At 68.2% G+C, this 47,975-nt stretch carries 45 protein-coding genes; 27 read left to right on the top strand and 18 right to left on the bottom strand.

The features are described 5' to 3' along the window. Nucleotides 1-224: 224 nt before the first annotated feature. Nucleotides 225-1,373: a ribonuclease D gene (rnd, locus tag ABDZ95_RS10590; protein ID WP_343793482.1), complete on the bottom strand. Its 1,149-nt coding sequence runs from the start codon at nucleotides 1,371-1,373 to the stop codon at nucleotides 225-227. A gap of 80 nt (nucleotides 1,374-1,453) precedes the next feature. On the opposite strand from rnd, the gene purM reads away from it, so the two are divergent. From purM to ABDZ95_RS10575, 3 genes are all read left to right on the top strand, one after another. Further along, nucleotides 1,454-2,491 carry a phosphoribosylformylglycinamidine cyclo-ligase gene (gene purM, locus ABDZ95_RS10585; RefSeq protein WP_343793480.1) on the top strand — a complete coding sequence of 346 codons (1,038 nt, stop codon included), beginning with the start codon at nucleotides 1,454-1,456 and terminating at the stop codon, nucleotides 2,489-2,491. 5 nt (nucleotides 2,492-2,496) lie between these two features. Continuing rightward, complete coding sequence (gene purN / locus ABDZ95_RS10580; protein WP_343793478.1) at nucleotides 2,497-3,084, top strand: phosphoribosylglycinamide formyltransferase; 588 nt, start codon at nucleotides 2,497-2,499, stop codon at nucleotides 3,082-3,084. An 84-nt stretch (nucleotides 3,085-3,168) separates the two neighbouring features. Next, nucleotides 3,169-5,223 (top strand): M13 family metallopeptidase, encoded by a 2,055-nt coding sequence (locus tag ABDZ95_RS10575; protein WP_343793476.1) that lies wholly within the window; start codon nucleotides 3,169-3,171, stop codon nucleotides 5,221-5,223. Between the two features lie 74 nt (nucleotides 5,224-5,297). Here the strand turns inward: ABDZ95_RS10575 and ABDZ95_RS10570 are convergent, their stop codons facing one another. From ABDZ95_RS10570 to ABDZ95_RS10555, 4 genes are read right to left on the bottom strand one after another with little or no spacing between them, the layout of a single operon-like run. Continuing rightward, nucleotides 5,298-5,507, bottom strand: coding sequence for a hypothetical protein (locus ABDZ95_RS10570; protein ID WP_343793474.1), 210 nt, complete (start codon nucleotides 5,505-5,507; stop codon nucleotides 5,298-5,300). 44 nt (nucleotides 5,508-5,551) lie between these two features. Then, nucleotides 5,552-6,400 carry a 3-mercaptopyruvate sulfurtransferase gene (gene sseA / locus ABDZ95_RS10565; protein ID WP_343793472.1) on the bottom strand — a complete coding sequence of 283 codons (849 nt, stop codon included), beginning with the start codon at nucleotides 6,398-6,400 and terminating at the stop codon, nucleotides 5,552-5,554. 21 nt (nucleotides 6,401-6,421) lie between these two features. Next, nucleotides 6,422-7,642: a class I SAM-dependent methyltransferase gene (locus ABDZ95_RS10560; protein ID WP_343793470.1), complete on the bottom strand. Its 1,221-nt coding sequence runs from the start codon at nucleotides 7,640-7,642 to the stop codon at nucleotides 6,422-6,424. 33 nt (nucleotides 7,643-7,675) lie between these two features. Next, complete coding sequence (locus ABDZ95_RS10555; RefSeq protein ID WP_343793468.1) at nucleotides 7,676-9,145, bottom strand: cryptochrome/photolyase family protein; 1,470 nt, start codon at nucleotides 9,143-9,145, stop codon at nucleotides 7,676-7,678. Between the two features lie 108 nt (nucleotides 9,146-9,253). On the opposite strand from ABDZ95_RS10555, the gene kdsA reads away from it, so the two are divergent. The 4 genes from kdsA to ABDZ95_RS10535 all read left to right on the top strand — a co-directional run bounded on the left by kdsA (nucleotide 9,254) and on the right by ABDZ95_RS10535 (nucleotide 13,762). After that, nucleotides 9,254-10,117, top strand: a complete 864-nt coding sequence (gene kdsA / locus ABDZ95_RS10550; RefSeq protein WP_343793466.1) for a 3-deoxy-8-phosphooctulonate synthase — start codon at nucleotides 9,254-9,256, stop codon at nucleotides 10,115-10,117. 89 nt (nucleotides 10,118-10,206) lie between these two features. Next, nucleotides 10,207-11,658 carry a D-glycero-beta-D-manno-heptose 1-phosphate adenylyltransferase gene (gene rfaE2, locus ABDZ95_RS10545; RefSeq protein ID WP_343793464.1) on the top strand — a complete coding sequence of 484 codons (1,452 nt, stop codon included), beginning with the start codon at nucleotides 10,207-10,209 and terminating at the stop codon, nucleotides 11,656-11,658. After that, on the top strand, nucleotides 11,658-12,659 hold the full coding sequence (gene rfaD / locus ABDZ95_RS10540; protein WP_343793462.1) for an ADP-glyceromanno-heptose 6-epimerase: 1,002 nt from the start codon (nucleotides 11,658-11,660) through the stop codon (nucleotides 12,657-12,659). The genes rfaE2 and rfaD overlap by 1 nt, the downstream gene beginning before the upstream one ends. Further along, nucleotides 12,656-13,762 (top strand): DUF3089 domain-containing protein, encoded by a 1,107-nt coding sequence (locus ABDZ95_RS10535; RefSeq protein WP_343793460.1) that lies wholly within the window; start codon nucleotides 12,656-12,658, stop codon nucleotides 13,760-13,762. The genes rfaD and ABDZ95_RS10535 overlap by 4 nt, the downstream gene beginning before the upstream one ends. Here ABDZ95_RS10535 and recG read toward each other — a convergent pair. After that, nucleotides 13,759-15,846 (bottom strand): ATP-dependent DNA helicase RecG, encoded by a 2,088-nt coding sequence (recG, locus tag ABDZ95_RS10530; RefSeq protein WP_343793458.1) that lies wholly within the window; start codon nucleotides 15,844-15,846, stop codon nucleotides 13,759-13,761. The two genes, ABDZ95_RS10535 and recG, sit on opposite strands and share 4 nt — an antisense overlap. Nucleotides 15,847-15,978: 132 nt before the next feature. On the opposite strand from recG, the gene ABDZ95_RS10525 reads away from it, so the two are divergent. After that, the gene (locus tag ABDZ95_RS10525) at nucleotides 15,979-16,269 is read left to right on the top strand and encodes an FAD assembly factor SdhE (RefSeq protein WP_343793456.1); all 291 of its coding nucleotides are present in this window, start codon (nucleotides 15,979-15,981) and stop codon (nucleotides 16,267-16,269) included. Continuing rightward, nucleotides 16,269-19,724 carry a transcription-repair coupling factor gene (mfd, locus tag ABDZ95_RS10520; protein ID WP_343793454.1) on the top strand — a complete coding sequence of 1,152 codons (3,456 nt, stop codon included), beginning with the start codon at nucleotides 16,269-16,271 and terminating at the stop codon, nucleotides 19,722-19,724. Before ABDZ95_RS10525 ends, mfd begins: the two co-directional genes overlap by 1 nt. A gap of 5 nt (nucleotides 19,725-19,729) precedes the next feature. On the opposite strand, the gene ABDZ95_RS10515 is transcribed toward mfd, so the two are convergent. Then, nucleotides 19,730-21,040: a diguanylate cyclase domain-containing protein gene (locus ABDZ95_RS10515; RefSeq protein ID WP_343793452.1), complete on the bottom strand. Its 1,311-nt coding sequence runs from the start codon at nucleotides 21,038-21,040 to the stop codon at nucleotides 19,730-19,732. A gap of 176 nt (nucleotides 21,041-21,216) precedes the next feature. Between ABDZ95_RS10515 and ABDZ95_RS10510 the strand changes: the two genes are divergently transcribed. Then, entirely contained in the window at nucleotides 21,217-22,167 is a 951-nt protein-coding gene (locus ABDZ95_RS10510) for a YihY/virulence factor BrkB family protein (protein WP_343793450.1), read from the top strand. Here ABDZ95_RS10510 and ABDZ95_RS10505 read toward each other — a convergent pair. Then, nucleotides 22,130-22,360 (bottom strand): sulfurtransferase TusA family protein, encoded by a 231-nt coding sequence (locus ABDZ95_RS10505; protein ID WP_343793448.1) that lies wholly within the window; start codon nucleotides 22,358-22,360, stop codon nucleotides 22,130-22,132. The two genes, ABDZ95_RS10510 and ABDZ95_RS10505, sit on opposite strands and share 38 nt — an antisense overlap. After that, entirely contained in the window at nucleotides 22,357-22,848 is a 492-nt protein-coding gene (locus ABDZ95_RS10500; protein ID WP_343793446.1) for a CinA family protein, read from the bottom strand. Before ABDZ95_RS10500 ends, ABDZ95_RS10505 begins: the two co-directional genes overlap by 4 nt. 81 nt (nucleotides 22,849-22,929) lie before the next feature. Here ABDZ95_RS10500 and ABDZ95_RS10495 point away from each other — a divergent pair, with 81 nt between their 5' ends. Continuing rightward, on the top strand, nucleotides 22,930-25,227 hold the full coding sequence (locus ABDZ95_RS10495) for a fused MFS/spermidine synthase (RefSeq protein WP_343793444.1): 2,298 nt from the start codon (nucleotides 22,930-22,932) through the stop codon (nucleotides 25,225-25,227). On the opposite strand, the gene ABDZ95_RS10490 is transcribed toward ABDZ95_RS10495, so the two are convergent. Then, entirely contained in the window at nucleotides 25,224-26,375 is a 1,152-nt protein-coding gene (locus ABDZ95_RS10490; protein WP_343793442.1) for a bifunctional 2-C-methyl-D-erythritol 4-phosphate cytidylyltransferase/2-C-methyl-D-erythritol 2,4-cyclodiphosphate synthase, read from the bottom strand. The genes ABDZ95_RS10495 and ABDZ95_RS10490 overlap by 4 nt on opposite strands. Nucleotides 26,376-26,439: 64 nt before the next feature. Here ABDZ95_RS10490 and dusB point away from each other — a divergent pair, with 64 nt between their 5' ends. The 7 genes from dusB (at nucleotide 26,440) to ABDZ95_RS10455 (ending at nucleotide 35,559) form a co-directional block, all read left to right on the top strand. After that, the gene (gene dusB / locus ABDZ95_RS10485) at nucleotides 26,440-27,492 is read left to right on the top strand and encodes a tRNA dihydrouridine synthase DusB (protein ID WP_343794287.1); all 1,053 of its coding nucleotides are present in this window, start codon (nucleotides 26,440-26,442) and stop codon (nucleotides 27,490-27,492) included. Then, nucleotides 27,489-29,786: a sensor histidine kinase NtrY-like gene (locus ABDZ95_RS10480; RefSeq protein ID WP_343793440.1), complete on the top strand. Its 2,298-nt coding sequence runs from the start codon at nucleotides 27,489-27,491 to the stop codon at nucleotides 29,784-29,786. The genes dusB and ABDZ95_RS10480 overlap by 4 nt, the downstream gene beginning before the upstream one ends. Nucleotides 29,787-29,795: 9 nt before the next feature. Then, entirely contained in the window at nucleotides 29,796-31,211 is a 1,416-nt protein-coding gene (gene ntrX, locus ABDZ95_RS10475; protein ID WP_343793438.1) for a nitrogen assimilation response regulator NtrX, read from the top strand. Then, nucleotides 31,208-32,071 carry a D-amino-acid transaminase gene (locus ABDZ95_RS10470; protein WP_343793436.1) on the top strand — a complete coding sequence of 288 codons (864 nt, stop codon included), beginning with the start codon at nucleotides 31,208-31,210 and terminating at the stop codon, nucleotides 32,069-32,071. The genes ntrX and ABDZ95_RS10470 overlap by 4 nt, the downstream gene beginning before the upstream one ends. A gap of 105 nt (nucleotides 32,072-32,176) precedes the next feature. Continuing rightward, entirely contained in the window at nucleotides 32,177-32,422 is a 246-nt protein-coding gene (gene hfq, locus ABDZ95_RS10465; protein ID WP_131249128.1) for an RNA chaperone Hfq, read from the top strand. 192 nt (nucleotides 32,423-32,614) lie between these two features. Beyond that, nucleotides 32,615-33,922, top strand: a complete 1,308-nt coding sequence (gene hflX, locus ABDZ95_RS10460; protein WP_343794285.1) for a GTPase HflX — start codon at nucleotides 32,615-32,617, stop codon at nucleotides 33,920-33,922. Beyond that, nucleotides 33,922-35,559: a Na+/H+ antiporter gene (locus ABDZ95_RS10455; RefSeq protein WP_343793431.1), complete on the top strand. Its 1,638-nt coding sequence runs from the start codon at nucleotides 33,922-33,924 to the stop codon at nucleotides 35,557-35,559. Before hflX ends, ABDZ95_RS10455 begins: the two co-directional genes overlap by 1 nt. Here ABDZ95_RS10455 and ABDZ95_RS10450 read toward each other — a convergent pair. The 4 genes from ABDZ95_RS10450 to ABDZ95_RS10435 are packed head-to-tail and all read right to left on the bottom strand — an operon-like array spanning nucleotide 35,556 to nucleotide 38,927. Next, a complete protein-coding gene (locus ABDZ95_RS10450; protein WP_343793429.1) occupies nucleotides 35,556-36,104 on the bottom strand; it encodes a DUF1643 domain-containing protein in 549 nt (182 codons plus the stop codon). The two genes, ABDZ95_RS10455 and ABDZ95_RS10450, sit on opposite strands and share 4 nt — an antisense overlap. Then, the gene (locus ABDZ95_RS10445; RefSeq protein ID WP_343793427.1) at nucleotides 36,101-36,781 is read right to left on the bottom strand and encodes an HAD family hydrolase; all 681 of its coding nucleotides are present in this window, start codon (nucleotides 36,779-36,781) and stop codon (nucleotides 36,101-36,103) included. Before ABDZ95_RS10445 ends, ABDZ95_RS10450 begins: the two co-directional genes overlap by 4 nt. Continuing rightward, the gene (gene mazG / locus ABDZ95_RS10440) at nucleotides 36,778-37,566 is read right to left on the bottom strand and encodes a nucleoside triphosphate pyrophosphohydrolase (protein WP_425542985.1); all 789 of its coding nucleotides are present in this window, start codon (nucleotides 37,564-37,566) and stop codon (nucleotides 36,778-36,780) included. The genes ABDZ95_RS10445 and mazG overlap by 4 nt, the downstream gene beginning before the upstream one ends. After that, nucleotides 37,563-38,927 carry an MFS transporter gene (locus tag ABDZ95_RS10435; RefSeq protein ID WP_343793425.1) on the bottom strand — a complete coding sequence of 455 codons (1,365 nt, stop codon included), beginning with the start codon at nucleotides 38,925-38,927 and terminating at the stop codon, nucleotides 37,563-37,565. The genes mazG and ABDZ95_RS10435 overlap by 4 nt, the downstream gene beginning before the upstream one ends. 107 nt (nucleotides 38,928-39,034) lie before the next feature. On the opposite strand from ABDZ95_RS10435, the gene ABDZ95_RS10430 reads away from it, so the two are divergent. Together ABDZ95_RS10430 and ABDZ95_RS10425 are read left to right on the top strand one after the other, a co-directional pair. Then, on the top strand, nucleotides 39,035-39,907 hold the full coding sequence (locus tag ABDZ95_RS10430) for a D-alanyl-D-alanine carboxypeptidase family protein (protein ID WP_343793423.1): 873 nt from the start codon (nucleotides 39,035-39,037) through the stop codon (nucleotides 39,905-39,907). A gap of 29 nt (nucleotides 39,908-39,936) precedes the next feature. Beyond that, on the top strand, nucleotides 39,937-40,362 hold the full coding sequence (locus ABDZ95_RS10425; protein WP_343793421.1) for a hypothetical protein: 426 nt from the start codon (nucleotides 39,937-39,939) through the stop codon (nucleotides 40,360-40,362). On the opposite strand, the gene ABDZ95_RS10420 is transcribed toward ABDZ95_RS10425, so the two are convergent. Then, nucleotides 40,349-40,603 carry a hypothetical protein gene (locus ABDZ95_RS10420; RefSeq protein ID WP_343793419.1) on the bottom strand — a complete coding sequence of 85 codons (255 nt, stop codon included), beginning with the start codon at nucleotides 40,601-40,603 and terminating at the stop codon, nucleotides 40,349-40,351. The two genes, ABDZ95_RS10425 and ABDZ95_RS10420, sit on opposite strands and share 14 nt — an antisense overlap. Nucleotides 40,604-40,614: 11 nt before the next feature. On the opposite strand from ABDZ95_RS10420, the gene wrbA reads away from it, so the two are divergent. Together wrbA and ygiD are read left to right on the top strand one after the other, a co-directional pair. Beyond that, entirely contained in the window at nucleotides 40,615-41,217 is a 603-nt protein-coding gene (wrbA, locus tag ABDZ95_RS10415) for an NAD(P)H:quinone oxidoreductase (RefSeq protein ID WP_343793417.1), read from the top strand. A 2-nt stretch (nucleotides 41,218-41,219) separates the two neighbouring features. After that, complete coding sequence (gene ygiD, locus ABDZ95_RS10410; RefSeq protein WP_343793415.1) at nucleotides 41,220-41,975, top strand: 4,5-DOPA-extradiol-dioxygenase; 756 nt, start codon at nucleotides 41,220-41,222, stop codon at nucleotides 41,973-41,975. Here ygiD and ABDZ95_RS10405 read toward each other — a convergent pair whose 3' ends face one another. Beyond that, a complete protein-coding gene (locus tag ABDZ95_RS10405; RefSeq protein WP_343793413.1) occupies nucleotides 41,976-42,371 on the bottom strand; it encodes a DoxX family protein in 396 nt (131 codons plus the stop codon). A gap of 72 nt (nucleotides 42,372-42,443) precedes the next feature. Then, the gene (locus ABDZ95_RS10400; RefSeq protein WP_343793411.1) at nucleotides 42,444-44,003 is read right to left on the bottom strand and encodes an AMP-binding protein; all 1,560 of its coding nucleotides are present in this window, start codon (nucleotides 44,001-44,003) and stop codon (nucleotides 42,444-42,446) included. Between the two features lie 171 nt (nucleotides 44,004-44,174). On the opposite strand from ABDZ95_RS10400, the gene lipA reads away from it, so the two are divergent. Genes lipA through ABDZ95_RS10380 form a run of 4 tightly spaced genes read left to right on the top strand, consistent with a single transcriptional unit; the run spans nucleotide 44,175 to nucleotide 47,212 of the window. Then, on the top strand, nucleotides 44,175-45,137 hold the full coding sequence (gene lipA / locus ABDZ95_RS10395; protein WP_343793409.1) for a lipoyl synthase: 963 nt from the start codon (nucleotides 44,175-44,177) through the stop codon (nucleotides 45,135-45,137). A gap of 7 nt (nucleotides 45,138-45,144) precedes the next feature. After that, the gene (locus ABDZ95_RS10390; RefSeq protein ID WP_343793407.1) at nucleotides 45,145-45,600 is read left to right on the top strand and encodes a type II toxin-antitoxin system RatA family toxin; all 456 of its coding nucleotides are present in this window, start codon (nucleotides 45,145-45,147) and stop codon (nucleotides 45,598-45,600) included. Next, on the top strand, nucleotides 45,597-46,694 hold the full coding sequence (locus ABDZ95_RS10385) for an NAD(P)/FAD-dependent oxidoreductase (RefSeq protein ID WP_343793405.1): 1,098 nt from the start codon (nucleotides 45,597-45,599) through the stop codon (nucleotides 46,692-46,694). Before ABDZ95_RS10390 ends, ABDZ95_RS10385 begins: the two co-directional genes overlap by 4 nt. After that, nucleotides 46,691-47,212, top strand: coding sequence for a GNAT family N-acetyltransferase (locus ABDZ95_RS10380; protein ID WP_343793403.1), 522 nt, complete (start codon nucleotides 46,691-46,693; stop codon nucleotides 47,210-47,212). Before ABDZ95_RS10385 ends, ABDZ95_RS10380 begins: the two co-directional genes overlap by 4 nt. On the opposite strand, the gene ABDZ95_RS10375 is transcribed toward ABDZ95_RS10380, so the two are convergent. Next, entirely contained in the window at nucleotides 47,209-47,499 is a 291-nt protein-coding gene (locus ABDZ95_RS10375) for a hypothetical protein (protein ID WP_343793401.1), read from the bottom strand. The two genes, ABDZ95_RS10380 and ABDZ95_RS10375, sit on opposite strands and share 4 nt — an antisense overlap. Nucleotides 47,500-47,731: 232 nt before the next feature. Between ABDZ95_RS10375 and rpmF the strand changes: the two genes are divergently transcribed. Then, nucleotides 47,732-47,914 (top strand): 50S ribosomal protein L32, encoded by a 183-nt coding sequence (rpmF, locus tag ABDZ95_RS10370; RefSeq protein WP_343793399.1) that lies wholly within the window; start codon nucleotides 47,732-47,734, stop codon nucleotides 47,912-47,914. Nucleotides 47,915-47,975 lie beyond the last annotated feature (61 nt).

The raw sequence follows: 47,975 nt of genomic DNA, 5'->3' as shown, positions 1-47,975 counted from the left end.
TCCCCTTTTTCCTTGCGGGAGCGGCGGCTCAGCGCCTCCCCATTTGAAACCCGTCATCCTCGGGCTTGACCCGAGGATCGGACCATCCCCTCGCTCGGTGACAGCCGATGTTCCGCTGACCGGCGGGCCATCCTCAGAGGCACAGTCCCCCTCGACCTCCGATCCTCGGGTCAAGCCCGAGGATGACGGTTATAGGGGGAGAATGACGGCTGGAGCGTGGAGACCTATTCGATCTCCACCACCTCTACCCGCGGTCCGTTGAGGACCAAGGCGATTTCGCCGCGTTTCAGCTTCAGCGCGTCGTCGCCGAACAGCTGGCGCCGCCAGCCCTTCAGGGCCTCGACGTCGGCGTTGTCGTCCAGCGCGATCTTCTCGAGGTCGGCGACATTGGCGATCAGTTTGGTGGCCACGCCGGCGTTGTCGCTTTTGGCCTTCAGCAGGACCTTTAGCAGCTCGACCACGGACGGCGGAGCCGGCTGGTTGTGGGCGGGACGCTCCAGCTTGGGCGCATGGGCTTCCGGATCGGCCAGCACGCGCTTCAGCTCGGCGATCAGTTCCAGACCCAGACGCGAGGCGCCGAAGCCTTTGGGCACCGACCGCAGGCGATTGAAGGCGTCCGGATCGGTCGGGCCTTGGGCCGCGATCTCATCGATGGCCTCGTCCTTCAGGATGCGGCCGCGCGGCTGGTCACGTTCCTGCGCCGCGCGCTCGCGCCACACGGCGGTGGCGACGAAGGCGGACAGGTATTTCGCGGAGTATTTCTTCGGCTTCAGGCGCTTCCACGCCTTTTCCGGATCGGTGTCGTACAGCGCCGGATCGGTCAGGTCGTCCATCTCGGCCATGACCCAGTCCAGACGACCGTCGCGTTGCAGGCGATCCCGCAGCTTGGGGTACAGGGCCGCGAGGTGGGTAACGTCGCCCAGCGCGTAGACCAGCTGGGCGTCCGACAGCGGGCGGCGGGCCCAGTCGGTGAAGCGGCTGCCCTTGTCGACTTCCTGACGAAGCATCTGGCGGACCAGGGCCTCGTAGGAGACCTGATCGCCAAAACCGGCGGCCATGGCGGCGACCTGGGTGTCGAACATCGGCCTGGGCATGGCGCCCAGCTTCACGAAAATCTCCACGTCCTGACGGGCGGCGTGGAAGACCTTGAGAATCGATTCGTCCCGAAGAAGGTCGAGGAAGGGGGTCATATCCAGCCCATCGGCCAGCGGATCGATGATCGCGGCGTCGGTCGGCGAGGCCGCCTGAATCAGGCAGAGCTTCGGCCAGTACGTCGTTTCCCGCATGAACTCGGTGTCGACGGTGATGAAGGGCTGGTTGGCCAGACGCGCGCAGAACTCCTGCAGCGCCTCGGTGGTGGTGATCGGCGTCATTCGGATGCTATAGCCCCGCGCGCGCCCGTTGTGGCAAGTGCCGCGACACAATTCCGCCCTCTGATTCAGGCCCGTGACCGATGAGCGACACCTCCGACAAGCTTGGCAACGGCCTGACCTACGCCGACGCAGGGGTCGATATCGACGCCGGAGAGATGCTGGTCGATGCGATCAAGCCGTTGGCCAAATCCACGGCCCGCGCCGGTTCGGAGCCCTCGCTGGGCGGCTTCGGCGCCCTGTTCGACCTGAAGGCGGCCGGGTTCGAGGACCCGCTGATCGTCACCACGACCGACGGCGTGGGCACCAAGCTGAGAATCGCGATCGAGACCGGACGTCATGACGGCGTCGGCGTCGATCTGGTCGCCATGTGCGTGAACGACCTGCTGGCCCAGGGCGCCGAGCCCCTGCTGTTCCTCGACTACTACGCCACCGGCAAGCTGGACGTGGATGCGGCCAAGCGCGTCGTCGCCGGCATTGCCGAGGGCTGCCGTCAGGCCGGCTGCGCCCTTGTGGGCGGCGAGACGGCCGAGATGCCGGGTATGTATTCGGGCGGCGACTACGATCTGGCCGGCTTCTCGCTGGGCGCGGTCGAGCGCGGCCACGCCCTGCCGTATCTGGATCGCCAGCAGGCCGGCGACATCATCATCGGTCTGGCCTCATCGGGTCCGCACTCGAACGGCTATTCGCTGATCCGCAAGGTGGTCGAGAAGTCCGGCCTCGGCTGGGGCGACGATGCGCCCTTCACCAAGGACCGCTCGCTGGCCCAGGCCCTGATGGAGCCGACCCGGATTTATGTGAAGCCGGTGCTGCCTCTGATGAAGGGCGGACTGGTCAAGGGCGCGGCCCACATCACCGGCGGCGGCCTGATCGAGAATCCGCCGCGCTGCATCGCCGAGGGCCTGCAGGCGAAGTTCGACTGGGACGCCTGGCCGATGCCGGCCGTGTTCCAGTGGATGGGCGAGGTCGGCGGCATTTCGGATCACGAACTGCGCCGCACCTTCAACTGCGGCGTCGGTTTCATCCTGATCGTCGCGGCCGAGAACGCCGAGCCGGTGCTGGCCGCCCTGCTGAACGCCGGCGAGGTCGCCTTCGTTTGCGGTCAGCTGGAAGCCGCCTGACCGTCATGAGTGGTCCGCGCGTCCGTGTCGCCGTCCTGATCTCCGGGACCGGCTCGAACATGGCCGCCCTGATCGAGGCCGGTCGCGCGCCGGATGCGCCGTTCGAAGTCGTGCTGGTGCTGTCCAATAAAGATGAGGCGGGCGGACTGGCCATTGCCTCCGCCGCGGGCGTGGCCACTGTCGCCATCGATCATCGTCCCTTCGGCAAGGACCGCGAGGCCCATGAGCGCGCGGTGGACGAGGCGCTGCGGGCCAGCGGCGTCGAGGTCGTCGCCCTGGCTGGCTACATGCGCCTGCTGACGCCCTGGCTGGTCGGCCAATGGGCCGGGCGCATGCTGAACATCCACCCCAGCCTGCTGCCGAAATATCCGGGCCTTGACACCCACGCCCGCGCCATCGAAGCGCGCGACGCCGAGGCCGGCTGCACAGTCCATCTGGTCACCGAGGGTGTCGATGAGGGCCCTGCGCTGGCGCAGGCCGCCGTGCCGATCGTCGCCGGAGACACGCCGGAGAGCCTCGCCCAGCGCGTCCTGACCGCCGAGCACAACCTCTATCCGCAGGCGCTCGCCGACTTCTGCCGGAAGCTTCATTAGCTTTTTGTAATGCGCCGAATTCGGGCGCGACATCCTGTCACGGAGGGAGCAGGGTCCGCCCGTTTTCTCCAACGGGAGCAGTTCATGCTCAGACTTCGCTTCATGGCCTGCGCCGCCGGCGCCGCGCTGTTTCTCGCCGCCAATCTCGCCCACGCCCAGACCACGCCGCCCGCGCCCGCCGCTGGCGAGGCCGAGATCGGCGGCTTCGGCTTCGACATGTCGGGCATGGATACCTCGGTCCGCCCCGGCCATGACTTCAATCGCTTCGCCAGCGGCCACTATCTGACCAGCAACGCCATCCCGGCGGACAAAACCTCCTACGGCGTGTTCGACGCCCTGTACGACCGCTCGCAGGAGAACCTGCGCGCCCTGATCGACGAGAGCGCCGCCAATCCGACCGCCAGCGCCGACGCCGGCCGCATCGGTGCCTTCTACGGCAGCTTCATGGACGAGGCCGCGGTTGAGCGCCTCGGCGCGACGCCGCTCGCCGCCGATCTGGCCGCCGTCCGCGCCGCCGACACCCGCGAGAAGATGGCCACCCTGATGGGCCGCAGCCAGGGCGAGTTCGGCGCCTCGATCTTCGGCGTGCAGGTGTTCGAGGACCTTAAGGACCCGAACCGCAATGGAGCCTATGTGGTGCAGGGCGGGCTCGGCCTGCCGGACCGCGACTACTATCTGGAAGACAGCTTCGCCCCGCAGCGCGCCGCCTATCAGGCCTATGTCGCCCAGGTGCTGACGCTGGCCGGCTGGGCCAACGCCGAACAGGCCGCCGCCGACGTGCTGGCGTTCGAAACGGCTCTGGCCCGCCATCACTGGACCCAGGTCGAGAACCGCCAGATCGACAAGATGTACAATCCGGCCACCCTGGCCGAGCTGGCCGCCGCTGCGCCGGGCTTCGACTGGCAGGCGTGGGCGACGGGCGCGGGCGTGGCCTCGGTCCCGACCCTGATCGCCGCCAACAACACCGCCTTCCCGGGCATGGCGCAGGTCTATGGCGAGACGCCGGTCGCGACGTTGCAGTCGTGGCAGGCCTTCCACGTCATCGATCAGGCCGCGCCCTATCTGTCGTCGGCCTTCGTGACCGCCCACTTCGACTTCCACGGCAAGACCCTGAACGGCCAGCCGGAGAACCGGCCGCGCTGGAAGCGGGGCGTCCAACTGGTCGACAGTTCCCTCGGCGAGGTGCTGGGCCGCGAGTACGTCGCCCGCCACTTCCCGGCCGAGTCCAAGACCCAGATGGAGGCCTTGGTCGCCAACCTGCGTCGCGCCATGACGGCCCGCATCGAGCAACTGGACTGGATGGGACCGGAAACCCGCCGGCAGGCGCTCTACAAGATGAGCCGCTTCGGGGTGAAGATCGGCTATCCCGAGCAATGGCGCAGCTATGACGGCCTGCGTCTGGACGCCGGTGACCTGTACGGCAACGTCGAGCGCTCGGCCGCCTTCGAGTGGGCGTACAATCTCGAGAAGCTGTCCAGGCCGGTCGATCCGCTGGAGTGGGGTATGACCCCGCAGACGGTGAATGCCTACTACAACCCTCCGCGCAACGAGATCGTCTTCCCGGCGGCCATCCTGCAGGCGCCGTTCTTCGATCCGCACGCCGATCCGGCCGTGAACTACGGCGGCATCGGCGCGGTCATCGGCCACGAGATCACCCACGGCTTCGACGATCAGGGCCGCAAGGTCGATGGCGACGGCGTGCTGCGCGACTGGTGGACGGCTGAGGATGCCGCCCGCTTCGAGGAGCGGGCCCGCGTTCTGGGCGCGCAATACTCGGCGCTGAGCCCGTTCGAGGGCGTGAACGTCAACGGCGACCTGACGATGGGCGAGAACATCGCCGATCTGGGCGGTCTGCTGATGGCGCTGGACGCCTACCGCATGTCGCTCAATGGCCAGCCGGCCCCGGTGATCAACGGCCTGACCGGCGAGCAGCGCGTCTTCCTCGGCTGGGCCCAGGTCTGGCGGGAGAATATTCGCGACGAGGCCCTGCGCCAGCAGGTGACCGTCGATCCGCACGCCCCGGCCCAGTACCGCGCCGCCGTGCCGCCGCGGAACATCGACGCCTGGTACGCCGCCTTCGGCGTCCAGCCGGGCGACGAGCAGTATCTGGCTCCGGAAGCCCGCGCCCGGATCTGGTGATCCGGACGATGAACAAGAGAACGGCCCCGGCGATTGCTCGCCGGGGCCGCTTTCGTTTTTGGCTGTACCGTCGCTTAGCGCGGACGACGCGGCGTGGTGGCCGCACCTGCGGCAGCACCGATCGCAGCGCCGGCGACGGTCGCGCCGGTGTCGCCGCCGATAACCTGGCCGGCGACAGCGCCGCCGATGGCGCCGGTGGCGGCGCGTTGTTCCATCGTCGAGCCACAGGCGGCCAGCAGGCCGACAGCGGCGATCACGGGGGTCAGTTTCAACATCGTTTTCATCGTTATGCTCCTGGGGAGAAAGACAGGACCAGAACGAAGCGAGGCTATGTACGGTTCCCGACGGGACCGACCTCGACGGGGACATCGGGTCGCACGCCCCACTCCGCCCAGCTGCCGTCATACAGCGCCGAAGGGCGTCCGAGCTCGGACAGGCCCAGTGACAGAATGGCCGCCGTTACGCCCGATCCGCAGGTGGTGATCACCGGCTTTTCGATGTCCACGCCGGCGTTCGCGAAAGCCGCCTCCAGCGCTGCGCCCCGCTTCATCCGGCCGTCGGGGTTCAGCAGGGCGGCATAGGGCAGGTTGATCGCGCCGGGCATGTGACCCGGCCTGACACCCGGACGCGGTTCGGGCGCCTCGCCGCGGAAACGGGCGCCGCCACGGGCATCCACCACCTGTCCGCCGATATCCAGCGCGCCGTGCACATGGTCCAGACCGGCCACCGCCGATGGGGCGAAGCGCGGCTGGAACAGGGCGAAGCCGGAGGAGTGGGCGTGGCCCTCTTCGGTCGGTCGCCCCTCGGCGATCCAAGCCGGCAGGCCGCCGTCCAGCACCCGCACGTCGCCGCACCCCATGACCCTCAGCATCCACCAGAGCCTCGCCGCCGAGAACAGGCCTGCGGTATCGTAGACCACAACCGGACTTTCGTCGGACACGCCCAGCAAGCCCATCGAGGCCGAGAAGGACGCCGGGCTCGGCAGCATGTGCGGCAGGTCGCTGTCCTGATCCGAAATGGCGTCCAGATCGACGAAGACCGCGCCCGGGACGTGGGCCGCGAGGAAGTCCGCCCGCGCGTCGCGTCCGTCCAGATGCCAACTGGCGTCCAGTATCCGCAGCGCGGGATCGCCGATCCGCGCCGCCAGTTCCTCGGTGGAGATCAGGGGAGAGGTCATCGCCGACCTATGCCCCCGCGTTCAGGCCTTCGCCAGACCCAGCTGGATCACGTCGATGCGACGCGACCGGAAGCCGGCCTCGCAATAGGCCAGATAGAAGCGCCAGAGCCGACGGAACCGCTCGTCGAAGGTCGTGTTGGCCTCGATACGCGGCCATGCCGTCTGGAACCGCTCGTCCCACAGCTTCAGGGTCTCGGCATAATCGAGGCCGAAGCGCTCCACGCCGACCTTGCCCAGCCCAGCCGCCGCGACGACGGGCTCCAGCCTGGGCTCCGAAGGCAGCATCCCGCCCGGGAAGACGTACTTCTGGATGAAGTCCGTCCGGCGATTGTACTCCTCGAACAGGGCGTCCTCGATTGTGATGATCTGCAGCCCCGCGCGACCGTCGGGCTCCAGCACGTCGTGGATCTTGCCGAAGTAGGCAGGCCAGTATTCCTGTCCGACAGCCTCGAACATCTCGATCGACGCCACCCGGTCGAACCTGCCCTCGACGTCGCGATAGTCGACCAGTTCGATGCTTACCCGTTCCGTCAGGCCGGCATTGAATATCCGCTGGCGGGCGAAGTCGTACTGCTCCTGCGAGATGGTGATGCCGGTGACCCTGGCCCCGACTTCCTTCGCCGCGAACTCGGCGAACCCGCCCCAGCCGCAGCCGATCTCCAGCACGCTGTGATCCGGCTTCAGGTCCGTGATCCGCGCCAGCGAGGCGTATTTCTCGCGCTGGGCGGCCTCAAGCGACTGGCTGGCGGCGGTGAAGCGCGCCGACGAATAGGTCATCGAGGGGTCGAGCCAGGTCGCGTAGAAGGCGTTGCCCAGATCGTAGTGGGCGTGGATGTTCTTTCTTGAGCCCTTGCGGCTGTTGCGGTTCAGCCGGTGCGAGATCCAGTTGACCACGCCCATGACCGGATTGCCGTCGAACAGCCGGCGGATGTGATCGTAGTTCTGCGCCAGAACCTCCAGCAGGGTCGCCAGCTGCGGCGTCTCCCACTCGCCGGCCATATAGCCCTCGGCGAACCCGATATCGCCATTGGCCAGAACCCGGGCAGCGAAGCGGTAATCGCGGATGTCCAGAACCGCCGCCGGCCCGGTCTCCGCACCCTCCAGACAGTGCATCGCGCCGCCGGGCAGCAGCACGGTCAGCTTGCCGTAGGTCCAGTTCGAGCCCAGCAGGCGGAGCAGCAGCGCCGCCGCGCGCGGGGTGCGCGACCCGATGGAATGACGCTCTGCGGGAATGGAGGTCATGATCGCGAAATCTGGGTGGCGGAGCTGTAAGCGTCAATCCCGGTCGGAATCGTCGTCGGGCTGACGCGAGCGGGTGACCACCTTGAGCGCGTCCAGCGCCCGGTCGCGGGCCTCGCCGTGATCGACGATGGGCTTTGGATAGTCCCTGCCGAGACCGATACCGGCGTCGCGCAAGACTTCGGCCGGGGCTGTCCACGGCGCATGGATCCACTTGTCGGGCAGGGCGGCGATCTCCGGGACCCAGCGGCGGACGTATTGACCCTTTGCATCGAACTTCGCCCCTTGGGTGGTCGGATTGAACACCCTGAAGTACGGCGAAGCGTCGGCACTGGATCCCGCAATCCATTGCCAATTCTGCACATTGTTGCCGAGGTCGGCGTCCACGAGGGTGTCCCAGAACCACGCCTCGCCCTTGCGCCAGTCGATCAGCAGGTCCTTCACGAGGAATGAGGCGACGATCATCCGCACCCGATTGTGCATCCAGCCCGTGGTCCACAGCTGGCGCATGCCGGCGTCGACGATCGGATAGCCGGTCAGCCCCTTCTTCCAGGCGTTGAAGCCCTTGATGTCCGTCAGCCACGGCATCGCGTCATACTCGGGCCGGAAGGCCGTGTCGGTCATCCGCGGGAAGTGATGCAGTAGCTGGGTCGAGAAGTCGCGCCATCCCAGTTCGGCGACGAACTTGTCCGCTTCCGCGGCCGGCACGCGCCCATCGGAGGCCGCCTTGCGGACCTGCTCGACCACCCGCCAAGGATGCAATTCGCCCCAATGCAGGTGAGGGGACAGGCGGCTCGATCCCGGTTCGCCCGGCCGGTCCCGGCCGACGGAATAGGTCTTCAGCCCTTTCGACAGGAAGTCAGACAGCGCCTCGCTCGCCCCGGCCTCGCCCGGGGTCCAGTCGAAGCCGCCGGACCAGTCGGGTTTGTCCGGGTGCAGGCTCCAGTCGTCGACCGCCTCGCTCTTCACGCTCGTCGGCGTATCGATCTCGCGCGGCCCCAGCGTGTGCGGCGGCGCCTCGGCCTTGGCCAGCAGCGCCTTCATGAAGGGGGTGAACACCTTGTAGGGTCCGCCGGAGCCGGTCATCACCCCGCCCGGACGGCATAGCAGCGAGCCGTTCCAGCCCTTCACCTCGACCCCGTCCTCCTTGAGAGCATGGGCGATGTCGGCGTCGCGGGCGAAAGCGTCGGGGTCGAACAGCCGGTTCATGAAGACCGCGTCCGCGCCGGTCTCGTCGATCAGACGGCGCAGTTCGCCCTCCGAATCGCCCGAACGCAGGATCAGTCGCGATCCACGCGCCTTCAGGCTGTCGTCCAGCGCGCGCAGGGACTTGTCCAGCCACCACAGGGACGCCGCGCCGGGGCGGCGCACGCCCGGTCCCATGTCGTGGATATAGACCGGCAGGATCGGCCGTCCCGTCTCGGCGGCGTGGTTCAGGGCCGGATTGTCGGCCAGCCGCAGGTCGCGGCGGAACCACAGGATGACAGGCGCCGGTCTGGTGGTCATTCGGTCGGGCTCCGTGATAGCTTGCGAACCTCAACGTCCGACGCCACCTGATCGCCGCATAAGTGCGGTAATGGCCGCGCGTCGCCAAGCGCATTTCAGGATTTCGCCGTGTCTCAGCCGAACGCCATCATCGACATCAAGGACGGTCTGACCCGCCCCGTCAGCATCGGCGGCGGCCAGCGCATCGTCTTCATCGCCGGTCCGTGCCAGCTGGAAAGCCGTCAGCACGCCCTCGAGATGGCCAGTGCGCTGAAGGAGATCGGCGAGCGCCTGAACGTCGGCATCATCTACAAGACCAGCTTCGACAAGGCGAACCGCACCTCGGCCAACGCCGCCCGCGGCTTCGGCCTCGAAGGCTCGCTGCCCATCTTCGCCGAGATCCGCGAGACCCTCGGCCTGCCGGTCCTGACTGACGTCCACACCGAGGAGCACTGCCGGATCGCCGGCGAAGTCGTCGACGTGCTGCAGATCCCGGCCTTCCTCAGCCGCCAGACTGACCTGCTGCTGGCCGCCGCCGCCACGGGCAAGGCGATCAACATCAAGAAGGGCCAGTTCCTAGCGCCCTGGGACATGAAGAACGTCATCGCCAAGGTCACCGGCGCCGGAAACCCCAACGTCATGGCCTGCGAGCGTGGCGCCAGCTTCGGCTACAACACGCTGGTCAGTGACATGCGCGCCCTGCCGGTGCTCCGCGAGATCGGCTGCCCGGTCGTCTTCGATGCGACCCACAGCGTCCAGCAGCCGGGCGGGCAGGGGACCTCCTCGGGCGGCCAGCGCGAGTTCGTGCCGGTCCTGGCCCGCGCCGCCGTGGCCGTCGGCGTGGACGCCGTCTTCATGGAGACCCATCAGGACCCCGACAACGCTCCGTCGGACGGCCCGAACATGGTCCCGCTGAACCAGTTCGAGGATCTCGCCGCCGAACTGCTGGCCTACGACGACCTGTCCAAGTCCCGCATGGCGAAGGCCGCCTGATCTTGCCTCCGATGCATCGATTGCATCGATTGCATCAGTTGCATCACAGGGCGGTTGTGTGAAAGGCGGGCGCGCTTTAGCTCAGGCACATGGCTGATCGGACCCTCGACCTTGGCGGCTTGCAGGCCCTTCTGGAGCGCGTGCGCGGGCTGAGGGTGGCCTGCGTCGGCGACCTGATGCTGGACCGCTACGTCTACGGCGAGGTCAGCCGCATCTCGCCCGAGGCGCCCATCCCCGTCCTGAAGACCCGCCGCACCACGGCCATGCCCGGCGGCGTGGGCAATGTGGCGCGCAACATCGCGGCCCTGGGCGGCGTCGCCCGGCTGGGCGCTGTCGCTGGCGCCGACTCCGCCGGCGACGAGCTCTCGGTCCTTATCGCCGCCGAGGACAGTGTCGAGGACGCCGTCGAGCGCCGGCCCGGCGCCGCCACCATCGTCAAGACCCGCTTCGTCGCCGCCGGCCAGCAACTGCTCCGCCTCGACGAGGAAGACGCCCCGCTGCCGGCCACCGAAAGCGACGCGTTTACGGGCGCTTCCGTCTACTTGCTGTCGGACTACGCCAAGGGCGTGGTCAGCGACGCACTGATCGCCCAGGCGCTTGCCGCCGCCGCGCAGTCTGGCGCGCCCGTGATCGTCGACCCCAAGGGCCGCGACTTCGCCCGCTACGGGGCCGTCGATCTGATCAAACCCAACGCCAGCGAACTGGCCGGGGCCACCGGCCTGCCGGTCGACACCGACGGCGAGGTCGAGATCGCGCTGAAAGCCCTGCTGGACGCCACGACCGCGAAGGCCATCGTGGTCACCCGCGCCGGCAAGGGCATGAGTCTGATGCGCCGTGGCGGCGAGGCGAAGCATTTCCCCGGCCGCGCCCGCGAGGTCTTCGATGTCTCCGGCGCCGGAGACACCGGTCTGGCCGCGCTCGGCCTGGCCTTGGGCGCCGGCGCGTCGCTGGAGACCGCCGTCGAGTTCGCCATCCTCGCCTCGGGGGTCGTGGTCGGAAAGGCCGGCACCGCCGTGGTCTCGCCGGCCGAGCTGATCGACGCCGAGATGAGCCAGCACGCCTCGGGCGCCCATGCCAAGGTCATGCCGCTCGAAGAGCTGGCCCACGTCGTCGAGGGTTGGAAGCGTCAGGGCCTGAAGGTCGGCTTCACCAACGGCTGCTTCGACATCCTGCACCGCGGCCACGTCGCCTATCTGGCCCAGGCCCGCAGCTGGTGCGACCGGCTGGTGGTCGCTCTCAACACCGACGCCTCCGTCCGCCGCCTGAAAGGCGAGGGCCGGCCCATCAACGACCTGGACAGCCGCGCCGTCGTCATCGGCGGCCTACAGTCCGTCGACCGCGTCACCAGCTTCGATGACCCCACGCCCATCGCCCTGATCGAACGCCTGCGGCCCGACGTCCTGATCAAGGGCGCGGACTACACGCGGGAGGGCGTCGTCGGCGGCGATCTGGTCGAGAGCTGGGGCGGCGAGGTCAAACTGGCGACGTTCGAGGACGGCTTCTCCACCACCCGTACGATCTCGAAGATGAAGGACAGCTGATGGCCCGTCGGATGATCGTTGTGACCGGCGGCGCGGGCTTCATCGGCTCGAACATCGTCGCCCGACTCTGCGCCGGCGGGCGGCACGACGTCGTCGTCTGCGACCGCATGGAAGACGCCGCGCTCGGCAAGTGGAAGAACCTGGCCAAGCACCGCATCGCCGATTTCTGGCTGCCCGAGGAGCTGTTCGACAAGCTCGAGGACCACGCCGAAGCCATCGAGGCCGTCGTCCACATGGGCGCCATTTCCTCGACGACCGAGGCCGACGCGGACCTGATCATGCGCACCAACTTCAGCCTGTCGCGCGACCTGTGGGACTGGTGCGCCGTGCGCGACGCCCGACTGATCTACGCCTCTTCGGCCGCCACCTACGGTGATGGCGAGGGCGGCTTCGCAGATAACGACGATCTTGATTCCTTGTCGGCGCTTCGTCCTCTAAACGCCTACGGTTACTCGAAATATCTGTTCGACCAGTACGCAGTCCGTCAGGCTGAGGAGGGGCATCAGCCGTCCCAGTGGGCGGGCCTGAAATTCTTCAACGTCTATGGGCCGAACGAGTACCACAAGGGCGGCATGAAGTCGGTCGTGGCCCAGATCTGGCCCAAGGTTCAGGCCGGCGAACCCGTCACCCTGTTCCGTTCGCACAATCCGAACTATCCGGATGGCGGCCAGATGCGCGATTTCGTCTTCGTCGAAGACGTGGTCGACATCATCGAATGGCTGCTGGCGACGCCGGCGGTCTCGGGCGTGTTCAACGCCGGCTCGGGGCAGGCGCGGTCCTTCCTCGACCTGGCCAACGCCACCTTCGCCGCCGCCGGCAAGGCGCCCGCCATCGAGTACGTCGACACCCCGCTGTCGATCCGGGACAAGTATCAGTACTTCACCGAGGCCAGCATGGACCGCGTCCGCGCCGCCGGCTTCGAGGGCCAGTCCACGCCGCTGGAAGAGGGCGTCCGTCGCTACGTCCAGCAGTTCCTCAGCCAGTCGGATCAGTACCGGTGAAGCTGCGCCGGCTGACCTTCCGCCAGTGGGTCGGCTGGATCGGCCTGACCATGGTCGCCATCCTGACCATCGCCGTGGCCGTGTGGCGCGGTGACATCCTGCGCGCCGGCCTCGATCCCCAGGTGCCGTTCCAGACCTATAAGCCGCCCATCGCCCCCGACTACGGCGATCCGGCGGCGTGGGCCCTGCGGGATGCGCGGGCGCAGGGCGCGGGTGACGCCGCCGTCTTCTTTGTCCATTCCACGACCTACGAGGGCGGACGTCACTGGAACGGCCCCATCGGTGACCGGAAGTCTGACGACTGGTTGCGTCGCGTCGTCCTGCCCAACCATGCGGGACCCTTCGCCGCCGCCGGCCCCGTCAGCGCGCCACTGTATCGTCAGGCCAGCCTCTACACCCGCCTGACATTGCGCGAGGACGCCCGCGAGGCGCGCGCCTTTGCCTACCGCGACATTGTTTCCGCCTTCGACGCCTGGATCGCCCGCCATCCGACCGGCCCCATCGTACTTGCCGGGGTGGAGCAGGGCGGCGACCTGCTCGAGCGGCTGACGCGCGAGCGCGTCGCCCGCGATCCGGCGCTGCGCGATCGTCTGGTCGCCGTCTATCTGATGGACGTCATCGTCCCCGAGGGGCGTCTGGCGACCAACATCCCGGCCTGCTCGCGTCGAGACCAACTGGCCTGCGCCATCGTCTATTCGCCGGTCGGCGATCACAACGAGGGCGCGGCCAATCGACGTCTGCGCCGGGCGCTGAGCTGGGACGACCGGGGCCATCTCGTCGAGCTTCAGGGCCGTACGCCGATCTGTGTGAACCCGGTCAGCGGTTCGTCGGACGAGACGCCTGTCGCCGCCCGCGTCAGCCGTGGCGCGACCAACGCCACGGGCCTTGAATGGGGTGCTCGGCCTGCGCTGCGCACCCGCGAGATCGCCACCGAATGCCGGGAGGGCCTGCTGCGCCATACCGAGCCGGACCTCGAAGCCTATCGCGAGACCGGTAGCTGGGCGGACCGAAGAAAGTCACGTCCTTACAATCTATTCTACGGCGACCTTGAGGCGGACGTTCAGACGCGCGCGGCCGCCTGGCGCGCCGCGCACGCCGGCTAGTCCGCGCCGCCCCGGTCCGCCTTCCAGTCGAACAAGGCCTCCAGAACCCGGATCGCCTCGCCCCGCGGCGAGGTCAGGTCCGGGTCCCGTCCCAGCACCAGACGGGCATCGTCGGCCGCGGCCAGCAGCAGGCTCCGGTGCCGGATCGGGTCGGCGAACCGATAGGCCGGGAAGCCGCTCTGCTTCAGGCCTAAAGGATCGCCGCCGCCCCGCAGTCGGAAATCCTCTTCCGCGATCTCGAAACCATCCTCGGTTCGCCGCAGCGTCTCCAGCCTGAGCTTCGCCGTCTCACCCAGCCCGTCGTCCCCGCCGCCGTACAGCAGCAGACAGGTCGAGGCCTTGGCTCCGCGCCCGACCCGCCCCCTGAGCTGATGAAGCTGGGCCAGGCCGAACCGGTCGGCATGCTCGATTACCATGATCGAGGCGTTGGGCACATCCACCCCGACCTCGACCACGGTCGTGGCGACCAGCAGAGGCGTCCGGCCGTCGGCGAAGTCCGCCATCACCGCTTCCCGCTCCGCGCCCGGCATCTGGCCGTGCGCCAGCCCGACCTCGACCTGCAGGATGCGGCGCAGGTCCGCAGCCCGCGCCTCGGCCGCCGCCAGATCGCTGGCCTCGCTCTCGGCCACCAGCGGGCAGATCCAGTAGGCTTGGGCCCCGGTGTCCAGCGCTGCCTTCAGCCGCTTCGCCACCTCGCCGATCCGGGCCTGTGGCAGGACGGCCGTGGTCACCGGCGTCCGACCCGGCGGCTTCTCGGTCAGGCGCGACACGTCCAGCTCGCCGTACTGCGTCAGCTCCAGCGTACGCGGGATCGGCGTCGCCGACATGGTCAGCAGGTGCACGCCGCCCGTCCTCGGATCGCCCTTGGCCTGCAACCTCTGCCGTTCGTTGACCCCGAACCTGTGCTGCTCGTCGATGACGGCAAGCGCCAGTCGGTCGAAACGCACGGCGTCCTGGAACAGGGCATGGGTGCCGATCGCCACCTGGGCCTCGCCCGACGCCAGCGCCGCCAGCTTCGGCCGCCGCTCCGCCTGGGTGTCCCGGCCGGTCAGCAGGACCGCGGTCACGCCCGCGCCCTCCAGCATGGGCGCTAGCCGCTGATAGTGCTGGCGGGCCAGAATCTCGGTGGGCGCCATCAGGGCCGACTGGAAGCCCGAAGCCGCCGCATCGGCCAGCGCCAAGGCCGCCACCGCCGTCTTGCCCGAGCCGACGTCGCCCTGCAGCAGACGACCCATCTGCTCGCCCGACGCCAGATCGCGACGGATGTCCTCGACGGCCTGCGCCTGGGCTCCGGTCAGGGTGAAGGGCAGGGCAGCGAGCAGGCGCTCGGACGCCTCACCCGGCCGGATGACCGGCGCCGGCGTGATCTGACGCGCGCGCCGACGCCGGGCCAGCGCCAACTGGTGCGCGAACAGTTCGTCATAGGCCAGTCGCTGACGCGCTACGGCCTCCGGCGCGAGGTCCGGTTCGCCTTGAGGAGCGTGCAGACGCTCCAGCGCCGCATGCCACGCCGGGAACCGCTGCCGCTCCAGCCAGGCCGGGTCCTGCCACTCCGGCAGATCGACCGCATGCTCCATCGCGCCCTGGACGAATTTGCGGATCTGGCGCGAGGTCAGCCCCTGCGTCGCCGGATAGACCGGCTCGGTCATGGCGATGTCGTCGGCCTCGTCGGGCTTGAAGATATCCGGATGGACGATCTGGACCTCATTGTTGAACCGCTCGACCTTGCCCGAGACGATCCGCGTCTGGCCCTTGGGCAGCAGGCGCTCGATGTGCTGGGCCGAGCCGCCGAACCAGATCAGATGGACGAAGCCGGTCTCGTCGCTGGCCCGCACCTTGATCGGCGCGCCCGGCTTTCCGGGAACGAACAGCCGGTCGATCATCACCTCGAACAGGCCGACCGAACCCTCGGTCGCATTGGCGGCGGTCATCGGCCGACGGACCACGACACCGGACGGCGGCAGAAACAGCAGGTCGCGGACCAGCGGCCCCGCCACCTTCTGCACCAGAGGCAGCACCTTGGGCCCCACGCCCTTCAGGCTGGAGACCTCGGCGAACAGCGGAAAGAGAATCTGGGGCCGCATTGCGCGCAGCATAGCTGGCGAAGGCCGCTCTGGAACGCTATCTGCACCGTCACATTCAGAACTGCGGTGCAGTTCAACCAAACTCTTCAACGGGCAAGGATTCTTGTGACCGATACGAACGCGTGTCCTGACGTGAACAGAGAGGCCCGACTGGGCCGGATCGCCTTCCGCGCCTGGCGCCGGGGCTTCCGCGAGGCCGATCTGGTGCTGGGGCCGTTCTCCGAGCAGGTCGGACCGACGCTGGACGATGCCGAGCTGGACGTGTTCGAGGCCATGCTGATGGAGGACGACGACCACGCCCTCTACGCCTGGATCATCCAGACCGTCCCGACGCCCGAGCGCTACGACGGTTCGGTGATGACGAAGATCCGCGCCTTCATGGCCGAGCACGTATCCGCCGCCGTCGCCGAAGGAGCAGGTTGATGGATGCTGCTGCGCCCCGCCGCGGGGATCAGGAACTGGGCGGCGCGCCCGAGGGGCTGGACGCCCTTATGGTAGCCGAGCGGCTGAAGGCCGACGGCGGCGTCGGCGTCTTCGTCGCCCGAGACTATGCCCGCATGGGCGAGTTCGTTCAGGCCTTCCGTTTCTTCGCCGACGGCGTCGAGGTCATCGAATTTCCGGCGTGGGACTGTCTGCCCTACGACCGGCTGAGCCCGACTTCGGCCATCTCGGCGGAGCGGATGGCGGCCCTGACCCGTCTTGCCTGTCGCGACGCCTCGGACACGAAGCCGGTTCTGTTCGTCACGACCGTCGGCGCGGCCCTGCAACGCACCCCGCCACGCGAGGTGACCTGCGGCGCGGGGTTCGAGACCACGGTCGGCCTCGATCTCGATACGGTAGCGCTGGAGCGCTACTTCGCGGCCAACGGATACATGCGCGCTTCGACGGTGTCGGAGCGCGGCGAGTTCGCCGTGCGGGGCGGGGTGATCGATGTCTTCCCACCGGGCTTCGACGAGCCGGTGCGTCTGGACATGTTCGGCTCGGAGCTGGAATCGATCCGCACCTTCGACCCGGCGACCCAGCGCTCAACGGGCCAATTGCGCAGCATTTCGCTCGCCCCGGTATCCGAGGCCCTGCTGTCGCCCGAGGCCATCTCGCGCTTCCGCACCGGCTATCTGAACCTGTTCGGCGCGCCGGGCGACGACCCGCTCTATGCGACAGTCAGCGAGGGCGCGCGGCGTCAGGGCATGGAGCACTGGCTGCCGCTGTTCTACGAGCGGCTGGAGACCCTGTTCGATTACCTGCCGGACAAGGCGCGCCTGTTCCTCGACAACCAGGTCGAGGCCGCCCGCGCCGAGCGCTGGAACCTGACCTCGGACGCGTACGAGGCCCGGCGCGATGCCTCGCAGGGCAAAGGCGGGGCGGCCAATCGCGCCCTGCCGCCATCGCGGCTCTATCTGACCGAGGCGGACTGGCACACGGCGCTCGCCGGGCGCTGGGTGCGTCGCCTGACGCCGTTCCAGACCTCCGGCGAGGACGCCGGCGGCCGTCTGGGCAAGTCGTTCTCGGCCGAACGGTCGCAGGACAGCGTCAACCTGTTCGAGGCCGTGGCGCGCCACGCCGAGGCGCTGAAAGCCAAGGGCCGGCGCGTGCTGTTCGCCTCCTGGAGCGAGGGTTCGTCCGACCGTCTGGCGTCCATGCTGTCCGACCACGGGCTGGAGCATGTCATCGCGGTGCGGAACTGGGCCGATGTCCAGGCGGCGCCGGCCGGCGTCTATCTGCGCGGCGTCCTGCCGGTCGAGCATGGCTTCGAGACCGATACGCTGGCGGTCATCTCCGAGACGGACATCCTCGGCGACCGTCTGGCCCGGCCGCGCAAGAAGCGCCGGGCTTCCAACTTCCTCGCCGAGGCCTCAGCCCTTACGGCCGGCGATCTGGTCGTCCACCTCGATCACGGCATCGGCCGCTACGACGGCCTTAAGACGCTTGAGATCCAGGACGCGCCGCACGACTGTCTGGAGCTGATGTACGCCGGGGAGAGCAAGCTCTACCTGCCGGTCGAGAACATCGACCTGCTGACGCGCTATGGCTCGGACTCCGACGGCGCCCAGCTGGACCGTCTCGGCGGCGCGGGCTGGCAGGCGCGCAAGGCCAAGGCCAAACAGCGTCTGCGCGATATGGCCGAGGGCTTGATCGCCCTTGCCGCCAAGCGCGCGCTGCGCACCTCGGACGCCATCACCCCGCCACAAGGCCTGTTCGACGAGTTCTGCGCCCGCTTCCCTTATGAGGAGACGGACGACCAACTGAACGCCATCGGCGACGTGCTGGAGGATCTGGGCAAGGGCACGCCGATGGACCGTCTGGTCTGCGGCGACGTCGGCTTCGGCAAGACCGAGGTCGCCCTGCGCGCCGCTTTCGTTGTCGCCATGAGCGGTCAGCAGGTGGCCGTCGTCTGCCCGACGACCCTTCTGGCGCGCCAGCATTTCAAGACCTTCTCCGAACGCTTCGCCGGCTGGCCGGTGAAGGTGCGCCACCTGTCGCGGATGGTCACGGCCAAGGATGCGGCCGAGACGCGGGCAGGGCTCAAGGATGGCTCGTTCGAGATCGTCGTCGGCACCCATGCGGTGCTGAGCGAGCAGGTCGGGTTCAAGGACCTGGGCCTGGTGATCGTCGACGAGGAGCAGCATTTCGGGGTCAAGCACAAGGAGAAGCTCAAGTCGCTTCGCGCCGACGTGCACCTGCTGACCCTGACCGCCACCCCGATCCCACGGACGCTGCAGATGGCGCTGTCGGGCATCCGCGAGATGTCGATCATCGCCACCCCGCCGGTCGATCGTCTGGCCGTCCGGACCTACGTCGCGCCTTGGGATCCGGTCATGATCCGCGAGGCATTGCTGCGCGAGAAGTATCGTGGCGGTCAGGCCTATTACGTCGTGCCGCGCCTGAACGACCTGCCGGACATCGAGAAATTTCTTCGCGAGCAGGTGCCGGAGATCAAGTTCGTGGTCGGCCACGGCCAGATGTCGCCGACCCAGCTCGAAGACGTGATGAGCGCCTTCTACGACGGCAGCTACGACCTGTTGCTGTCGACGACGATTGTTGAGTCCGGACTTGACGTTCCGACGGCCAACACATTGATCGTGCACAGGTCCGAGATGTTCGGCTTGGCCCAGCTGCACCAGATCCGGGGCCGCATCGGCCGGGCCAAGGCGCGGGCCTTCGCCTATCTGACCACGGACGCCCACAAGCCGCTGTCCCTGTCGTCCGAGCGCCGGCTGCAGGTGCTGCAGTCGCTGGACAACCTCGGCGCCGGCTTCCAGTTGGCCAGTCACGACCTCGACCAGCGCGGCGGCGGCAACCTGCTGGGCGACGAGCAGTCGGGTCACATCCGCGAGGTCGGCGTCGAGCTTTATCAGCAGATGCTGGAGGACGCCGTCGCCGAACTGCGCCAGTCGGGCGAGGGCGCCGGCGTGGTCGACCGTGGCTGGTCTCCGGCCATCAACGTCGGCGCAGCCGTATTGATTCCAGAGGATTACGTCCCAGACCTCAACGTCCGTCTAAGCCTGTACCGCCGCCTGTCCGACGCAGACGGCACGGAGCAGCGCGAAGCCTTGGCGGCCGAACTGATCGACCGGTTCGGCCCTCTGCCGGACGAGGCGAAGCAGCTTCTGCGCATCGTGGGGATCAAGGCCAACTGCAAGACGGCGCACATCGAACGCATCGACGTCGGGCCCAAGGGCGCGGTGCTGACCCTGCGCAACAATACCTTCCCGAACCCGATGGGGCTGGTCGGCCTGATCCAGAAGAACCACGCCTTCTGGAAGATCCGGCCGGATCAGAAGATCGTCGTGAAGGGCGACTGGGATACGCCGGAGGACCGCCTGAAGGTCGCCGAGCGCATCACAGCCGATCTGGCGCGGGTGGCCGGGGCAAACTGAGGGCGTCAGCCGCCGCGAATGTCGGCCGACGCCCGCTCCAGCACCACGGCGGGCGATTCGCCGGGCATGACCTCGGCGACGCCCACCTCGAACTCGACCACGAAGGGCGTCTTGTCCGGGCCGGCGTCGAAGGCGGTGCAGCCGATCACGGCGGCGATCCGGTCGGCGGCGATGCGGGCTTCCGGGCCACGCGTGGAGGGCAGGGCGAGGGCGAAGACGTCCGGGGCCAGCCGCGCGGCCGTGTCCTCGGTGCGGATCAGGCGCGAAACCATGGCCCCGATCTGGGGCAGGGCGCGATCCAGCCAGCCGCCGGCGCGCGCCTCGCGGATGGCGTCGTTCTCGGACACCTTCAGCACAGCCACCGACAGCGGACGACGACGCAGCCGCGCGCCCTCGGCGATCCGGGCCAGATGGCTGGCGAACAGCTCGGGCGTGAACAGGCCGGTGGCGGGATCGGTCAGGCCCGAACCCCGCACGCTTTCCAGCGCCTTGCGGATCACCAGATGCCGCCGGTGCGCTTTGGCCAGGGCCACGATCCGGATCGCAGTCTCTTCTTCCGGCGTATCGGCTGCGGCCACATCGGCGAAGCCGCGGTTGTACAGTTCGGCCAGATTGATCTCGCCGGAGCCGCGCAGATAGAGGACAACGGGGATGTGATACAGGCGGGTGTTCCGCTTCATGCCCGAGGCGATCGACAGGGCCGGGGCATGATCCTCGGCGCCCCACAGCACCGCGGCGTCGAACGGCCGCTCATGCAGATAGTCGAACGCCGTATAGGGGGTCGGCGCAGCCACGACCTCGCAACCGCGCTCGGTCAGGGCGTTGGACAGGGCGATGAAATGCCGGTCCGGCTTGCCGGCGGCCAGCACCCGCAGCGGCGTCTCGTCCGGCTCTCCGGGCGTCAGAGGCTCTCCGCGGGCGGCGAAGGTCGCCTCGCGCAGGCTGACTTCTTCCTCGGCGATGGCCGAACGGACCAATCCTTCCAGACGCAGAGCGGCCTGAGCGGCGTGCGGCGGCGCGGACATGGCGATGTCGGCTAGCCCGTCCTCCCAGCCGGTCGCGGCCTCGCCGATGGCCAGCACGGGCAGACGGCGCGGCGACACGGTCTGGCGCATGGCGCGCACGCCCTCAGCGGCGTCCGGCAGACTGGCGTCCAGCACGATCGCTTCCAGCGGCCAGTCGATCAGGACCTGCACGGCTCCCGCCAGCGAGCGGGCGGTGACGGTGCGCCAGCCCAAGGCGTCCAGCCCCTGACACAGCGGGCCGATCAGGCCGTCATCGGGCGCGACGACCAGAATTCGCGGATCGGAATGCAAGGACTACGTCTCCAGTCCGCCCCAACCCCCAGGGCAGTCCATCGGGCGCGGACAATAGCGATGCAGATACCACTGAGGCAACGGCATCCGCCGGGATTTCCCCTGCGTTACCAAGGACGGTTTCTCCTGTCCCAATTTGGGGTATGGGTGGCGGTTCGGGATTTCGGGGCTCGGGCTTGAACGACACCAACACCATGGCTGCGGCGACGCGGTGGGCGACCCCGCTGGCGTGGGGCAAGCTGGCGGCGAGGGCCTTCGCGCGCAGCTGGGGCCGTGACGTCATGCTCTACACGGGCGGCGTCTCCTTCTTCGCCCTGTTGGCGGTCTTTCCGGCCATCGCCATCCTGATCGGCTTCTACAAGGCGGTCCTCTCCATCGGCCAGGTCAGCGAGCAGGCGGCGGCCCTCGCCGACGTCATGCCCCATGCCGCGCGCGCCATCTTCCTTCAGGAGATCACCCGCTTGGCCAACGCCTCGGCCCGCACCGTGTCGGCCCAGAGCTTCTTCGCCCTCGTCATCGGCGGCTACGCCGCGCACCGCGGCTTCAAGGCCCTGCTGGCCGGCCTCAACCTGATCCACGACGAGAAGGAGCCGCACGGCTTCTTCAAATTCAATCTGCTGGCCTTCTTCGTCGCCGTGGCGGCCTTCCTGCTGTTCACGGTCGTCTCAGGCGCCGTGGTCACCTCGCGCCTGCTGGAGCACACCGGCCCGGGCGCCGCGCCTGCAGCCAGCGGCATTCAGCTGGACGGCCTGTGGCCCGCGCTGGGCCTCGCGATCGGCCTGACAATGCTCTACCGCTACGCCATGTCCCACAGGACGCCGGTCGCCTGGGTTCCGGCGATCGCGGGCGGAGTGGTGGCTACCGTGATGTCGACCATCTCTTCGTGGCTGTGCGCCATCTATGTCGAGCAGATCGCCCCGCTGGGCGCGACCTACGGCTCGGTCGGCTCGATCGTGGTGCTGCTGATCTGGCTGTCGTGGAACGTCAACGCCATCTTCTACGGCGGCGCCTTCACGACCGAGATGGAGATCGCGGCGAAGGGGCAGACCCCGACCGGTCCGCAGTCGGTCGAGGAAGATGAGACCGTGGTCAGCCTGTCGGAGCGCCGGGCGTCTCGACCTCGATAGTCAGGACGCCGTCGGCCTCCTCAACGCCGATCACCTTGCCGCCCAGATCCGCCATCAGGAACGGCACATCGATCCGGGCCATGGGGTCGGTCGCCAGCAGGGTGATCCGGGTACCCGGCACGGAGCCGTGAACCGCCTTCTGCAGTTTCAGGCTGGGCGTCGGGCAGCGATGGCCGCGGGCGTCGACGATCATGCCTCGATCCAGTCCAGCAGCAGGCGCAGCGCCGTCCGGACGCTTTCCAGCCGCACCTCGCTGCGACCGATGTCGCCGAAGCGTTTCTCGACATGGATCAGGCCGGACGGCCCGCATGCGGCGAAGTGAACCAGACCCACCGGCTTCTGGTCCGATCCGCCGCCCGGACCGGCAATGCCGGTGACGGCGACCGAGATGGTGGCGTCGGAGTTCGCGACCGCGCCCTCGGCCATGGCTCGCGCCACCGGCTCGGAAACCGCGCCGTTCGTCTCGATCATAGCCGCCGGAACGCCCAGCATGCCGGCCTTCGCCGCATTGCTGTAGGTGACGAAGCCGCGCTCGACGACGGCCGAAGATCCGGCGACGTCCGTCAGCGCCCCGGCGACCAGTCCGCCGGTGCAGCTCTCGGCGGTCGAGACCATCAACCCGCGCGCAGACGCCTGGGCGACCACCTGCCGGGCGAGGTCCTGAATATCGTCGGGGAACATGCGGTCAGGGCTTTCCGAAGGGGAGGCGAGTCGGGCTAGGGTGCCGTCCGCGCCGTTTGGGCGCCAGCATACGGGGCGGGCATGAGCGACACCACCTTGGACACCGCGCCCGGCCTTCCGGCCGACCGGCTGACACCGGCGCTGTTCGCCCTGGCGATCTTCACCTCCGCCTCGCTTGTGTTCGTGGTCCAGCCGATGGTGACCAAGCTGGTCCTGCCGATGCTGGGTGGTTCGCCCTCGGTCTGGAACACCTCGATGGTCTTCTTCCAGACAGCCCTGCTGGTCGGCTACGGCTATGCCCACGCCCTTCAGCGGATCGGTTCAATCAAGCTGCAGGTCGGCATCCATCTTGGCCTGCTGCTGCTGGCGGGCCTGTTCCTGCCGCTGCATATCAATGAATGGCTGGGCGACCCGAACCCGTCGGCGCCCATCGGCTGGCTGCTGGCGACCCTTGCCCTGTCCGTCGGTGCGCCCTTCGCCGTCTTGTCGGCCACCGCGCCCCTGCTTCAGGCCTGGTACGCCCGCGTCCGGGCCGGCTATCCGGACGGCAAGAACCCCTACGTTCTCTACGCCGCCTCGAACCTCGGCAGCTTCCTGGCCCTGCTGTCCTATCCGATCATCATCGAGCCGCTGACCACCCTGTCGGGCCAGCGCTTCGGCTGGACCGGCGGCTACGTCGCCTTCATGCTGATGGTGGTCCTGCTGGCCTTCGTGGTCTGGCGACGCCGCCTCGACACCACGTCCGAGCCCGCGCCTCTGGCGAAGTCGGCGCCGATGTCCTGGATGGACAGGGGCATACTGATCCTGCTCGCCGCCGCGCCGTCCAGCCTGATGATGGGCGTGACCACTCACCTGTCGACCGATGTGGCTTCTGCCCCGTTCCTGTGGGTCATCCCGTTGGCGCTGTATCTGCTGACGTTCGTGATCGCCTTCCAGGACAAGCCCTGGATCCCGCTGCCGATCACCCTGGTGATCCAGGCCGCGGTCGGGGCGGTGTGCGTGCTGATCGTCGCCTTCCGCTCGGCCAACTGGGGCATGGCGTTCGGCGTTCACCTGACCGCCTTCTTCTTCACGACCCTGATGTGCCACCAGTTGCTGGCGGCGCGTCGTCCGGCGCCGGACCGTCTGACCGAGTTCTATCTGCTGATGTCCCTCGGCGGCGTGGTCGGCGGCGCCTTCACCGCCCTGATCGCCCCGACCGTGTTCAACATGGTCTGGGAGTATCCGCTGGTGCTGGTGCTGGTCGGGCTGGCGCGACCGTGGGGCAAGGGACCGATCGGGCGGTCGGAGATCATCGCCCTGTCGGTCGCCGCTGTCGTGGCCCTGTCGCCGGTCGTGCTCTCGACCTGGCTGAACGGCAATGATGGGGCACGGGGCGCCTTCTATCAGATGTTCCCCGGCGGGATCGGGCAGGTGGCGATGCTGATGCTGGTGCCGGCCGCCATCGCCGCCTTCCTCGTCAGGGACCGCGCGCTGGTCTTTACCGCAATCCTGCTGATGATCGCGACGTCCTCTCAGTGGATCGCACGCGGCTATGACTGGAGCTATTCCGAGCGCAGCTTCTTCGGGGTGATGCGCGTCGCCAACGTGCCGGATCCGCAGATGGGCGGCGATGTGCATGTGATGATGCACGGCACGACCCTGCACGGCGCCCAGGCCCGCAACGAGCTGAACGAGTGCGCGCCGACCCTCTACTACAACACCGCCACGCCGATCGGTCAGTCGGCCCTGATGGTGCAAGCGCGCGGTCCGGCGCGGATCGGCGTCGTGGGGCAGGGCTCGGGCGCCATGGCGGCGTACAAGCGCGCCGAGGACCGGATGACCTTCTTCGAGATCGATCCGATGGTGGATCGACTGGCCCGAGCTCCGCAGTGGTTCAGCTACATCTCCAACTGCGCCGAGGGTCCGATCGACACGGTGCTGGGCGATGCTCGCCTGACGCTGGAGAAACAGCCGGCCGGAACCTACGACCTACTGATCATCGACGCCTTCTCGTCGGACGCCGTACCGACCCACCTGCTGACGCGCGAGGCAATCGCCGGCTATCTGCATCTTTTGAAACCGCACGGCGTGGTGCTGCTGCACCTGTCGAACCGCAACCTCGACATCACCCTGCCGGCCATCGCCGCCGCCCAGTCGCTGGGCAAGGCGCACATGCACCAGCTCTATATCGAAAAGACCGGAGCGCCTGAAATGGCGGAGGCGTCGACCGAGGCGATCATCATCTCTCCGACGCCGGAGGGTCTGGCGGACTTCGGGGCGGACAGCCGCTGGAAGACGCCGATGGATACCAGCGTCCGGCCCTGGAGCGACGATTACGTCAACCTGTTCGGCGCCCTGTGGCGCAGCCAGTTCCCGCCGCCCGAGCGGCCGTACTAGGCCGGCAGTTCGACCGTCGCCACCGCTTGGGCCGCGAGGCCTTCGCCACGGCCGGTGAAGCCAAGGCCCTCGCTGGTCGTGGCCTTCACGCTAACCGCGTCCAGCGGCAGGTCGAGGATCTCGGCCAGTCGTTTGCGCATGGCCTGACGGTGCGGCTTCACCTTGGGTTGCTCGCAGATCAGGGTCACGTCGACGTTCGACAGCCGCCCGCCGCGTGCCTTCACCAACCCGACGGCGTGCTTCAGAAACACGTCTGAGCGCGCGCCTTTCCATTGCGGATCGGTCGGCGGGAAGTGGTCGCCGATATCGCCCTCTGCAATGGCCCCCAGGATGGCGTCGGTCAGGGCGTGCAGGCCGGCGTCGGCATCCGAGTGCCCGATCAGGGTCTGGTCGTGCGGAATCTCCAGTCCGCACAGCCAGACGGATTCGCCCGGCCCCCAACGGTGGACGTCATACCCCTGACCGATGCGGATGGTGCGGGGCACAAGCGCTTCGGCCATGGCGAAATCCTCGGGATAGGTGAGCTTCATCAATCGGGCGTCGCCTTCGACGATTCGCACGCGGCCGCCGGCACGCTCGACCACGGTCGCTTCATCGGTCGCGACTTCGCCGGCTGGCCAGATGGCGTATGCGTCAGCGAGGGTCTTCAGGCGGAAGGCTTGCGGGGTCTGCGCGCGCCACAGCGCCTCGCGCTCGACCGATCTGGCGACAAGGCCGTCCAACGCGCGGCGAAGGCTGTCCGCCACCGGAAGGGCGGGCAGGGCGCCGTCGGCCTCGTCGAGCGCCCGGATGCAGCGGTCGATCACGGCGGCGGACAGGAACGGGCGGGCGGCGTCATGCACCAGTACGGGCCGCTCTCCGGATCCACCCAGCGCGTCCAGTCCGGCCTTCACAGATTCAGCCCGAGTCGCGCCGCCACAGACGGTGCGCCAGCCTGACAGTCCGGTCAGGGCCTCGGTGGCTTCAGATTCCGAACCGGCCGGAATGACCACCACGACATCTTCCGCGCCGCGCTTCAACAGTGCCTCGACCGACCAGCGGATCACGGGCTTGCCGCCCAGCGCGCGCCATTGCTTGGCGCCGCCCGAGCGTGATCCGGAGCCGGCGGCCACGACGATGGCGGCGAAGGCGGGGAGAGGCGAGGTCATGTCCGGCCTTCTAATCGCCGCCGTCATGCTTGACGAGAGCGGTTCGAACGGCGGTAAGGGGCGGATGAGCGCAGGCCTTCAGATTGGCGATGTTTGGGTGCCCGGACGGGTGCTGACCGCCCCCATGACCGGGATCACGGATCTGCCGTTCCGCCTGCTCGCCTCCCGGCTGGGCGCGGCCTATGTCGCCACCGAGATGGTCGCCGCCGCCGAACTGGCCCGCGCCCGCCCGGATGTCGTGCGTCGCGCGGCGGTCGGGGACGGGCTTCCGCTGACCGTGATCCAGCTGGTCGGCCGGGATCCCGAAGCGATGGCCGAAGGCGCGCGCATGGCCGAGAAGGCCGGGGCCGACATCGTGGATCTCAACTTCGGCTGTCCCGCCAAGGAAGTCACCGGCGCCGCCTGCGGCTCCGCCCTGATGCGTACGCCGGACCTCGCCTGCCGCCTGATCGAGGCTGCGGTCAACGCCACCAGCCGTCCGGTGACCGTCAAGATGCGCCTCGGCTGGGACGACACCAGCCGCAATGCCCCCTTGATCGCCCGCCGCGCCGAGGAGATCGGCGTGAAGGCCGTCACCGTCCACGGCCGTACCCGCCAGCAGTTCTACACGGGCAAGGCCGACTGGCTGGCTGTCCGCGACGTGAAGGCCGCTGTCTCTATCCCGGTCGTGGTCAATGGCGACATCCTGACCGCTGACGACGCCCGGAACGCTCTGGACCAGTCAGGCGCGGACGCCCTGATGCTGGGGCGCGGCATCTACGGCCGCCCGTGGCTTGCCGCGCACCTCGAGCGCGCGCTGGCCGACGGCACGGTCCTGCAGGAGCCTGGGCGCGAGGAGCGGCTGGCGATCGTCATTGAACATCTGCAGGCATCCATCGCCTTCTACGGCCTGCCGCTAGGTCTCAAGATGTTCAGAAAGCATCTGGGCTGGTACGTCGAACAGGCGCCTTGGCCCGCGGATGCGCAGGACCGCCGCGCCGCCAAGAGCCGCCTCTGTCGGCTGGACGATCCCGGCGACGTTGAACGCGAGCTCGCCGCCCTGTGGCGAAATGTGACGCTTTCTGGCAACTCCGCTGTTGATATCGCGCCACAGTTCGCGGAAGCTGGCGGGGCATGACGGACACACCGGCCGCCGCTGACCCTGACGCCCCGACCGCCTCGCGCGGGCCGGCGCGCTGGTTGGCCGGCTGGTCAGAGGAGCGCCGCCGCAACGCCTTCATCCTCGCTTTCGCCCTGGCGCTGATGGTGACGACGGCCTGCATCTGGCTGGTCGCCGTGGCGCCGGACGTCGGTGGAGAGGGGCGTAGAGCCTCGATCAGCCACATGGTGCTGGCCTTGCTGATCGCGAACTTCGTCCTGATTGGCGTCTTGGCCATGATCGTCGGCCGTCGCGCCCTGACCCTGTTCCAGCGACGACGCGGCGACGCCGGCGCCCGGCTGCACCTGCGTTTCGTGATCCTGTTCTCGTCGGTGGCGCTCGTCCCTGCGGTTCTGATCGCCCTGGTCTTCGGCGTTCTGGTGAACCGGGGCATGGACCAGTGGTTCAGCGAGAACGTCTCCTCCGCGGTTCAGAACGGCGCGAGCATCGGAGAGGCCTATCTCGAGGACGTCTCGAAGGAGATGGACGGCGACCTGACCGTCATCGCCGAACAGCTGGTCGGCGCGCAGCCCCTGTTCAATCACCGGATCCAGTTCTCGGACGCCCTGATCCAGCTGGCGGAGTTGTTCGGCTACCCCGCCATCTACATTCTGGACGGCGACGGCGCGGTGCTGGCCAGTGGCGAGGGGCCCAATGCGCCGCCCTATGTCGCGCCGCCGCAGGACATTCTTGAAGCCGCCAGCGAAGGCGGAGAACCGCCCCAGCAGGTGACCGAAAGCCCGGATGCGGTGCGGTCTCTCATGGTCTTGCCGGCCTATGGCGACGCCTACCTCTACCTGGTCCGCCCGCTCCAGCCCGGCCTGATCGCCCAGATGCGCAACGGCGAGGAGTCCATCGTTGCCTATCGGGAGGCCGAGGAGAGCCGCGCCCGTATCCAGGCCGTCTTCGCCCTCAGCTACATCGAGACCGCTCTACTGGTTCTGGTAGGCGCGGTCTGGCTGGGCATGTCGGCGGCCAATGCGATCTCCGCACCCATCGGCCGGCTGGTCGAGGCCGCCGACCGCATTTCCGGTGGGGACCTGACTGCCCGGGTGGACGACGCTGACGGCCCCGGCGAGATACGCACCCTATCCGCCGCCTTCAACCGCATGACCGGCGATCTGGAAACGCAGCAGGCCGCCCTGCGCGCCGCCAACGAGGAAGCCACCGGCCGCAGTCGCTTCATCGAGACCGTGTTGTCCGGTGTCTCCGCCGGCGTGATCGGCGTCGACCGTCAGCGCCGGGTCTCGGCCATCAACGACAGCGCCGCCGAACTGCTGGCCATCACCGACCCCGAGATCATCGGCAAGGCCTTGGGCGAGGTCTCGCCGGAACTCAGCGAGCTCGCCGGTCGGGCCGAAGCCCATATCGAGGAAGAGATCGACGTCAGCCGCGAGGGTGAGACCCGTCGTCTGCGCGTCCGCATCGAGGGCGGCGTCGGCGGCGAGATGGTCCTGACCTTCGATGACATCACCCGTCTGGTCACGGCCCAGCGCAACGCGGCCTGGCGCGACGTCGCCCGGCGCATCGCCCACGAGATCAAGAACCCGCTGACGCCGATCCAGCTGTCCGCCGAGCGACTGCGCCGTCGCTACCGCGCCCAGGTCGGCGAGGACGTCGAGGTGTTTGACCGCTGCACCGAGACCATCATCCGCCAGGTCGGCGACATCGGCCGCATGGTCGACGAGTTCTCGTCCTTCGCCCGTATGCCGGCCCCGCGCTTCACCTCGGAGAACCCGGCCGAACTGCTGCGTGAGGCGGTGTTCGCCCAGCGGGTCGCCGCGCCGGAGATCGGCGTCGAATTGATCGAGCCCCTGCCGCGCGTGACCCTGCACGCCGACCGGCCGATGATCGGGCAGGCGCTGACCAACATCCTGAAGAATGCGGGGGAGGCCGTCGCCGCCCGTCGCGAGAGCGACCCCCGTCCGGACGACGGCAAGCGCCCCGGCATCCGGGCGAAGCTGTTGGTCGAGGACGGCGTGGCGACCTTCGTCGTCGAGGACGACGGAATGGGCCTGCCCGCGAAGGACCGCGACCGCCTGACCGAACCCTATGTGACCACGCGCGAGAAGGGGACGGGCCTCGGCCTGGCCATCGTCAAGCGCATCTGTGAAGAACACGGCGGCGAGCTTAAGCTGGCCGACGCCGAGGACCTGACGGGCGCTCGCGTCTGTCTGCTACTGCCCCTGAAATCCTCAACGCAACCGACCGGCACGGCCGGGGAGAAGGGCGCGAAAGCATCCCGAGCCTCGACCCTCCCGGCGGCGGAATAGAGAGTCATCATGCGATCCACCGGAGCCGACATTCTGGTCGTCGACGACGAGGCCGACATCCGCGAACTGGTCTCGGGCCTGCTCGAGGACGAGGGGCACGCCGTCCGCGTGGCCTCCAACTCGGACGAGGCCATGGCTGCGATCCGGGCGCGCCGGCCGTCGCTGGCCCTGCTCGACATCTGGATGCAGGGCGGCGGTCTCGACGGACTGGAGCTGCTGGACCTGATCAAGGAGCTGGATCCGGACCTGCCGGTCGTCATGATCTCCGGCCACGGCAATATCGAGACGGCCGTCAGCGCGCTTCAACGCGGCGCCTATGACTTCATCGAGAAGCCGTTCAAGTCGGATCGTCTCGTGGTCGTGGTCCAGCGCGCACTCGAGGCCTCCCAGCTTCGCCGCGAGAACCGTCGTCTCCGCGCCCAGGTCGCCGTTCCGACCGGCCTGATCGGCAAGTCGGCCGCGGCCCAGACCCTGCGCAGCACCATCGCCAAGGTCGCCCCGGCCAACAGCCGCGTCCTGATCTCGGGTCCGCCCGGCTCGGGCAAGGAACTGGTCGCCCGTCAGATCCACGAAGCCAGCGCCCGCGCCCGTGGCGAGTTCGTCGCCATCGCCGCCGCCGGCATGACGCCTGAACGCCTCGATACCGAGCTGTTCGGCGAAGAAGGCGCCGACGGCCGCCCGCGCAAGATTGGCGTGTTCGAGCGCGCCCACGGCGGCACCCTCTATCTCGACGACGTCGGCGACATGCCGCGTGAGAGCCAGAGCCGCATCCTGCGGGTGCTGGTCGAACAGCGCTTCCGCCGCGTCGGTGGCGAGCAAGACGTGCAGGTGGACGTCCGCGTGGTCACCTCGACCTCCCGCGACCTCAAGCAGGAAATCACCGAGGGCCGCTTCCGCGAGGACCTGTTCCACCGCCTGAACGTGGTGCCCATCCGCGTGCCGGCTCTGTCCGAGCGCCGCGAGGATATCCAGGAGCTGGTCGACTACTTCATCGAGAGCCTCGCCACCTCGCAGGGCTTGCCGCGCCGCCGTCTGGGCGACGACGCCATCGCCGTGCTTCAGGTACACCCGTGGCCCGGCAACGTCCGCCAGCTGCGCAACAATGTCGAACGTCTGCTGATCCTGGCGACCGGCGACGTGAACGAGCCGATCGGCGCCGACGCCCTGCCGCAGGAGGCGACCAACGCCAACTCGACCGGCGCCCTGGGCGCGGAACGCATCATCGCCCTGCCGCTGCGCGAGGCCCGCGAGGTGTTCGAGCGCGAATATCTGGCCGCCCAGATCATGCGCTTCGGCGGAAACATCTCGCGCACCGCCGCCTTCATCGGCATGGAACGCTCAGCGCTGCACCGCAAGCTGAAGTCGCTGGGCGTTTCGCCGGCCCGGGGTGGCGATGAGGAAGAAGAAGGACCGACCGAGGAATGAGCCGCGTCGCCTACGTCAACGGCCAGTACGTCCCGCATGGCCACGCCACCGTCCATATCGAGGATCGGGGCTATCAGTTCGCTGACGGCGTCTATGAGGTCTGGTCGGTGTTCGACGGCGGAATGGCGGACTTCGACGGTCATATGACCCGCCTGCATCGCAGCCTGACCGAGCTCCGCATCGATATCCCGATGTCGCGCGAGGCCCTGACCCAGGTGCTGAAGGAAACGATCCGCCGCAACCGCGTGAAGAACGGCATCGTTTATCTGCAGGTCACGCGCGGCACAGCTCGACGGGACCACCCGTTCCCGCCGCCGGGCACGCCGCCCAGCGTCGTGGTCACCTCGCGCTCGATCAGCCCGCTGAAGACCGACGCCATCGCCGAAAAGGGCGTGGCCGTCGTCACGACGCCGGACATCCGCTGGGGGCGCTGCGACATCAAGACGGTCGGCCTGCTGCCCAACATCCTCGCCAAGCAGATCGCCAAGGACCGCGGCGCCTACGAGGCCTGGATGGTCGACGACATGGGGCTGGTGACCGAGGGCTCCTCGACCAACGCCTGGATCATTGACGAGCACGGCAAGCTGCGCACCCGCGACACCCAAGCCAACATCCTGAAGGGCTGCACCCGCACGACCCTGCTCGATATCCTCAAGGAAGAGGGCATCGAGCTGGAGGAACGCGCCTTCACGGTCGAGGAGGCCAAGCGCGCGAAGGAGGCCTTCTTCACCGCCGCCGGCGCCTTCGTGATGCCGGCCGTCTCCATAGACGGAGTGAAGATCGGTAACGGCAAACCGGGTCCGGTCGCGACCCGTCTGCGCGAACTCTACATCGAGCGCGGCCACCGCGACGCCATCTAGGCGTTGCGGCGCAGCGCTGCGGCCCGCTAAGGTGCCGGGCCGGCGTCGACCGGCCCCGCGCCGCTCCTCCGGCCGGAGAACAACAAAGAACGGGAACTACCCGCCATGTCGCAAGACAAACGCCAGAACCTTCAGGACACCTTCCTCAACTCGGTTCGCAAGACCAAGACGCCTCTGACCATCTTCCTGGTCAACGGCGTCAAGCTGCAGGGCATTGTCACCTGGTTCGACAACTTCTGTGTGCTGCTGCGTCGCGACGGCCAGTCGCAGCTCGTGTACAAGCACGCCATCTCGACCATCATGCCTTCGGCGCCGGTCCAGCTCTATGAGCCGGACGCCGACGAGGACTGATCACGTCCCGCCGTTGCGGCGGCTGATGAGTGAAAAGTGCTGGTGAGCGAGATGTGAGCCAGATGCGGCGCTGGCGTTCGCTCACTATATGGATTGTGCCGGTGACGCGGACGGCGTGCTGTTGCGCTCGCGCACGCGTGCGCTCACCCCTCGCTCACCAGCCCTCCTCACCATCTGATCCGAGACCTGATCCTGACCACCAAACTGATCGACCATTCCGTCCCGCTGATCCGGGCGGTCGTCATTCACCCCGACGGGCGCAGCGACAGCCCGCGGCTCGCCGAAGAGCGCCTGCAGGAAGCCGTCGGTCTGGCCGCCGCGCTGGACCTCGACGTGCGGGGCGAGGAAATCGTGCGCGTCCGCAAGACCACGCCCGCCACCCTGTTCGGATCGGGTAAGGTCGATGAACTGGCGGCGCTGATCCGCGCGGCCGAGGCCGAGGCGGCCGTCATCGACACCGACCTGACCCCGGTCCAGCAGCGCAACCTGGAGAAGGCCTGGGAGTGCAAGGTCATCGACCGCACCGGCTTGATCCTCGAGATCTTCGGCCGCCGGGCGCGGACGAAGGAGGGCCGGCTGCAGGTCGAACTGGCCCGGCTGGACTACGAACGTTCGCGCCTCGTCCGCACCTGGACCCACCTTGAGCGCCAGCGCGGCGGCACTGGCTCGACCGGTGGACCCGGCGAAACCCAGATCGAGCTGGACCGGCGTCTGATCGCCGACCGGATCGTGCGCCTGAAGGCCGAGCTGGAAGAGGTGCGTCGCACGCGCGGCCTGCACCGCAAGGCCCGCCAGAAGGTCCCGTTCCCGACGGTGGCGCTCGTCGGCTACACCAACGCCGGCAAGTCAACGTTGTTCAACCGGCTGACCGGCTCCGAGGTCTTCGCCAAAGATCTGCTGTTCGCCACCCTCGACACAACCCAGCGCACCATCCGTCTACCGCAGGGCCGCCCTGCCATCGTCGCCGACACCGTGGGCTTCATCTCGGACCTGCCACACGAACTGGTCGAGAGTTTCCGGGCGACGCTGGAGGAGGTGGGTGAAGCCGACCTGATCCTGCACGTCCGCGACATCGCCAGCCCCGACAGCGACGCCCAGGCCAAGGACGTCGAGGCGGTGCTGAAACAGATCCCGACCGTCGAGGGCAAGACCCGCCGGGTGCTGGAGGTCTGGAACAAGATCGACCTTCTCGACGAGGACGCGCGCGAGACCGTGCTCGGCCACGCCGAGCGCCTGCGGACGCAGGGCGAGGCCGTCGCCGTCTCGGCCTGGACCGGGGAGGGGATCGAGCCCCTGCGCGAGACCATCGCCGGCCTGATCGACGACGATCCCGAGTCCGAGGTCACGCTGGAGCCGCATCAGGGCGAGGCGCTCGCCTGGCTCTACGCCAACGGTCGGGTGACCGGGCGCGAAACCGACGCCGAGGGCCGGACCCACGTCACGGTCCGCCTGCATCCCGCTGCTCTGGGCCGGTTCGAGCGGCAGTACGGCGAGGGCTGATGCACCTGATCGAGACCACCCTGCTGCTATTGCTGGCCGTGGTGGTCTCGGGTCCGCTGGCCCGCGTCACCCGCATCGCCCTGCCGCTCGTGCAGATCGCGCTGGGCGCGGGGATCGTGCTGGTGACGGGCAGCGCGGTCGAGCTTGAGCCCGACATCTTCTTCCTGCTGTTCCTGCCGCCGCTGCTGTTCCTCGACGGCTGGCGCATCCCCAAGGAAGACCTGTTCCGCGACAAGGCGGTGATCCTTGAACTGGCGCTGGGGCTGGTGATCTTCACCGTCATCGGCCTCGGCTTCCTGCTCTGGTGGATGATACCCGAGATGCCGCTGGCGGTGGCCTTCGCCCTGGCCGCCATCCTGTCGCCGACGGATCCGATCGCGGTGCAGGCCATCGCCGCCCGCGCGCCGATCCCCAAGCGGCTCATGCACATTCTCGAGGGCGAGTCGCTGCTGAACGACGCGACCGGCCTGACCTGCATGCGGCTGGCCATCGCCGCGGCCAGCACAGGGGCCTTCGTGCTGACGCAGGCCGTGACCTCCTTCGCCTGGCTGGCCATCGTCGGGGTGGCGTCCGGCGTGCTGGTGACCTGGTGCGTCAACAAGGCCAAGGCCTGGGTCAGCCGCCGCTGGGGCGAGGACGTCGGCGCGCAGATCCTGATCAGCCTGCTGACCCCGTTCGCCGCTTATCTTGCCGCCGAAGAGCTGCATGCCTCCGGCATCCTCGCCGCCGTCGCCGCGGGCATCACCATGAGCTTCACCGAGCGCGACGGGGCCAAGGGGCAGGCGCTCGCCATGACCCGCGTCCGCCGCGCCGGCGTCTGGGATACAGTTCAGTTCGCCGCCAACGGTCTGATCTTCGTCATCCTCGGCGAACAGATGCCCTCCATCATGTCCCGCGCGGCCGAGGTCGTGGCGGACACCAGTCGCCCCGAGGTGTGGTGGCTGGCGGTCTACGTCTTCGCCATCGTCGGCGCGCTGGCGGTGCTCCGCTTCGTCTGGGTGTGGACCTCCCTGCGCCTGACCCTGTTCCGCAAGCGGCAGAAGGGGCCGCCGCCTAAGGTGGGCCTGCGCCTGACGGCCGTCATGTCGCTGGCGGGCGTGCGCGGCGCGATCACCCTGGCCGGTATCCTGACCGTGCCCTTCACCCTGGCCGACGGCACGCCGATGCCGGCGCGGACCATGGCCATCTTCCTCGCAGCCTCGGTCATCATCGTCTCGCTGGTGCTGGCGACCGTCGCTTTACCGAGGCTACTCAAGGGGATTGAGTTGCCTCCTGAGCCAACTCATGAGCGGGAGGAGGATCAGGGCCGCATCGCCGCCGCCTCCGCCGCCCTGCGTGCCATCGAGGACGCCTCCCACGCCATGGCCGAGGGCAAGCCCAACCCGGACCTCTACAACGACGTCGCCAGCCGCATCATGGTCCTCTACCGCGAGCGCATCGAGAGCCGCACCCATACGGACGAGGACGACGTCGACGCCGCCCGCCTCAGCGACGCCGTCGAACGCCATCTCCGCCTCGCCGGCCTCGCCGCCGAGCGCGAGGAGCTCCGCCGCCTTGCCCGCTCCCGCATCCTCGACGAGGAAACCGCCCGCAAGCTCCTCCGCGAGATCGACCTGCAGGAGTTGCGGTACAGCTAGGCTTCGTACGGCCTCAGCGGCGTGTCGGCCCGCAAGTACAGCGGATGCTTCGGACTGCCGTCGCCATTGGTCCCGAGGCACCACAGCGCCACGCCATCCTCCCGCAGCGCCTCGATCAGAGCCTTGCCCGCTGGTTGCAGCGCCTTGTTCAGCTTGCCGTGGCACAGCACGACCAGATCGGCTCCGGCCGCGGCCTTGCGGATGGTCGGCAGGTTGTCGGGCGACGACACCACCACGCCGGGCGCCAGCAGCATCTTCGGGTCCGTCGCACGGTAGTCACCGACGTTGGCCTTGACCATGGCGTCGAACCCCTCGCGCTGGGCGAAGGTCCACTCGCGGGCGCAGGTCGGATCGTTGACACTGGCGTCGGCGGTCGACGGGTTCATGCCGATGAACAGGATGTAGCGATCCGGGAAGACCGGCCCAAGCCAGCGCCGCATCAGCTGCCGGTGCCGGCCGTCCGCGCTGAAGGTCGCGTCGCCATTGACGCCGGGCATCAGCGCCAGCCGCACCTTGCCGCCGGGATCGTGCTGGTCGGCGCTCATCGTCTCTCGCCCGGGTTGGTCGTCAGGAAGGCGGTGATGGCCGCGTAGTCGGGCAGCACGTGATGGGCGCCCGCGGCCGTCAGTTGCTCGGCATGGCCATCCCGAACATGGCCGCCGGCCAGCAGGCCGATCACCGTCATGCCTGCCGCTGCGCCGGCCCGGACACCGGTCGTGGTGTCCTCGATCACGAGGGCCCGCGCAGGCTCCACGCCCATGGCGTCGGCTGCATGGAGGAACAGGTCCGGGTGGGGCTTGCCGCGGGTGACATGGACCGCGGCGCTGAAGATCGGTCCATCGAAGGTCTCGGCGACGCCGAAGCGGTCGAGACCCATCTCGATCCATGCGACGGGGCTGGATGAGGCTATGCAGCGGCGTTCGGTGCGGCTGGCCAGGAAGTCGAGGAAGCCCGGAACCGGTGCCAGGTCTGTCGCCGCTCGCTCATGGCAGCGTCGGCTCCAGTCGCTGTGGACATGCACCGGAATGCGGCCGCCGAGCCGGCCCTCGATCAGCGGCACGCAGTCCAGCCAGCGGCGACCCAGATAGGCGGCGATCGACTCGTCCGGGGTAGTGGGCAGGCCTGCTTCGGTGAGGACCTCCGCGAGGACCCGGTTGTTGAGGAGTTCGCTGTCGGCGACCACGCCGTCGTAGTCGAAGATGATCAGGTCGTAGCCGTTCAACCGGCGCGCTCCGCGACCTTGGCGGCGTCCCACAGGCCGTCCATCTCGGCGAGGTCGGACTGCTCAGGCGTGCGGCCGGCCTTGGCCAACTCGGCCTCGATAAACCCGAAGCGGCGGACGAATTTGGCGTTGGCGCCGCGCAGGGCGTCCTCGGGCTCGACGCCCAGCTTGCGGGCCAGGTTGGCCATGACGAACAGCAGGTCGCCCAGTTCCTCCCGGGCCTTGTCGAGGTCGCCGGCGACGATCTCGGCCTTCAGCTCCCCGACCTCCTCGTCCAGCTTGTCGAGGACCTCGGCGGTCGAGGGCCAGTCGAAGCCGACGCGGGCGGCGCGCTTGGTCAGCTTGGCCGCGCGGGCGAGGGCGGGCAGGCCGACGGGCACGTCGTCCAGTACGCCATGCTGGGCCTTCGCCTTGCGCTCGGCGGCCTTGATGTCCTCCCAGCGGGCTTTCTGGGCGACCCCATCAGCCTTTGCGGCTTCCTCGCCGAAGACGTGGGGGTGCCGGCGCTCCAGCTTGTCGGCGATGGCGTTGGCCACGTCGTCGAAGACGAACAGGCCCTGTTCCTCGGCCATGCGGGCGTGGAAGACGACCTGGAACAGCAGATCGCCCAGCTCGGACTTCAGGTCATCCATGTCGCCGCGCTCGATAGCGTCGGCGACCTCATAGGCCTCCTCGAGGGTGTAGGGCGCGATGGTCTCGAAGGTCTGCTCGACGTCCCAAGGGCAGCCGCCGACGGGCGCGCGGAGGCGGGCCATGATGCCGTTGAGGCGGTCGATGGGACTCACGCAGCCTCTCCGTCGCGGGCGGCCAGTTGGGCCCGGATGTCGGCGTGCTTCTCGGGCGTCAGCGGATAGATGCGCAGGACCAGGGCCGAGACCAGCAGGAGGGCGATCGGAGCGGCGATGAACAGCCACTGCAGGCCGAGGATCACGCCCGGATCGTTGACCGCGCCTGGCTTTGCGTCGAAGCCGATCCACTCCAGCACCGCGAAGGCCCCGACCGAGACCGCGTAGCCCAGCTTGGACGTGGCGTTGAGGATCGAGAACAGGAGGCCTGTGCGGTCGGCGCCGACGTCGAGGCGGATGGCGTCCGAGGCATCGGCCATCATGGCGCGGAGCAGCAGGTCCGCCGCGCCGAAGGCCAGACCCGTAGCGAAGATGGCCCCGATGGCGGCCGGGAAGTTACCGGCCGGGACCAGCAGGGTCGCTCCGGCGAAGCTGGCGGCGAAGTAGAGGCTGCCGATGGCCAGCGCCTTGTGCTTGCCAATCCGGGTGGCCAGCCAGGCCCAGACCGGGGCGCCGACCAGACCGGCGACGAAGTAGACCAGAAGCAGGATCGAGCTCTGTTCCCGCTCGAAGCCCCGGGCCTGTTCGAAGAAGTAGAAGAACAGGACCCCGATCAGGCCACGGGCAGCGCCGAGCAGCAGGTCCGAGAGCAGGAGGCGGCGCAGGACCGGCTTGGCGATCAGGGCGAGGGTCGCGCCCAACCCGCCGTGGGGCGGCGGGGTCACGTTGCGGGGTTCGGGCGTGAACAGGAAGGTGACCAAAAGGGCGACGGGAAGCAGGATCACGATGAAACCGCCCTGCATCCGGACGGCATCGACATAGCTATGACCCATCGCCTGGGCGCCGACCGGGATCAGGAGCACAGCCAGCACGCCGATGATATTGGCGACCTGCCAGAAGCCGTAGATACGGGAGCGCTGGTCATAGTCGGGCGATAGCACCGCCGCCCAGCTCATCTGGCTGAGAAGGCTGATCGAGTAGCCGAGGTACATGACCACCAGCCAGACCGCGAGGTGGGTTGCGCCGGAGCCCTGGGCCACGAAGAAGAGCATGGCGACCGAGAGCATCAGGATCGGGGCGCCGATCGCCATCCAGACCCGGTAGCGGCCCCACTTCGTCGAGGTCCGGTCGATGACCATGCCCAGCACCGGATCCACCACGATGTCCGCCAGCCGGACGATCAGGAAGATCAGGCTGACCGCCGCCAAGGGCACGCCGACGTGGCTGGCGTAGAACTCGGGCAGGGTGACGTAGACCGGCAGGCCAAGGGCCGCATAGGGCAGGCAACTGGCGGCGAAGGCGGCCAGAACCCGGTTGGAGCGGCGGGCGGATGCGGGCGCCGGGGCGGGTGCAGCGGTCATGGGGCGATCCGGAGGCGCGGTCTGAGTCGGCCGCAGGTCCAACATGCCGCCTTTGCCGACGCGGCGCGAGGGTTGCGGCGAGGGGCGAGGCAGGGTCATCTGGGGGCATGATCCGTCGCCTTCTGTCCTGCCTCGCCGCCGGGGCCCTGCTGATGTCCGCCGGCGCCGCCGTGGCGCAGGAGCGGTGCGACGCCGATCCCGTCGAATGGGGCGGGCCGGCGCTGGCCAACGGCATCTCGGTCTATGCGATGGAGTGGTCTCCGTTCGGCTCGTCCGAGTGGGGCTGGGAGACCTATCTGCCGCTGATCCAGAAGGAACTGGGCACCGACTGCGCGCCCGGATCGCCGCGGTTCGCGAGGGCGTTGGCGGAATTCCAGTACGGCAAGGGATTGCCAGCTACCGGCTGGTTCGACGCGGCGACCTTCCAGGTGTTCCGGGGCGTCTGGCAAGAGCGCCGGCCCTTTATCATGAGCCGGGTCCGGCAGGAGCCGTGCCCCGATCCTCCGCCGCTGTACCAGCTGGGTTACCTCGTCGAGAGCGAGGAGCATGCGGACCGGCTGACGCGTCTGCTGCGCCGGGACGTGCTGGATGCCTATCGCGAGCTGGTCGCCGCGGCCCGCGCTGAGGTGCCCGAGATCGCGGCGAACCCGGAACTGCTGCAGATCTTTTCCGGCTTCCGCGATCCGGAGGCCGACGCCGCGCGGTGCGCCCAATCTGGCAACTGCGACGGTCTGCGCCGGGCGACCTGTTCGGCCCATCGCACGGGCACGGCGGTTGACCTGTACGTCGGGCACATTGTCGGGCTGGGGGTCGACAACACCTCGCCCGCCAGCCGCCAGCACATGAGCAAGACGGCGACCTACCGCTGGCTGGTCAAGAACGCCGGGCGGTTCGGGTTCACGCCCTATGCGTTCGAGCCCTGGCACTGGGAGTGGATCAGCCCCACTGGCGGCTATGTCGGTCCGCCGCCGCCGGAATGAAGCGGTCCCTGACATCGGGAGAAGTCGCCTTGGCGCGGGAGCAGTTCGGCGATGGACTGCGGTACGACCGTATCCGCGTGTTGCTTGCTCCATGGCCGTTCAATCGGGCCTTCGTGCCGGGGGCGTGGCTCGGGCGGGAATGGATCGTCTGGCCCCGAAAGACCCTGCCGGCCGACCTGTCGAAGGCGTCTCTGGCCCTGCAGGCGGTCTTCATCCACGAACTCACCCATGTCTGGCAGGCGCAGCAGGGCGTGAACCTGATCACCGGCAAGCTGAGGGCAGGGGACCGGCCGGTCTCCTATGCCTATCCGGTGGCGGCCGACTGTCGCTGGGATGACCTGAACATCGAGCAGCAGGCCATGGTGGTGGAGCATCGCTTCCGGCTGTCACGGGGAATGAAAGTTCCTGCAGATCAATCGTTTTACGACAGAGTCTGCCCGATCAATCGAACTTGATGACCGCCTCGGAAGTGTCCGGATGTCCGAAAAATTCGTGGGACACTTCGGGACACTTCACCCGGGCCAGCCGTTCTTCAAACCTGTCAAAGACCCGTCGCCGGTTGGCGACAGCAGCACTGAACCATGCTGGTGCGTCAAAAACGGTCGTACCATTCAAAATAACGATGGAGGGCTTGCGCGCCGGGCGGGGAAGGCCAAAATAGCCACTGAGACAGTTACGTTTCTGAATCAGATCCACGGAGCAGCCTGATGGCCCGCATTCTCGTTCTCTATCACTCGACCTATGGCCACGTCGAACAGATGGCCGAAGCTGTCGCCGAAGGCGCGCGTTCGGTCGAGGGCGCGACGGTCGACATCAAGCGTGTTCCTGAAACCGTCCCGGAAGAGCTGGCCAAGCAGAGTGGCTACAAGCTGGATCAGGCGGCCCCGATCGCCAAGGTCGAGGATCTGGCCGACTATGACGCTATTATCATCGGCGCCGGCACCCGCTTCGGCACCGTAGCCTCGCAGATGCGCAACTTCCTGGATCAGACAGGCGGCCTGTGGTTCCAGGGCAAGCTGGTCGGCAAGGTCGGCTCGGCTTTCACCTCGACCGCGACCCAGCACGGCGGTCAGGAAACCACGCTGATCGGCGTCATCCAGACCCTGCTGCACCACGGCATGCTGGTCGCCGGCCTGCCATATGCCTTCCAGGGGCAGATGACGATGGACGAGATTTCGGGCGGCTCGCCCTATGGCGCGACCACCATCACCAAGGGTGACGGTTCGCGCATGCCAAGCGCCAACGAACTGGACGGCGCACGCTTCCAGGGCAGGTACGTCGCCGAGACGGCGAAGAAGCTGGTCGGCTGATCATGCGCCAGCCGGCGATCTTCTTCGGTCACGGTTCCCCGATGAACGCGCTGGGCGGTCCGTTCGCGGACGCCTGGCGCGCGCTGGGCGAGGCCGTGGGCAAGCCGAAGGGCGTGGTGATGGTCTCGGCCCACTGGGAGACCATGGGGCTGGGCGTCACGGCGCAAACAGACCCGGAAACCATCCATGATTTCGGTAACTTTCCGGCCGAACTGCATGCGATGCAGTATCCCGCACCCGGATCGCCGGCGCTGGCCGCGCGTGTCGCCGAGCTGACCGGCGCGCAGCAGACGACGCAATGGGGACTGGATCACGGGACGTGGTCGGTCCTCGCGCACGTCTGGCCCGAGGCCGATGTGCCGATCGTCCAGTTGTCGCTGGACCGCCGCCTGACCCCGCGCCAGCACCATGAACTGGCCAAGCGTCTGGCTCCCTTGCGGGACGAGGGCGTCATCGTCGCCGGCTCGGGCGACTTCGTGCACAATCTGCGGACCTGGAAGCGTCAGGGCGGCGAGCCCTACGACTGGGCGACCCACTTCAACGAGGCGGTGAAGGCCGCCTTCGTGCGTGGTGACGACGACGCCCTGATCGACTGGGTCGGCCTGGCCGAGAATGCGCAGCTGAGCGTGCCGACGGACGAACACTATCTGCCGCTGCTCTACGTCGCCGCCCAGCGGCTGCCAGGCGACGACATAAGCTTCTTCAACGACGTCATCGAGGGTGGTTCGATCTCGATGACGGGTGTCCGGATCGGCTGATCAGGCCTTCTTCGCCATCGCGGCGTCGACCGACCAGGGGCCTGGGCCGGCAGCGACGAAGTAGAGCCAGACGAAGCAGTACAGGGCGATGGTCTCGCCGCCATTCGCGATCGGGAACGGTCCGTTCGGCGCGTGGATCGCCCAGTAGCCGACGGCGCTGAAGCCCGAGGCCAGGAAGGCGACCGGGCGGGTGAACAGGCCGAGCACCAGAAGCGCGCCGAAGACGAGCTCAAGCGGGCCGGACAGACCGGCGAGGCTGAGGCCCGGCGGGGGTACGCCCTCGATCGCCGGGAAGCCCAGCACCTTGGCCGTGCCGTGGCAGAGGAACAGAAGCCCGGCCACGATGCGCAGAACGCTGAGCAGTTGCGGCTGGTAGGCGGAGAACCGATTGAACATTGAACCCTCCCTCATGATGAGGAGGGCACTGTGCGACCGAGTCGGCGCGACGCGATAGCGCAGGGGCGCCGATCAAGCCGCCTTCTCGAGCTCCGCCATCTGCTGGATCGCCACATAGTCGGTCTTGCCGGTGCCGAGCACCGGGACCTCTGCGACACGCATGATCTTCTTCGGCACGGCCAGTTCCGGCGCTCCGTGGCTGCGGGCCCATTCGGCGAGGCGAGCGACGTCGGCGTCCTTGCGGTCGGTGACCAGCACCAGCTTTTCGCCCTTGCGGGCGTCGGCGATGGCGACGACGGCATGGCGCGCCTCGGGCCAGACGGCGCTGGCCAGCCCCTCGACCGCGGTCAGGGAGACCATCTCGCCGCCGATCTTGGCGAAGCGCTTCACCCGGCCGAGGATGGTGATGTAGCCGTCCTCGTCCAGATCGACGATGTCGCCGGTGTCGTGCCAGCCGCCTTCCAGCGGCTCGATCGAGGTGGGATCGTCCGGTGACAGATAGCCTTCCATCACGTTCGGGCCGCGCAGGTACAGCCGTCCGCCGTCGGGGATGCCCGGCACCGGCTCCAGCTTCCATTCCATGCCCGGCATGATCTGGCCGACCGAACCCGGACGGTTGCGATCCGGGTGGTTCACGGCAACGACCGGCGCCGCCTCGCTGGCGCCGTAGCCCTCCAGCAACTTCAGACCGTGGAAGCGGGTGTTGAACAGGTGGTGGGTTTCGTCGCGGACGCGCTCGGCGCCGGCGACCACGAACTTCAGGGTGTCGAAGTCGTCAGGCCCGGCCACGCGGGCGTACTGGTTCAGGAAGGTGTCGGTCGCGAACAGGATCGAGGCCTTCACCTCGGGCAGCAGTTCGGTGATCTGCTTGGCGTGCAGAGGGGAGGGGTACTGGAACGCCTTCAACCCCTGCAGCAGGGGCAGGAGCACGCCGCCAGTCAGGCCGAAGCAGTGGAAGGTTGGCAGCGGGTTGAACATGACCCAGTCAGGGTCCAGGTCGATATGCTGGGCCACCTGACGGCAGTTGGAGACCAGGTTCCACTGGCTGAGCACCACGCCCTTGGGCGCGCCGAAGCTGCCCGAAGTGAACAGCACCACGCCCGGATCGGACGGCTTCAGCGGGACGCGGAAGCGTTTGGGCATCATGCCGGCCATCAGGCCGTACAGCTTGTCCTGCAGGCCGATGGTCTTGCGCACATCGTCCAGCCAGACGATCTCGGCGACGCCCTCGATCTGCTCGATCAGTTCTTCCAGCTTGGCCTGCTGGATGAAGCGTTTGGCGGTCAGGACCTTCTTCACGCCCGCGGCGGCCAGCGCCGCCTTGATGTTCCGCTCGCCGGCCGTGAAGTTGATCATCACCGGGACACGGCCATGCGCATGCAGGCCGTAGAAGGTGACGACCGTGCCCATGCTGGACGGCAGCAGGATGCCTACGCGCTCACTGGTCTGCGTCATCGCGGCGATCTTGCGGCCCAGCACGAAGGCGGCGCGGATCAGGCCGGTGTAGGTGAGGGGCTTGCGGTCCTGATCCTCGAGGATCTCCTTGTCGCCGTACTTCTCGCGGGCCGCGATCAGGGCGTCGAAGATCGTTTCCTCAACGATCTTGGGATCCAGGGGCAGGCGCAACGACATCCTCCGTCCGGAAGCTCGGCGGCCCCCGTGTTGTTTCCGTTAGGCAAACTAGAGGCCCCGGTCCGCATTGAAAAGATGTGTTACCGGCCGTGAGGTCCTGCCGCGCCTTGCCTTCGCCACCGGGAAGGACGACATAGCGACTTCACGAGCCCCCGGGAGCACCGAGCCGCCTTGGTCACGCTGATCGATACGCTGAAGAAGTCCCCGGCCGAGCTGCGTCACCCGGAAAAGCAGAAGCGCGCCGATACCGTCGTGCTGAAGAAGCCCGACTGGCTGCGCGTGAAGGCGCCCGGTTCGGGCCAGTACAACGCCACCAAGGCCATCGTGAAGGACAAGGGCCTCGTCACGGTGTGCGAGGAGGCGGGCTGCCCCAACATCGGCGAGTGCTGGAGCCAGAAACACGCCACCCTGATGATCATGGGCGACACCTGCACGCGGGCCTGCGCCTTCTGCAACGTGAAGACCGGCCTGCCGCAACCGCTGGACCCGGAAGAGCCGGGCAAGGTCGGGCTGGCCGTGCAGCAGCTGGGCCTGAACCACGTCGTGATCACCTCGGTGGACCGCGATGACGTGGCCGACGGCGGCGCCGCCCACTTCGCCGAGGTGGTGCGCCAGATCCGCATCCAGGCCCCCGGCACGACGGTCGAGATCCTGACCCCGGACTTCCTGCGCAAGGACGGTGCGGCCGAGGTGATGATCGATGCGCAGCCGGATGTGTTCAACCACAACCTCGAGACCGTGCCGCGCCTGTATCTGAAGATCCGGCCCGGCGCGCGGTACTTCCACTCGCTGCGCCTGCTGCAGATGGTCAAGGAGCGCGACCCCAACCAATTCACCAAGTCCGGCATCATGGTCGGTCTGGGCGAGACCAAGGAAGAGGTCATGCAGGTGATGGACGACATGCGGTCCGCCGGCGTCGACTTCATCACCATCGGCCAGTACCTGCAGCCGACCCGCAAGCACGCCGCGATCGACCGTTTCGTCACGCCGGAAGAGTTCAAGGCCTATGAGGCGATCGCCCGGGCCAAGGGCTTTCTGATGGTGTCCGCCTCGCCCCTGACCCGCAGCTCGCACCACGCCGGCGACGACTTCGCCCGCCTGAAGGCGGCGCGTCTGGCGCAGACCGGGCGCTGAGCCGCGCTTGGCCGTTCATCGCGTCACCAAGCTCCTGCCCTACCAGCCCGAACAGCTCGCCGAGCTGGTGGCGGATGTGCAGGCCTACCCGCAGTTCGTGCGCTGGGTGACCGGGATGCGGACGTGGAACGCGCGCGAGGAGCGGCCGGGCGTGACGGTCGTGGATGCGGAGGCCTCGGTCGGCTTCTCGTTCCTGAAAGAGCGTTTCTCGACCTGGGTGCGGCATGACCGCAATGCGCCCAAGGTAGAGGTCGGGCTGCTGCGTGGGCCGTTCCGGCATCTGAAGAACCGCTGGGAGTTCTTTCCCGATCCGAAGGGGACGCGGGTCGAGTTCATGATCGACTTCGCCTTTTCCAACCCGCTGCTGAACGGCATGCTGCAGGCGAATTTCGACCGCGCGGTTTCGGCCCTGATGAGCAGTTTCGAGGCCGAGGCGCGCAGACGCTACGGAGGCGCGGGATGAGCTTCGACTTCGACGCCACGGTCGTGGGCGCCGGCGCGGTCGGCCTGGCCTGTGGCCGCGCGCTGTCGAAGCGGGGGCTGACCGTGCTGGTGCTCGAGAAGGAGCCGCACATCGGGCAGGGAGTGTCGTCGCGCAACAGCGAGGTCATCCACGGCGGGCTCTACTATCCGACGGGTTCGCTGAAGGCCCGCTTCTGCGTCGAGGGGCGAAGGGCGCTCTACGCCTTCCTCGAAAGCCACAAGGTCGACTATCGCCGCTGCGGCAAGCTGGTAGTGGCGACGGAGGAGGCCGAGGTCGAGCGGATCGAGGCAATCTTCCAGCAGGCGACCGCCAATGGCGTGGAGGGGCTGGAGCACCTGACCGGCGCACAGGCGCGCGCGATGGAGCCGGGGCTGAACGCCCATGCGGCGATCCTGTCGCCCGAGAGCGGCCTGTTCGCCAGCCACGACTATATGCTGGCCCTGCAGGGTGAGATCGAGGACGCGGGCGGCTCGATCGTGCTGTCGACGCCGTTCGAGCGGGCCCAGGCGCTGGCGGGCGGCGGGTTCACTATCGAGGCGGGCGGGACAACGCTGACGAGCCGGCTGCTGGTCACCGCGCCGGGTCTGGGCGCGCAGGACGTCGCGCGGCTGATCGAGGGCTATCCGGCCGAGCGCATTCCTGCCGGGCATTTCGGCAAGGGCGTCTACTTCCGGCTGACCGGCAAGGCGCCATTCGAGCGGCTGATCTATCCGCCGCCGATCCCGGGCGCGCTGGGAACCCACTATCGCAAGGATCTGGGCGGGCAGGCGGTGTTCGGGCCGGACCTCGTCTATGTCGAGACCGAGGACTATTCGGTCGACCCGGCCAAGGCGGAGGAGTTCGCGGGCTACATCCGCCGCTTCTGGCCCGGATTGCCCGAGGGGGCGCTGACTCCCGACTATGCGGGCATCCGGCCCAAGCTGCATGGACCGGGCGAGCCACAGCCGGACTTCCAGCTGCGCGGGCGTGAGGACCACGGGATCGACGGTCTGGTCGCCCTGTTCGGGATCGAGAGCCCCGGCCTGACCAGTTCGCTGGCGATCGGCGAGGCGGTGGCGGGGATGCTGGAATGACCGAGTTTCGACTGGCGGGCCCGGGCGACGCGGCGGCCCTGCAGCCGCTGGTGCATCGCGCCTATCGCGGCGACAGCGCTCGCGCGGGCTGGACGCATGAGGCGGATTTGCTGGACGGCCAGCGGATCGATGCCGCCGATCTGGAGGGCCTGATCGCCGATCCGACGCAGGTGGTGATCGTGGCCGAGGCCTCGGGCGCTGCAGTGGGCTGCGTGCAGGTGTCGGACAGGGGCGGGGGGCTGGCCTATCTGGGCATGCTGACCGTCGATCCGATGCTTCAGGGCTCCGGGCTGGGCCGGGCGCTGATCGACGAGGCGGAGCGCGTTGCGAAGGATCGCTTCGGCGCCGACCGGATGGAGATGACGGTCATCGTCCAGCGGACCGAACTGATCGACTGGTATGTGCGGCGCGGCTACGCGCTGACCGGCGAAAGGCGACCGTTCCCGGCCACCGATCCGCGATTCGGCCTGCCGAAACGGGACGATCTGGAGTTTATGGTGCTGGGCCGGGCGATCTAGGTCGCGGGCCAGTTGGCCATCATGACGACGCTGGCCACGACCCAGAGCAGGGGCAGGAAGATCACGATCCAGGCGATGCGCTCGCGCCGTACGGCGAAGGCGATCCAGCCGGCGATCAGGCAGACCAGCATGGCCACCGGCAGGGTCAGATTGATCAGGACATAGGCATTGGCGAAGGCGGCATTGCTGGTGGTCGTGGTCGACATGCCGGACATCAGGCCCCAGAACAGCGCCAGCGGGATCAGCAGCACCGATGCTGCAGTGTCGAGAATCAGCAGCAGTTTCAAGCTGCGGCTTCTTGGCGGAACGGCTGATAACAGGGTGTCGACTGACACGGCGAACTCCGCTGGAATGCCGATGATACGGGCTCAACGCGCCTGAAGCACCGGTTGCTCCGAACCGCCTTGAAATCGTCCGCGGGTTCATGCATAAGCCCGCCCTCGCGTGGCGGCTCTCCAGAGGGCCGCCGCTGTTGTTTTCGCGCTGTTACGGCGCCGACCTTAGAAGATTGAGACGGAAATGGCCGTTCCGAAGCGCAAAGTATCGCCCTCGCGTCGCAACATGCGCCGCGCCCATGACGCCCTCGGCGCCAACTCCTACGTCGAGGACAAGGACACCGGCGAGCTGAAGCGTCCGCACCACATCGACCTGAAGACCGGCACCTATCGTGGCCGTCAGGTTCTGACGCCGAAGGAAGACTAGTCTTCGGCTTCTGATCCGGCCCATCGGGTCGGCTGAGCGATTTTAACGGCGCGCGGTATCC

This window comes from Brevundimonas kwangchunensis, from assembly GCF_039523815.1.
GTDB classification, from domain to species: Bacteria; Pseudomonadota; Alphaproteobacteria; order Caulobacterales; family Caulobacteraceae; genus Brevundimonas; species Brevundimonas kwangchunensis.
This window is presented reverse-complemented; position numbering and strand designations above follow the sequence as displayed.

Excerpts from the sequence above, each read along its gene's own strand:
- purN (WP_343793478.1), top strand. The coding sequence starts at position 2,497 with ATGAGTGGTCCGCGCGTCCGTGTCGCCGTCCTGATCTCCGGGACCGGC.
- ABDZ95_RS10435 (WP_343793425.1), bottom strand. The coding sequence starts at position 38,927 with ATGACCGCTGCACCCGCCCCGGCGCCCGCATCCGCCCGCCGCTCCAAC.
- rnd (WP_343793482.1), bottom strand. The coding sequence starts at position 1,373 with ATGACGCCGATCACCACCACCGAGGCGCTGCAGGAGTTCTGCGCGCGT.
- ntrX (WP_343793438.1), top strand. The coding sequence starts at position 29,796 with ATGCGATCCACCGGAGCCGACATTCTGGTCGTCGACGACGAGGCCGAC.
- ABDZ95_RS10555 (WP_343793468.1), bottom strand. The coding sequence starts at position 9,145 with ATGACCACCAGACCGGCGCCTGTCATCCTGTGGTTCCGCCGCGACCTG.
- recG (WP_343793458.1), bottom strand. The coding sequence starts at position 15,846 with ATGCGGCCCCAGATTCTCTTTCCGCTGTTCGCCGAGGTCTCCAGCCTG.
- ygiD (WP_343793415.1), top strand. The coding sequence starts at position 41,220 with ATGCGCCAGCCGGCGATCTTCTTCGGTCACGGTTCCCCGATGAACGCG.
- ABDZ95_RS10495 (WP_343793444.1), top strand. The coding sequence starts at position 22,930 with ATGAGCGACACCACCTTGGACACCGCGCCCGGCCTTCCGGCCGACCGG.
- ABDZ95_RS10500 (WP_343793446.1), bottom strand. The coding sequence starts at position 22,848 with ATGTTCCCCGACGATATTCAGGACCTCGCCCGGCAGGTGGTCGCCCAG.
- ABDZ95_RS10405 (WP_343793413.1), bottom strand. The coding sequence starts at position 42,371 with ATGTTCAATCGGTTCTCCGCCTACCAGCCGCAACTGCTCAGCGTTCTG.
- ABDZ95_RS10575 (WP_343793476.1), top strand. The coding sequence starts at position 3,169 with ATGCTCAGACTTCGCTTCATGGCCTGCGCCGCCGGCGCCGCGCTGTTT.
- ABDZ95_RS10400 (WP_343793411.1), bottom strand. The coding sequence starts at position 44,003 with ATGTCGTTGCGCCTGCCCCTGGATCCCAAGATCGTTGAGGAAACGATC.
- rfaE2 (WP_343793464.1), top strand. The coding sequence starts at position 10,207 with ATGGCTGATCGGACCCTCGACCTTGGCGGCTTGCAGGCCCTTCTGGAG.
- rpmF (WP_343793399.1), top strand. The coding sequence starts at position 47,732 with ATGGCCGTTCCGAAGCGCAAAGTATCGCCCTCGCGTCGCAACATGCGC.
- ABDZ95_RS10570 (WP_343793474.1), bottom strand. The coding sequence starts at position 5,507 with ATGAAAACGATGTTGAAACTGACCCCCGTGATCGCCGCTGTCGGCCTG.
- ABDZ95_RS10385 (WP_343793405.1), top strand. The coding sequence starts at position 45,597 with ATGAGCTTCGACTTCGACGCCACGGTCGTGGGCGCCGGCGCGGTCGGC.
- ABDZ95_RS10505 (WP_343793448.1), bottom strand. The coding sequence starts at position 22,360 with ATGATCGTCGACGCCCGCGGCCATCGCTGCCCGACGCCCAGCCTGAAA.
- hfq (WP_131249128.1), top strand. The coding sequence starts at position 32,177 with ATGTCGCAAGACAAACGCCAGAACCTTCAGGACACCTTCCTCAACTCG.
- mfd (WP_343793454.1), top strand. The coding sequence starts at position 16,269 with ATGGATGCTGCTGCGCCCCGCCGCGGGGATCAGGAACTGGGCGGCGCG.
- wrbA (WP_343793417.1), top strand. The coding sequence starts at position 40,615 with ATGGCCCGCATTCTCGTTCTCTATCACTCGACCTATGGCCACGTCGAA.
- ABDZ95_RS10430 (WP_343793423.1), top strand. The coding sequence starts at position 39,035 with ATGATCCGTCGCCTTCTGTCCTGCCTCGCCGCCGGGGCCCTGCTGATG.
- rfaD (WP_343793462.1), top strand. The coding sequence starts at position 11,658 with ATGGCCCGTCGGATGATCGTTGTGACCGGCGGCGCGGGCTTCATCGGC.
- ABDZ95_RS10480 (WP_343793440.1), top strand. The coding sequence starts at position 27,489 with ATGACGGACACACCGGCCGCCGCTGACCCTGACGCCCCGACCGCCTCG.
- ABDZ95_RS10455 (WP_343793431.1), top strand. The coding sequence starts at position 33,922 with ATGCACCTGATCGAGACCACCCTGCTGCTATTGCTGGCCGTGGTGGTC.
- ABDZ95_RS10560 (WP_343793470.1), bottom strand. The coding sequence starts at position 7,642 with ATGACCTCCATTCCCGCAGAGCGTCATTCCATCGGGTCGCGCACCCCG.
- ABDZ95_RS10380 (WP_343793403.1), top strand. The coding sequence starts at position 46,691 with ATGACCGAGTTTCGACTGGCGGGCCCGGGCGACGCGGCGGCCCTGCAG.
- dusB (WP_343794287.1), top strand. The coding sequence starts at position 26,440 with ATGAGCGCAGGCCTTCAGATTGGCGATGTTTGGGTGCCCGGACGGGTG.
- ABDZ95_RS10450 (WP_343793429.1), bottom strand. The coding sequence starts at position 36,104 with ATGAGCGCCGACCAGCACGATCCCGGCGGCAAGGTGCGGCTGGCGCTG.
- purM (WP_343793480.1), top strand. The coding sequence starts at position 1,454 with ATGAGCGACACCTCCGACAAGCTTGGCAACGGCCTGACCTACGCCGAC.
- ABDZ95_RS10470 (WP_343793436.1), top strand. The coding sequence starts at position 31,208 with ATGAGCCGCGTCGCCTACGTCAACGGCCAGTACGTCCCGCATGGCCAC.
- ABDZ95_RS10490 (WP_343793442.1), bottom strand. The coding sequence starts at position 26,375 with ATGACCTCGCCTCTCCCCGCCTTCGCCGCCATCGTCGTGGCCGCCGGC.
- sseA (WP_343793472.1), bottom strand. The coding sequence starts at position 6,400 with ATGACCTCTCCCCTGATCTCCACCGAGGAACTGGCGGCGCGGATCGGC.